Below are 57671 nucleotides of genomic sequence, written 5' to 3'. Positions count from 1 at the left end.
TTGTCGCCGAGGATCTGGACGCCCATCGCCTCGAGTTCGGCGATCTGCTCGGCGGTCACCACCGCCTCGCCCTCGATGCCGCTGGGCACTCGCTTGAGGCCGTGCTCGAGGTCGAAGCCGGCGGCGACGACCTTGTCCAGCATGTCGGCCCCGGTCAGCTCGATGCGGACGAGGCGTACCGACTCCTGGTCCTCCAGGTGGGATCGCCCGGCGCCCGCCGTGGCGGTGGACTCGGCGCCCGCCGGGGTGGGCGCGGGCACGATGAGGACGCTCGCCACCAGGGCGGGCAGTGCGAGAAGCGCGATGCGCAGTCGTCTGCGGTGCATGCTCCCCTCCTTCTGTTTGCGGCCTGTGGTCTGATGCCGTGTCGGCCCGCGAGCGGGCCAGGCCGATCCAGTTCGGACAGCCACGCCGAACCCGTCCACGGGCGCCCGGGTACGACGGCGGGCACCGTCGTGAGCAGGCGTGCAGGGCTGTGGGCGGGCTGGGCGCGGTGAGTGTATGTGAATCTGTCGCTTCGACGGAGTGGCTGAGCCGGATCTTGAGCATTGCTTGAGCTGACGATCGAATTCAGTCCGACGGCGAAGGGTGTCTATGCCCTGGTCGAGGCCGGCGTCGCGGGCCTGACCGCGAGGTCACCTGGTGCCGGGTGTACGACTGTCGCTGTCGGCGAAGACGCTGTCGTCGAACGGTGCCTCGGGAAAGGTCCAGCCGTACCCGCCGCCGAAGGTGCGACGGGCGTGGGTTCGCATGCGCGGACCGTACGTGGCGTCGGTCGCCAAGGCCGGGTAACTGCCGCCCGGCATGGTGACAAGTCCGGCGGTGTCGGCCAGGTAGGCATCGAAGCCCGGGTACATCAGTTCGACGCACGGCAGGTCGTCGATGTCCAGGGCCAGCACCGGGTACTCGCCGGTCTCGTCCGGCTCGGCCACGGCGAACACCCGGCGGGAGTCCGAGCCGCCGGGCAGCAGGAAACATTCGGTGAACCGGGTCGAGAACGGGTGGTAGAGGGTCGCCCACGGCTCGCCGTACTCGGCGGCGGCCAGGACGCCGAGTGGACGGGGCGTGAGCCGGTGGCTGCCGTCCGGGGTGAACCAGCCGAAGCGGGTGAGCAGGCTCGTGTCGTACGCCAGCCACCGGCGCAGGCCCGGCGGTAGCGGCCGGCCACTGGGAAACGCCATCGTCGCCAGGACGTCGTCCGGCACCGGAGTGGGCGGACCGTCCAACCAGGTGCCCGCCCATGGCGCGTAGTTCAGGACCGGGCGGGCGGGTGCCGCCGAGATCGACGCGATGACCCGTTCGACCAGTGGTACGCCATGCTCGGGAGCACCTGAGCCGGAGGTGGCGGGACGCTCGCTCGGGTCGGTCACGCATACTGATCCTCTCGGTGTTGCGGGGGAAGCGGTTCGCGATGAGATGCTGGTCGGGTGAGGACCGAAAGGCTGCTGTGGACACTGTACGAGCCCGTGCACGCCGTCACGTACTTCGCGCCGGAGGCGCGGCGGGCGTACGAGGAGGCCGGGTTACGCGGCTACTGGCGGGGCTATTTCGGCGGGCGGGCGGCCCCGCTCGGGCCGGTGGGGGCGGCACCGGCCACCGCCCTCTTCTTCACCTTCGCGCCCGCCATGGTCGCCCGGGCCCTGCCCGACGTCTGGCAACGGGCTACTCCGGCCGAAGCGCTCGCGGCGCGCCTGGCCGGAGCCACGGACGCGCTGACCCGGCTCACCGCCGACATCCCGGCCGCCACGGTGGAGGCGACCGCCGACCTGCTGACCGAGGCGGTTGACCGTCTCGCCCCGGCGGGTCGGGCGCTCGGGGCCGCCAACGCGGCGCTGCCGGTGCCGGTGGAGCCGCTGGCCCGGCTTTGGCACGCCGCCACCGCGTTGCGCGAGCATCGTGGGGACGGGCACGTCGCCGCGCTCGTCACCGCCGGACTGGGCGGCTGCGAACCGTTGGTCTGGCGGGCGACGACAGATCTCGGCCGCGAGGCCCTGCAATCGAACCGGGGCTGGTCCGACGAGGAGTGGGACGCCGCGACCCGACGGTTGGTCGAGCGCGGCTGGCTCGCCGAGGACGGCACTCCCACCACCACCGGCGTCGCCGAATACGAGCGGATCGAGGTCGCGACCGACGTCCTCGCCGCGACGGCCTGGACCGGCGTCGACCCGGAGCGGGTTGTCGCGTTGCTGACCCCGATCGCGCGGGCCTGCCGGGCCGTGCTGCCCCCGGCCAACCCGATCGGGCTGCCCGCGTCGAACGGTCCTGCCGCCGGCCCGGCCTGAACTCCGACCGTCGGCTGTCCGAACGTTGACATCGGTTTCACCCGAGTTCGGGGATGCTCGATGCGAAGTATCCGACATGTCGCTGCGTACCGTAGTTACGTTGCCCAACGTCGATTTCCGCGTGTGGAACAAGCGCGTCGGCGATCGGCGGTAGTCGGAACCCGGCACGGGCAACCGCCGATCAGACCGGGACCGTCCCACCGCAAGCGGGGAGTACCGACCGCGTGCTCGTCGGAGCGGACTGAGAGGTAACGGCAATGCCGCGAGCTGAGCGTCCACTCGATCCGGGCGACACCGCCCTGCTGCGATTCGCCCGTGACCTGCGGCTGCTGCGGGAGAAGGCGGGCAAGCCCACCTATCGGGAACTGAGCGGCCGGGCGCACTACTCCGAGGCGGCCCTCTCCCAGGCCGCGGCCGGCCGCAAGCTGCCGAGCCTGGCGGTCACGCTGGCTTACGTGTCCGCGTGCGGGGGCTCGACGGAGGACTGGGAGGAGCGGTGGCGCGAGGTGGCGGCGCAACTGCCCGCGCCGGAGCCCGGCGGCGACGTCGAGCCACCGTACGCCGGGCTCGCCCCGCTCCAGCCCCGCGACGCCGAGCGGTTCTTCGGCCGGGACAGGCTGGTCGACGAGGTGCTGTCCCGACTGGCAGACCAACGCTTCGTGGTGGCCTTCGGGGCCTCCGGTGCCGGCAAGTCCTCACTGCTGCGGGCCGGGGTGATGCCGAGGCTGCCCGACCCGGTGCTGCTGTTCACCCCGGGGGCGCACCCGATCGAGGAATGCGCGATCCAACTGGCCAGGCTCAGCGGATCACCGGTGGCGACGCCGGGACCGGACGTACGGGCGCTGCACCGCCTGATCGCGGCGGCCGTGCCGGACGACGGCGAACTGGTGATCGTGGTCGACCAGTTCGAGGAGGTCTTCACCCTCTGCCGCGACGGCGAGCAACGGCGGCGGTTCATCGACGCGCTGCTCACCGCCGCGCTCACCGGCAACAGCAGGTGCCGGGTGGTGCTCGGGGTACGCGCGGACTTCTACCCGCACTGCACCGCCTTCCCGGGCCTGGTCGAGGTGCTGCGCGACGGCCAGGTGACGGTCGGTCCGATGAACCCCGAGGAGTTACGCCTGGCGATCACCCAACCGGCGGTCCGAGCCGGGTACGCGGTCGAGAGCGCGCTGCTCACCGAACTCGTGGCCCAGGTCAACGGCCGGGTGGGGGTGTTGCCGATGCTGTCCCACGTGCTCCTGGAGACCTGGCTGCGGCGCCGGGGAAACACCCTGACCCTGGCCGGTTTCCAGGCGGCCGGTGGCATCGCGGGCGCGCTGACCCAGACCGCGGAGACGGTGTACGCCCGGCTCTCCGCCGGCCAACGGGACACCGCGAGGAACCTGCTGCTGCGGCTCACCGAGCCGGGCGAGGGCACCGGGGACACCAAACGCCGGGTCGAGCGGGTCGAGCTCGACGACGACGCCGACACCCGTACGGTGCTCGACCGGTTCGCCCACGCCCGCCTGGTCACCCTCGACCGGGACAGCGTGGAGATCGCGCACGAGGCACTCATCCGGTCGTGGCCGAGGCTGCGGGGGTGGCTCGCCGAGGACCGTGAGGGTCTGCGGGTGCATCGGGCGCTGACCGAGGCGACCGAGGTGTGGCAGGCCCTGGACCACGACGACGGCGCCCTCTACCGGGGTGTGCGACTGGTGCGGGCATCGGAGTGGGCGGCACGCGACCCGGGCGCGCTGGCCACCCGGGAACGTACCTTTCTCGAAGCGAGCCGCGCCGCCGAACTGGCCGAGCGTCGGCTCACCCGCCAGCGGGGCGCGCGCCTGCGGCAGGCGGTGGCGCTGCTCGCCGTACTGCTGGTGCTGGCCGCCGGCACGGTGACGTACGCGGTCAGCGTCGAGCGTTCCGCCGCCCGGCAGAGCGACACCGCACTGTCGAAGATCGTCGCGGGCAAGGCGGGGTCGCTGCGCGGGCGGGATCCGGACCTCGCGGCGCAGCTCAGTCTGGCCGCGTACCGGCTGGCGCCGACCGCCGAGGCGCGGGCGAGCCTGATGACCATGATCCCCTTCCCGCACCGCGCCCGTTTGTCCGGACACGGCGCGAACGTGAACGCGGTGACCTTCCGCGCCGACGGCGGTGCCGCGGTGACCACGAGCCACGACCGTACCGCCCGGGTGTGGGACGTCGCCGATCCCCGCCGGCCCGAGGTCGCCACCGTGCTCAGCGGACACACCGGCACCGTCAACGCCGCCGCCTTCCACCCCGACGGCCAACTCCTGGCGACGGCGAGCTGGGACGGTACGGCCAAGCTGTGGGACGTCGCCGATCCGCGCCGTCCGGTCGAACTCGCCACCCTGCGCGGCCACCGGGGCGAGGTGAACGCGGTGACGTTCCACCCGGACGGTCGTACGGCGGTCACCGTCAGCAGCGACCGTACGGCGAAGGTGTGGGATGTTGCCGATCCGCGTTCCCCGCGTGAACTGATGACCCTCACCGGGCACACCGGGTTTGTCGTCGGCGCGGCATTCGGACCGGACGGTACGGTGCTCGCCACCGCCAGCTTCGATCACACCGTCGCGCTGTGGAACCTCGCCCAGCCGGACCGGCCGAGGATCGTCAGCGGTCACCGGGCCCGGGTGACGTGGGTGGCCTTCAGCGCCGACGGGACCCGGCTCGCCACCGCCAGCCAGGACCGCACCGCCCGGGTGTGGGACCTGGCCAGCGGTCGTGAGCTGGGCGTACTCGCCGGCCACGACGGCACCGTACGGTCGGTGGCGTTCAGCCCCGACGGGCGTACGGTCGCCACCGCGTCGGAGGACCAGACCGCGCGGGTCTGGGACGTGGCCGACTCCGGCCACTACCGGCAGGTCGCACTGCTCACGGCACACACCGAGCCGGTGGTGTCGATTGCCTTCCGTCCGGACGGGCGGGTCCTCGCCACCGCCAGCGACGACGACACCACCATCCTGTGGAAGATCCCCGGTACGCCCCTGGACCAGCTCGACGCGACCAGGGTGGCGGCCTGGGTGTGCGACTGCGTCGACGGCCCGATCGGCCGGGAGCGCTGGGCCACCTACTTTCCCGGCAGGAGCTACCGCCCGCCCTGTGGTGGCCGGCCGGCGTGAGCACGCCTGCCGGCCACCGCCGCTCGGGGTCGCCGGGGTCGCGTCAGTAGTACAGGACCCAGAGCTCGTAGTCGTCCCCGGGGAACCAGCTACCGTCCTCGCAGGTGAACCGCTGCCAGCGCCCCTCGTCGACACCCGCGTGCCCGGCCCGGGTGCAGTCCTCCACCCAGTAGTAGTAGGTGAGGAACTCGTAACCGGGCGGCGCGGCCTGGGCGGCTGCCTGCGTCCCGAGGCCGACTCCCGCCGTCGCGACCACGGCGGCCGCGAGCAGCCCCGCCGCCCGCTTGATGCGAATACCCATGGATCTTCCTCTCTGCTCCGGGAGCGGTCGTGATCAGCGGCGATCGTGGTCGAACGCCCCGCTCCCCGTGCTGAGGCCTGTGTAGCAACGATTCGTTCTTCACGATCGACACAGCCGAGGTGAACAACAAACGCTGAAGAACGAACGCCGGTGAACGGGGACCCCACTCGACGCGGCGACATCTTCGGGTCGTGAGGTTCGTTAATCCGGTCGTAACCTCGTTCGTGGGCATGTGCCCCTGCCTTTTCCTCCGAGGTGGCCGATCACCATGCGGCATGTGGGCGCCCAGCGAAAGGTCGGGCATGACACTACTGGTCGACACCACCGATCCGGACGTCGTTCACGACACCTTCGCCGGCATGTACAGCAACCTCACCCTGGACATCGACACCAGCGTTCACCGGTTCCGGCTCTCCCGCTACGTCCTCGACACGATCGTGCTCGACCATCTCGCCGTCAAGCTGCACATGACGGCCACCGGCGGGCCGCTGGGCATCTACCAGTTCGGGCACGTCATCGCCGGAACCATCACGCTCAAGACCCCCGATCACGATCAGCGTCAGGGGCCGGGGTCGCTCTACATCCCCGCACAGCCCGACCATTCCTATCACTGCAGAATCAGCGACGCCGAGGTGGAGGGGCCACAACTTCCCGTGTCGCTGTTCGCCGAGATCGCCGACACCGAACCGGCGCGCGTGTCACGGCCCGTCAGGTTTCTCGACTACCGGCCGATCAACGCGGAAGCGGCCGCGATCTACCACCGTAGCTTCGACTACGTACGCGACGAGATCATCGGCAGACCGGTAGCGGAACAACCCCTCGTCGCCGGCACCGCCAGCAGGCTCCTGGCCGCCGCCGCCCTTACGGCGTTCCCGAACAACGCGCTGCACGATCCCACGATCGAGGACCGCCACGACGCCCACGCCGCCAGTCTGCGTCGTGCCGTCACGTTCATCGACGACAACGCCCACCTTGACATCAGTCCCGCCGACATCGCCGCCGCCGCCCACGTCACCATTCGCGCTCTGCAACTCGCCTTTCGTCGTCACCTCGACACCACTCCCACCGCGTACCTGCGCCAGGTCCGCCTGCACCACGCCCACCACGACCTGCGCGACGCCGATCCCGCGACCACCACCGCGACGACCGTCGCAGCACGCTGGGGCTTCGTCAGCCAGAGGCGGTTCGCCGCCCACTACCGCGTCGCCTACGGCGTCACGCCTTCCCACACGCTGCGCCAGCGCTGACGGAAGAGCGTCAGCCGTGCAGTGTCCGGCTCGGTGGCTGACCGTACGTCCGGCGGTAGAGAGCCGCGAACCGACCCGGGTGGGCGAACCCCCAACGGGCGGCGATCACGGCCACGGTGGCCGCACCACTGGGCTCCGCGGCCCGCAACTCCTGGTGGGCGCGTTCGAGGCGTACCCGACGCAGGTAGCCCAGCGGCGTGGTGTCGTAGCGGCGGGCGAACGCGTACTGCAAGGCGCGCGGGGTCGCACCCGCGACCGTGGCGATCTCCGTCAGCGTGATCGGCTCGGCGGCATGGGCCTCGATGAACGTCATGGCGCGACGCAGCAGGGCGGGCGGTACCCGGCCGGTGTCGTGGTGCTCGGCGCGGGTCATCGTGGTGTTGGGGAACACGACCAGGGCGGCGGCGGCCAGCATCCGGCTCAGCTCGGCCAGGATTACGCGGTTCAGCGTCGCGGGCTCCGCCGCTGTCAGTTGCCGGTGGACGAAGGCGATCGTGTCCCGCCAGTACCGGGCGAGCGCCGGTGAGATCGGCGACATTCCGTCGAGCCGGAAGTCCCTGGAATCGATGCCGGTGGTCTCGGCCGCGAGCCGGGCCAGGTCGGTGTACGGCATCCGGAGTACGTCCCCGGTCACGTTCTGCCAGTGAACGCGCAGGGGACTGCCGGCGGGGTAGATGCACACGTCGCCGGGTTGGAGCCGGGCCTCGTGCCGACCGGCATGGACCTCCATCAGTCCGCCGCGCACGTGGATGGTGCGCAGACAGGGGACCGGGTCCGTCTGGATGTGCGAGACCCACGAGTATCGAAAGGTGTCGGCGATGATCGGTCCGGACCGGACGCATTCCACCCGGAACTGAAACGGTCGTTCCCGGTCACCGCCCAGGCGTTGTCGTTGGCTGACGAAGTGGCTGTTCATGAAGTGGTACGCCGCTTCGGGGTCGCGGGTCGCGAATGCCGCCCTGGCGAGGACGCTGGTGGTCTCGGACATCGTTCTTCCCACACGCGAACGTTCCGGTGTCGGGGTTGTCCCGATCACTGGGACCTCTCATGGTATGGGCTATTTTAGTGGCCTTCAACAGTTCTCACCAGGGCGTTTTCAACGACTGCGGGTCGAGGGCTCGGAGCTGTCGTACCCGCAGCACACCGGTCAGCATCGGCAGGGTGAACTCACCGTCGTTGGTCTCCGGCCTGCTCGCCAGGTAGGCGCGAATCCCGCCGAGAGCAGCCTCGCGTTCCTGCTCCGGCATCAGCAGCACCCCCGCGCGCGTAGCGATCGTCGCGATCAGGGAGTCGGCGGTCCGGCGCTGCCCGTGCGGAAACTCGGCCTGCTCCGCCGAGTCGAAACGGGCGACCGAGCCATCCTCGGGAAGGTGCAGGCTCGCGGTCGCGGCACGCCAGCGACTGAACGCGTCACGCGGGCCGATGGCCGCGCTCGTGCTGGCCCGATCGAGTCCGGCAACCCAGTCGACCCGGTCGTCCAGGACGTTCCAGAGACCGGCGAGGATGCCCCCGGGCGCCAGCACCCTGGCGATCTCGGGCCCGGCGAGGGCCATGTCGAACCAGTGCAGCGCGTTTCCGGCCAGCACGGCGTCGACGGACGCGTCCGGCAGCGGTATCGCCTCGGCGCCGCCCGGCAGGGCGTCGACACCCGGCAGCGCATGGCGCAGTTCGGCCAACATCGCAGGGTCGGGCTCGACCGCGATGACATCGGCGCCCAGCGCGACCAGTGTGCCGGTCAGTTTGCCGGTCCCGGCGCCGAGGTCGAGCACTCGAGGGCCGGGCGCGGCCTCCAACGCCCAGCGCACTGCGGCCGGCGCGTAGTCCGGGCGGTGCTCGGCGTACGCGACCGCCGCGGCGCCGAACGACGAGGCGTGCAGTAGTCGTGCATCCTGCTCCATCCGGTGAGCCTACCTATGCCGCACACACCCGCGCCGCCGCGACCGGTGCGGAAGATCGCCCGGAAGCTCCCCTCCACCGCCGCGGGGTTATGAGCGGGGCGGGCAGCCACTGGGCCACCGCGCCCGGCAGTGGTTGCAGGCGACGGGGACTCATCACCGCCGCGCGCCACTCGCGGTCGTCGAACGTCAGCCACACCGGGCCGCACTCCTGCGGCCCGGAGACGATCGGCTGGCAATGTGACCGGTCTGCGGGGATGAAGTGAGTGCCTTCCGCCGCGGGAAACCGCGGTAGTCAGGCGTGATCCGGCGTGGGCGTCAGGTTGAGCGTGTTGACCAGTTCCGCGAGATGGGTGAGCTTGTCCTCGCCGAGCGGTGTGACGACGCGCTGACGCAGTGCGCTTGCGAGCGCCAGGGCGGCCCGGCGGGCGACGTCACGTCCCGAGGGGGTGAGGACGGCGAAGATGACCCGTCGGTCGGTGGCGGATGGGTGGCGTTCCATCAGGCCGGCGGAGACGAGCCGGTCGGCGACCTTGGTGGTGCCCGCGGTGGAGAATCCGAGGGTCTGGGAAAGATGACTCATTGGGGCCCGTCGTTCCGGGCTGTTGAGCAGGAACCAGAGTACCTGGAAGGACGAGGGCGCCAGACCGGTCTGCCTATCGACGTCGTCGAGGAGCTGATCGGTGAGGGTGCGGATGCCGGCGGAGATCGCGTTCCACTGCTTGAGCACCGCCACGTCTTCCGGGGTTGGACATGCTTGCGCTGTGTCGGCGCCGGCTGGGTCCTCTCTGGGCATCTGCTGTGCTCCTCGTCACGCTGATCGCTTGCCTTGATCCTAGCCTAACGGGCTATTGTGTAGCTGGCGAGCTAATTACTGGCTACTTAATAGCTCGCTATGCGGACGGGTGCGCTCTGCTCCGGAGGTAGGCGGTCAGCAGGCGCACGGGGCAACCGAAAACGGTCAGCGGGTCGTCACCTCGAGCGACAGCCAACTGGCCGGCAAGCCCAGATCCCGACAACCGATGATTCAACGAGCGGAGCAACATGGTGCGCGCAGTCGTGGCAACCGCCTGGGGCGGAGTCGACGTCATCGGCGTCATCGACGTGCCTTCCCGGCGGCCCGGGCCCGGTGAAGTCGTGGTCGCGGTTCGCGCGGCGGCGATCAGCCCGTTTGACCTGAAACGCGCGGCAGGATCGATCCGTGGTGACCACGAATCACCGCCGTTGCGGCTCGGCAACGAGGTCGCTGGCGTGGTCACCGCTGTCGGCCCGGATCCGACGGGGTTCGAGGGCGAGTCGCTGGCCGTCGGTGACGAGGTGCTCGGGCACTGGCTGCCGGGGGCGCAGGCCGACGAACTCACCGTCCCGGCCGCGATGCTGCTACGTAAACCGGCCATGCTCGGCTTCACCGAGGCAGCCGCGTTGCTCGGCAGTGCGACCACTGCGGCGCACACCCTCGAGGTGGCCGGCGTCGGCGTCGGCGACATCGTTCTGGTGCACGGCGCGAGTGGCGCGGTCGGTGGCATGGTGACGCAGCTAGCCCGAATCCGTGGAGCTCGCGTGATCGGCACCGCGGCGTCGAGTCGCCACGAGCGGCTGCGCGCCGAGGGCGTACGCCCGGTCGCCTACGGTGCCGGCCTCGCCGACCGGATTCGCGCGTTGGCCCCTGCCGGAGTGTCGGCAGCAGTCGACACCGTCGGGACCGACGAGGCGCTCACGGTCTCTCTTGCACTCGTGAGCGACCCCGCCCGCATCGTCACGATCGCGAACTACCAGGCCGCCATCGCTGCCGGCGCCCGGGCGCTCGGTCCGGGGCCGGACACCGAGCGCATCCGCAGCGCCGCCCGCCCGCACCTGGTTCGTCTCGCCGCCGCTGGCGACCTCGTCGTAACGATCGCCCGAGAGTTCCCCCTCCAGCAGGCCAGGGACGCCTACACACTCCTTGCCACCGGCCACGCCGGCGGCAAGGTCGTTCTCCGGCCGGACAGAAGCACTGCCGGAGAGGTTCCGGAAACCAACGACACGGCTCGCTAGCGGTCGATCAGTTTTGCGTTCATTCGCAGCCCCTGACAACACCCGAAAGGTTCCGCCCCATGAACATCCTTCTGTGGATACTCGCCAGCGTACTGGCCGTTGTGTTCCTCGCCAGTGGCGTGATGAAGCTGCTGCGCAGCAAGCCGCAGTTGGCCGACTCCGGACAGGGATGGGTCGACCCGGTCCCGCCCGGTGCGATCAAGCTCATCGGGGCCTTGGAGGTCGCCGGCGCTGTCGGGCTGATCCTCCCGGCGGCGATCGGCGTCGCCGCGACCCTGACACCGGTCGCCGCCACTGGCCTCACCTTTCTCATGATCGGGGCGGCGGTCACCCACGGCCGCCGAGGCGAAGTGCCGAACCTTCTGGTCAACATCGTGTTGGCGGTCCTCACCGCCATCGTGGTCTGGGGCCGATTCGGACCGCACGCATTCTGACCGATTCCTTGTCACAGCGGCTCCAGCGCCGGCGGCCACGGTCACCTCCACTGCGGCAGCGGGTACAGGAAGCACCCTCATCGACAGATCGCCACGTCTCGTACGTGGCCAGTCTCGAGCACCCCGACTACACAAGGAAAATCATGGATAATCACCGGACCGACAGCTTGCTGACGAACGACGGTGTGCGCATCCACTACGTTGATGTCGGCCAGGGGGAGCCGGTGGTGTTACTGCCAGGCTTCTCGCAAACCGCTGCTCAATTCGCCAAGCAGATCACCGAACTGAGTCGCGACTATCGGGTCATCGCGGTGGACCATCGGGGACACGGCAGATCCGGCAAGCCGGATCACGGTTACCGGGTCTCCCGGCTCGCCGGCGACCTGCGGGATCTCATCCACACCCTGGATCTGCGGGAGGTCACCCTTCTCGGTCACTCGCTGGGCTGCACGGTCATCTGGTGCTACCTGGACCTCTTCGGCGGTGACCGGGTCGGCCGCCTGGTGCTGGTCGACCAGGCGGCGGTAACGTCGGCGGACCTCGTGCCGCAGGAGCAGGCAGTCGAGCTGGGAGGCATCTTCACCGCCGAGCTGGCCTTCGGTATCGCTGCCGGTATGCGCGGCGCCAACCCGGACGCCACAGCCAAGATGATCGTCGGCATGATGCACACTCCGACGCTGAGCGGTGAAGACGCCGACTGGATTACCGAGCAGAACCTCCTACTCCCCAGGAAGCACGCCGTGACGCTGCACCTCGACCACTACGGGAATGACTGGCGTGATGTTCTACCTCGAATCACCGTACCGACACTGGTGATCGGTGGCGCGTCGAGTTTCTTCGACGCCCGTGTCCCGCGCTGGGTGGCGGCGCAGATCCCTGGCGCACAAGTGCGGGTCTTCTCCGAGGCCGAGCGCGGCAGCCACCTCATGTTCTGGGAGAACCCGGAACTCTTCAACACCGTTGTACGGGAATTCCTGACCACAGGCCGGGTCACGAGCTGAGCGCCGGCAGCCGAAGTTCGCTGCCCGGCTCGGTAATTCAACTGCCAACGCACGTACGCTCAACCGGGAGGAACGAGAACTGTGACGGCCATGACCAAAGCGGTGGAGTACGGTGACGTCGAGACCGTTCCGGTCTACTTCGACGACCTGGACGCGATGGGGATCGTGCACCACGCCCGGTACGCGTTCCTCTTCGACCGGGCGTTCGGCGGCTACTGGGGCAGGCGCGGCTACACAATGGATTCGGGCACGCCGAGCGCGGACGCCTTCCTGGCCGTACGCGAACTGACCCTGGCCTACCGGCGGCCGATCAACCGTCCGGGCGAGGTGGCCGTGCACTTCTGGGCGGAGCACCTCGGTCGCACCAGCGTGCGGTACGGCTTCCGAATCCTCTCGCTCGACGGCGCGACGGTCTACGCCGAGGGTTCACGGACCATGGTGCTGCTCGACCCGGCGACCATGCAGCCGGCGCCGTGGCGCGACGCGACCCGAGAGGCGGTCACCGTGCTGCTCCGTCCGACGACCGAGGCTGATGTCCCCGCCGGCCCCCGGGCGTGAGGAGAGGCCCCTACCGCGCGGCAGAGCATGAGGCAGGGGACGGGAGGCGTCAGCCTCCCGTCCCGACCCCTGATCGCGCTTGTGGTAGCCGACGGCTTAGCTGATCAACTGGTACGCGAACTGCACCTCGAGCCCCTGTGCGGCGGCAGCACCGCTGACCCTCAGTTGGAGCCGTCTTGGTGCGCCGACACTGTCGAGGGCGAACGGCGGATTGGCGTTCGTCGACTGGAGTTGCGTCGAGACCGCGAACGTCGGGCCGCCCGCGCTCGTTCCGTCCAGGTCCAGCCGGACGTTGCAACCCCCGGAGGCGAGCTTCCGTGTGACCTTGGTGATCCGGATGCGCTGGCCGTCCAGGTAGAAGAAGTCGCGGAGGTCGTAGAGCCCGTCCGCCAGCGGCCCGACGAGCTGGGCGCTCAACCATCCGTCGATCTGCTCGACGCCCTTGTTGCCGACGAACCGGGTCTGGGTGGACTGCGCCCCGGTGATGAGGTACGCACCGGTGGTGTTACCGGCCAGGTCGTTGCTGGTGACCAGCACGTCCGCGGCGTCGTTGACGATCCCGTAGTCCTGCCGGGAGATCCCGTCGGCCAGTGCGCCGATCACGTTGCCCGTGATCACCACCCGGGACGCGGTCGACCGAATGTTGATCCCGGCACCGTTCCGGTACGCCGAACCTCCACCCGTGTACGCCCGCTCGAACCTGACCCCCACCAGGTCGAACTCCGTCGGGCCGACCACCGTGATCCGTCGTTTCCCGTTCGCCTCCGTGCTGCCGGTGACGTCGCTGACGGTTATCCGGTCCTCGGTCTCCCAGCCGTGCGGGACCGCGGTGGTGACCCGTACGTCGCCGGACGGGTTCGCGGCGACCCGTTCGACCGCCCTGGAGAAGGCGGGGTGGGCCGTTCGACCGTTGTTGCCGATCAGGCAACCGGTGACGGTGACCCGGGTGGACGCGATGTCCAGCCCGTTACGGCCACATCCGCGCAACACACAACCGACGAAGGTGGCGCTGCCGGCGAAGCCCGTACCGATCCTGACGTCGTCGTGCTCGTTGTCGGCGGAGATGTACGTGTTGGCGAAGTGGACCTGGGCCCCAGCGTCCAGCAGCACCGGGACGCCGTGCCCGTTCTCGAACCCGCCGCCCTCGAAGTAGAGGAACTTCGGCGTGGCCTGGCCGGTGGTGTTCCGTAGCCAGAGGCCGTGCCGTCCGAACAGGAGCGCGGTGGAGATGAACTTGATCGACCCGCCGAGCCCGTCGATGACCAGGTTGTCGGTGTTGTCGTTGCCGGTGCCGGCCGCGATCCCGCACTCCACGAACTCGACCGGGTCGGCCCGACTGCCGTCCCCGACCCCGTTGAGGAGGATGACCTGCTCGCCGACGAAGCCGTTCCAGACGCAGTTGACGAACCGGACCGTGTTGCAGGCCCGCAGGGCCATGCCGTTGTGACCGTCACGGAAACGCACGTTGGCGAAGGAGAGCATGTAGTTGCCGTCGGTGCCGGAGCGTTCGGTGGCGAGGAGGTAGCCTCCGGTGAGCCCTTCGCCCCGGACCTGCAGGTCGCGCATTCCGCCACCCCGGGCCCCGCTGAGCCGGAATCCGTCGGCGGTGCCGGTGGCGACCACGTACTGGGTGGAGTAGTCGACGTTGTCGCTGGCGCCCGCGCCCTGGAAGGTGATCGGCACCCGGTCCACGGTGACGGTCTGTTCCAGCCGTATCTTGCCCGGCCCGGCCTCGATGACGCCCCCGGTGGGGAGCGCGTTCACCGCCTCCTGGACCAGTGGTGAATCGTTGCCGGTGCCGCGCCCGGTCCAACCGAACCAGGTCAGGTCTAGCCGGTTGGTGGTGGGCCGCTTCCAGCGGCCGGTGGCGACGCCCTCGACGGCGAAGACGGTGCCACCGTTGTCCCGTTCGGTGCTGGCCGCGTCCCAGTAGAGGTCGCCGCCACCCCGGCCGATCTGGTCACCGTGATAGGCCGACAGCCACACCCACTGCCCGGCGCTGCCCCGGGTGCGACGCAGTCGCGCGACGGTGTCGACCGGGTCGCCCTGCGGGTTTCGCCTCGCTGGGCGGCGCTCGTCCTCCGGCCGCCTCGACTCGGCCTGGGCGACCGACGGGGCGAGTAGCTGCCCGCCGGCCGCGACCATGCCGGCCAGGCCCAGGGCGGAGAGGGTACGGCGGCTGAGCGTGCCACCGGCCGGCTCGTGGGTGGCGGGGTGGGACCCGTTGTCCTTCTTCACCTGTTCCTCCTTGCGGGGATCAGCCCTTGACCGCTCCGATCACGACACCCTTGGCGAAATGCCGTTGCAGGAACGGGTAGACCAGGCAGATCGGGATGAGGGAAACGACCAGGATGGCCATCTGCAGCGACTGCTGCGGTGGCATGACCTCGCCGGGGAGGTCGGCCCCGAGCGCGGTGTTGTCGATGACGTACGTGCGCAGTACGAGCTGGAGGGGCCACTTCTCGGTGGAGTTGATGTAGAGGACCGCGTTGAAGAACGCGCTCCAGTAGCTGACCGCGTTGAAGAGTGCGATGACGGCGATGACCGCCTTCGACAGCGGCAGCATGATCCGGGTGAGGATCTGCAGTTCGCTGGCCCCGTCGATCCGGGCCGCGTCGATGATCTCCTTCGGCACCTCCATGAAGAAGGCGCGGACAATGATGATCTGGAACGCCGAGGTGAGGCCGGGCAGGATCAGCGACCAGTACGAGTCGATCAGCCCGAGTTCCTTGATCAGCAGGTAGTTCGGGATCATGCCGGCGTTGAAGAACATGGTGAAGAGCACCAGGAGCAGGATCGGCCGGTGACCCCAGCTCCCCGGCCGGGACAGCGAGTACGCCAACAGCGCGGTCACCACCACGGAGAGACCGGAGCCGACCAGGGTGATCCCGATGGACACCAGGGTCGCCCGGGTCACCACACCACCACGGAGGATGGCCCGGTAGGCGTCGAGGGTCGGGTTCTCCGGCCAGAGGACGTATCCGCCGGACCTGGCGATCTGGGCCTGGTCGGCGAGCGAGGTCGCGATCACCGCCAGGAACGGGGTGAGCACCAGCGCGCAGGCGACGAGGAGCACCACGCCCTTGAGGCCCCGTACCGCCGGGCTGGGCGGGTTGGCGCCGTTGATGGTACGCAGCCGGCGAGCCCGGGAGACCCCTGGCATCAGCTTCGTCGGTCGTGGGCGCTCTTCTGTCCGGGTCACCATTTCGCGTACAGCCCCCTCTCGCCGAACAGGTGCGCGACCTTGTTCGCCCCCAGCACCAGGGCCGCGCCGACCAGGCCCTTGACCAGCCCGACCGCGGCCGATGTGCCCCAGTTGCCGCCGGCGATCCCGTAGTTGTAGACGTAGGTGTCGAGCACCTCCGACGCCTCCAGGCCGACCGGCCCCTGCTGGAGGAAGATCTGCTCGAAGCCGACCGAGAGCACGTCACCGAGCTTGAGGATGAACAGCAGGATGACCACCGGTCGGATCGCCGGCAGGGTGACATGCCAGAGCTGCCTCAGTCGTCCGCCGCCGTCGACCGCGACCGCCTCGAACAGCTCCAGGTCGACCCGGGAGATGGCGGCGAGGAAGATGATCGTTCCCCAGCCCGCGTCCTTCCAGACGACCTGGGACGTGATCAGGGCCAGGAACAGGTCCGGGTCGCCGATGATGCTCAGCAGCGGCAGGTCGTGCGCCCTGGCCCAGGTGTTGTAGAGGCCGGCGTTGCCGAGCATGTGCTGGAACAGCGCCACCACGATCACCCAGGACATGAAGTGGGGGAGGTACAGCACCGACTGCACCACCCGCTTGATCCGCTCGCTGAGCAGGCTGTTCAGCAGCAGGGCCAGCACGATCGGCACCGGGAAGACGAGCGCGATCTGGAGGAACGAGATGACCAGCGTGTTGGTCAACGCGTTGAGGAACGCGGGGTCGCCATTGAAGATCACGTCGAAGTTGTCGAACCCCACCCAGGGCGATTCCCAGATGGTCAGGTACGGCTGGTAGTCCTTGAACGCGATCACGTTGCCGATCAGCGGCACGTACTGGAACAGCAGCACCAGGACGACTCCGGGCAGCGCGAGCAGGAGCAGGAACCGGTCCCGCTTGAACCGCCGCCAGGAGGAGAGCGATCTGGACGTCGTACGCGACCGAGGTGGCACCGCCGGCCCAGCCGGGGGAGGCTTGCCAGCGGAGTCGCCGGGGGCGGTCGTACCCGCGCCGCCGGTGGCGCCGTCCGGATCGGGCCCGACCGGGTGGTCCACCGCCAACCCCGTTCTCCGTGACATCCCGCTGGAAGTCATCTCTCTCCTCCGATTCACCCCGACACTGACACCACTACGACCGCGCATTCACCCGTGGCTCGCGCGGGCGGCCACGTACTCGGCCCGGATCTGGTCGCCGCCCGCCCGGCGCCACTGCGCCACCGCCTCGTCCCAGGCACCGATCGGCTTACGTCCGGACACGATGTCGAGCTCGACGTTGTCGATGATCTTGCCCAGCTCGCCGGACTTGCCGATCGAGGTGTCGGAGTAGAGCCCCTCGGCCGGGTTGCGCAGCATCCGGGGCACGACCTTCTCCTGGTACGCCCGCTGGGCGTCCACCCTCGCCTTGTCCGCCGGGCCGAGGACGGGCGGGGCCTCGGCGACGTACTCCAACGGGAGCTTGACCTCGGTGTTGCCCAACTCGGTCCGGACCGGCACGTCGTCGCGCCAGGTGTAGTGCTGACCTTCCACCCCGAACTTGCGGAACATGTACTCGCTGGTGCCGAGCGGCGTGGCCAGCCAGTCACAGATGCGCAGCAGCTTGCGCAGCCGTTCCGGGTCGGACTTCCTGAACGCGGTGAGCGCGAAGGTCGGGGTGCCGGTCCGGTTGACTCCCTCGCCCCCACTGAAACCCGGGGCCGCGACGCCACCCACCTCGACCCTGTACGTGCTGGCGAGGATGTCCCAGGCCGCGTACCCGTCCGAGGTGAGGCCGAGCGTGCCGTTGCCGAACAGGTCGCGCAGTTGCAGCTTGCCGCCCATCGCGTCCGGGTGGAACAGCCCCGCCCGGTACATCTCCGCGACCCGGGCGACCGCCTCCTTGCGCTGCTCGGTCTCGTACTCCGAGGTGAAGTTGCCGCCCTCCTCCCGCCAGACGTTCGGCACGTTCAGCATGTTGCCGACAAAGGTGATGACGCCCTTGGGGTGACCGAACGCCCACTGGTTCGCCCGCGCGTCTGTCAGCCCCGTGGCCAGTTCGAGGAACTCCGGGTAGCTACCCGGAGCCGGGTTCAGACCGCGCTGCCGGATCAGGTCCTGCCGGGAGAACATGATGGTGCCGGCCACCCCCCGGGGAATCGGTACGGCGTAGATGCCGCTGCCGTACCCGGTGGAGAGCCAGGAGTCGCGGGGGATGTTGGCCAGGAACGGGAAGTCCTTCACGGCACTGCCCGAGAGCAGGTCGCCCAGGTCGGCGCAGAGCCGGGTCAGCACGTCGGCCCGCCTGGTCAACCGGGCCGAGATCAGCATGATGTCGGGCAGGTCGCCACCGGCGATCACGGTCGACAACTTGTTCAGGTAGTCCCCCGACGGGGTCATCGTGATGTTGAGCTGAGCCCCGACCCGCTTGTTGAGCTCCTGCCAGTAGCTGTTGTCACCGAGGCCCGGCGGCACCGGGTTGAACATGTTCGTGAAGATCGACACCTCGCCGGCACCGGCACCGGGCTTGTCGGAGAAGGCTTCGACCAGCGTCCGGGGGTAGCGGTAGTAGGCCGCCATCACCCCTTCCGGAGTCGCCGGAAGGTCCGGCTTGACCAACTCGGAAGCGATGTAGTCGGGCAACCGGGCGGTGGACGGGCCGGACGGCCGCCCCGACTCCACCGTGTCGCAGGCGGACAGCAGGCCGCCCGTACCGGCCGCCACGGCCGTACCACCGACCATCGTCAGGAACCGACGCCTGTCAAAACGCGCGTCAACCACGGCACTCTCCCATCTGTCGTGAACGGCCAGATATGTCCTCAGCGCAGGATGAGCGTGATGACCTGCCAGGCGCGCAGGTCAACGGCGAAACGGCCGTCCGGGCCAGAACGCCGTGGGGCGATCTCACGCTCGTCGGCGTGACACAACATCGCGGTCCCGGCCTCGCCGGCCGGGTGGCGCAGGGTGAAACTGCTCGGCCGACCGGCCAGATCCTGCAGCCGCAGCAGCAGCCCGTCGCCGTGGCGGGACTGCGCGACGGTGGCGTGCACCCACTCGGGCAGGTCCAGATCGAGCAGCGAACCGGCCGGTTCGGCCAGTGGTCTCGGATCGAGGTCGAACTTGTCCAGCCGGGTCACCTCGGTCGCCACCGGGGCGGCCCGCACCTCCCGGGCGAACCGTCCGGCGACCACCGGGTCGAAGGCCGGCAGCGGCGTGAAGGCGTACCGCAGGGTCAGCGAGCCGTCCTGCTCCGGCGGGGTGTTGGTGGGCCAGTAGTTGTTCATCACCCAGGAGAAGAGCCCGCCGGTGACCGGTGTGAACCGCTCCGGCCAGGCACCCCGCACGATGTCGCCCGCGGTGAACAACGGGGCGTCGGCCGAGGTCCAGACGATCGCCGGACCGGCCGGCGCCGCCTCGACTGCCACCGCGTACTGGGTGGTGAACCACTCGTGGCAGGCTCCGGGGGCGTGGTCGGTAGCCGGGTCGACCCAGCCCTGCTGCCGGTCGTACCGGAAGGTCGGGTCGTCGGCGGCGAACGGGAACGCCACGTAGACCGACTCCTTGCCGAGCACCCGCTCCTTGTCGAACCCGACCAGCACGTCGATCCGGTCGCTGTGGTCGCGCAACACGATGTCGACCTCGATCCGGGGCAGGCTCGGCGCCGTACCGACGGCACGCAGTCGCCACCCGTCGTAACCACGTCGCAACCCGATCGGCCGCATCGTCGCCGGGCTTACCGTCAACTCGGGCCGGTCGGCCACTGGACGCCGACCGAGCAGGGTCGTCCTAGGTGCCGGTGGATGGGCGTGCGGCATACCGGAATGGTGATGGTCGTGCGGGTGCTCGATCTGGTCGCTCCGGGTGAGCGAGTCGGGACCGTTGAGCACATGCAGCACCTGCCCGAGCCGCCACGGCGAGGTTCTGTCGAGCAGTTCACGTCCGCTGGACCGGTGGGCGAGCCCGAGCACCGCGCCGCTGACCGGGTCGAGCCTGAGCTGCCACCGCTCGGTGGTCAACGTCGCCGGCACCGGCCCCCAGTCGTCTTCCTCCCGGGCCAGGACGGGGACGTCGCCCCCGTCCTCCTCGCCGGGCGAGAGGGTACGAGCATCGCCGACCGGCACCGCGCGGTAGCCGAAGGGCGCGACGTCCGGCACGGTGAGCCGGAACCGGCGCAGCCCGTTGCAGTCCGCCAGCACCTCGACGCCGAGCGGCCGACCGTCGAGCAGGAACGGGGTGCCGGCCTTCGCCTCCACCTCGACCTCGATGTCGCGCCGCCAGCCCAGCGGATTGTGTACGAGCAGGGTCGGGCCGGCCGTGGTCACCAGTTCACCGAGTTGGCTGAGCGCCCGGCGGGTCTCGTCCACCGCCGACCGGTACGCGGTGTGCACCTGGTGCCGCTTCCAGTCGAGCTGGTCGGCGACCTGCTCGCCGTGCGGGTGGGCGTTGGCGTGCGCCCAGGTCCAGGTGTGCTCGCAGCCGTACAAGGCTCCTTCCCAGGCCGCGTCGAGCACCGCACGGTGCGGCCGGTAGGCGGGGTCGAGGTGGGCCACCAGACCCGCCAGCGCCTCCGCTGCCGGCAGTGCGCTCTGTGTCCGCCGATGCTCGGCCGCGACCGTGGCACCGGTGCCGACCCCGTCCTCCCAGTAGCTGCCGCCGTCACCACGCCAGACCGGTAGCCGGTCGGCGAGCGGACGGACCGCGTCCAGGTAGTCCGGGATGGTGGAGACCCGCATCCTCGGGTACGCGTACACGGCGTTCCACCGGGCGGCGAAGCCGGCGTCCCCGTCGCCGAGGTCCTCGTTGTCAGCGTGGGTGCCGATCACCGCGAGGTCGTGCGGCAGGTAGTCGGGGCGTTCGTAACGGGCCAGCAGCCGGGGGAACGAGTGTGCCCCGCCGGTGACGGTCTGCGGGTCGCCGACCATGAACCGCAGTTGGGAGTAGGTGTCGGAGAAATGGGTCAGCACACGTTCGCCGTCCACCCCCTCCCACATCACCGGGCTCGCCAGGTGCTGCTGGTCGCTGTCGGCGTTGCCGCCACGGTGGTGGTTCTCGATGCCGACGAAGTCGTCGATACCGAGCGCACGGAGCATCGACGGGACCGCCCAACTGTACGAGGGCACGTCGGTGAGGTTGGCGTACGTCACCGGCACCTGGTGCTCGGCACGGAGTCGGGCGGCCAGGTAGGCGGCCCGGTACACCTCCTCGAGGCTCGCCACCCCGGAGAGGAACAGGCTGTGGAAGGCGTTTACCGCCAACCGGCCGGAGCGCAACGCGGCGAGCACCCGTGCGGCCCGCTGGTCCGAGCGGGTGGCCAGGTACTGGTCGATGATCATCGAACCGTCGACGGAGAAGGCGAACCGCTCCGGCCGATCGAGCGCGTCCAGCGCCCGGTCGAGGTTGCGGCTGTGCAGTTCCAGGACCTTGCCCTGCAGGTCGGTGTAGCCGACATCCAGGTGCACGTGCGGGATGAGGTGCAGGGTCCACTTCCGCCCCGGCCGCAGCGTGAAGGTGACCGGGGCGGCATCGTCGAGGCGGACCTCGGCATCGGTCACGGCGACGAGTTCCGGCACCGGGAACCGTACCCGGACCTGACCGAAGTGCCGCCCCGGCCGGTCCAACTCCAGATCGTGGCTGGCGTCGCCGAGCCGTACCCGCGCCTGCCGTGGCCGACCCGCGGACCCGGCGGCCACCGTGACCGTGAGCTCCAGCAGTTGACACAGGCCGGTCTCCCGGTGGAGGTAGAGCGGGGTCGCCACCAGGTCGAGGCCGTGCCCGGACCCGGCGTCCGGGTCCACCCCGGTCGGCGGGGCGGGCAGCAGGGTGAGCCGGTGCCAGGTGATGCCGCTGCCGAAGTGGTTGCCAAACTGCTCCCGGTGTCGCGCGCCGTCGGCAAGGCCGACCCCGGTGACCGGCCCGGTCACCGCGTCCCGGTCGACGGTCGTGGTCAGCGCGACGACGTGTTCCCCCGGACCGAGCCAGGCCGCCGGCAGCGGCACGTCGAGCGTGACGTCACCGGCGATGGGGCCGTGCCGGTAGGTTTCGGACCGGTCCTCGCGGCGCACCGACGGATGGAACAGCCCACGGTGCGTTCCGTCGATCTCGATCTCCAGGTCCGGGCAGGGACCGTGACCGGCGGCGAACTCCAACCGGAGCAGCCAACCGGCGGTCGGTGCCGGCACCGGGTCGACCCGGAACGGTAGCTCGACCCGGTGCGGGCGCCACCCGGTGGAGGCATTCAACGGCCCGGGTTGGAACGCCGGCAGGTCCACGCCGGGCACGGCGAGGGTCAGCGGCGGCGCGACCGGCACCGCCGGGGTCTGGATGGACACGCCGGCCATTTCAGTGCAGTTCCGGGAGGGCGAGCACGCTGCCGTACTCCGCCAACGCCGCGGCGAGTTCGGCGTACCGGTATTCCTGCACCGGACGGTCGGCCTGGATCGACTGGGCGGCGAGTTCCCCGCACGCCTCGCCGAGCATGCCGTAGTTCGGCTCCATCCGAGGGGAACTGAACCCGACGTGCGAGGCCGAGAAACAGACCGGTACGGCGATGTTCTCGACGCCGCCCCGGGCGGGGAAGAGCACCTCCGCCGGGATCTGGTACAGATCGACCGGCGGGTTGTACTCGGTGCCGCTGAGCGTGCCCTCGCCGACGATCGTGTCGTCACCCTCGGTGTAGTACTGCACCACGTGGCAGTCCATGCCGTACTTCCAGCAGCAGACCGAGGTGTCCTTGGTGTTGTTCGGCCTGAGCAGGTCGTGCTGGGTCAGGACCTTCGCACCGACCATCCGTCGCCCCTCGCGTACGTAGAGGGCGTGCGGGAAGCCGTGCCCGTACGGGCTGTCCACGAACTCGTCCGGCGGCAGGCCGAAGGTCTGCGTGTCGGCGCGGAACGACTCCGGTAGCGACGGGTCGTTGGCGAGCCAGTACAACATCCCCCGGTGCCACCGGACCTGCTCGGCGATGACCTCGTCGCGGCGCCGCCAGGTGCCGTCCGGGTAGGCCCAGGAGGCGCCCGGCAGGTCGAAGCCGATGAAGAGGGCCTGGTTGGTCTGGTACTTGTTGTTCGGCAGCAGCGCGGTGTGGGTCACGATGTCGGAGAGCCCGGTGATCCCGCGCTGTTCCAGCATCGCCCGCAGGTGCGGGTAGAGCCCCGGGTCGTAGTCGTCGGGCCTGGTGAACGGCATCCGGTCGGCGTTGCGCGACAGTACACCCCGGAAGTTGTACGCCTGGGTCTTGTCGTCGGCCTCGCCCGCCTTCATGTCCGGCACCGGTCCGACCGGGTAGCCGGTGTTCGGGCGGAACACCCTGCGGCGCAGCGCCTGCACCGGTTGGAAGCCGGCGAACGGCTCGTCGTACTGGTCGGCGGACTCGCGGCCGAAGGTGTACGGCACCCCGGCCGCCGCCATCAGGTCACCCTCGTAGCTGGCGTCGATGAAGAACCGGGCCCGTTCCCAACCGCGCGTGGTGCGTACGCCTCGAATCCGCCGGCCCCGCATCTCCAGGTCGTCCGGACCGTGGATGCGGTGTCCGACCAGTACCGTCGCCTTCGCCTCGTCGAGCAGCCGCTGGGCCACCCGCTCGGCGACCTTCGGCTCGAACCGGTACTCCGCGCCGTCCTTGCCGTACTCTGCGCCGATCCCCTCGAAGTAGCGCGTGTGGGTGAGTCCGGCGAGGGCCGTGATGATGTTCGGCGCGTCCGACTTCACCAGCCCGCCCGCGATCACCCCGCCGACGTGCCCGGTCGGCTCGAGGACCAGGCTGCTCAGCCCGCGCAGTCGCAGTCGCAGCGCGGCCATGATGCCGGCGAGGGTGGCGCCGTAGATGATGACGTCGTAGTTGTCGTCTCCGTCGGGCGTGCGCTGGCCGGCGGTGGTCACCGATTGTTGTCCCATGTCCGTTGCTTCCTCTTCCGGTCAGGCCGTGGGTACGCGGGGCAGAGGTGGGGCGAGCACCGGCGTGGCGCCCTTGCCCGCCTGCGAGGGCCGGGTACGCCGGATCTCGTCGGGCCAGGCCACCGGGACTCCCAGGGCGGTGGTGAGCAGGCCCTGAAGGTCCTCGGTCAGGCTTGTCGAATCGGCCACGGCGTGCGGTTCGGTGCCGTGGTCGAGGCAGAACGCGGCCAGGGCGCCGACCGCCTCGCCGATGCTCCACTCGACGGGATGCAGCCGGTAGCAGCCGTTGGTGATGTGCGTGGTGCCGATGTTCTTGTTCGCCGGCAGCAGGTTGCGCAGGCGTACCGGGACCAGCGCGCCGAGCGGGATCTGGAACGGGTAGCACTCGAGGTTCACGTAGTTGATGCCGGCGGTGCTCGGGTGCAGGTCGATGTTGTAGTGGCCGACGCCGACGGCGTCCCGGAAGACCTCGGAACCGGTGCCGTCGGGCCGGTCGGTCACCGACACGTGTTGTTCCAGCACCGTGAAGCGGGCCTTGATCCGTCGGGACTCCCGGACGTAGACGTGCTTGGCGAGACCGTCCTCGGTGTCGGTCAGGTCGGGTCGCAGCCGCAGCCCCGGGTAGCCGTGTCCGTCGTCGTGCCGAGGAGCCTCGGTCTGCATCCAGTAGAGGTACGACAGGGAGAGTTCCTTGCACCGACGCAGGGCGCGCTCGCGGGCCTCGGCGTCCACGCCCGCCCCGACCAGTGGCGCCTCCCAATAGTCCGTGTTGGGCCAGTTGACCAGTGAGATGTCGGTGTCGATCAGGGCCGGGTCGAACTGCGAGCGGGCCCGGATACGCCGGAAGTGCCAGAGGTCGGGCAGGCGGACGGCGTCCATGTCGCCCTCGAAGATGTGGTTGACCCGCCCACTCATGGTGTGGATGTCGATCTTCTCCCAGGAGAGCTGGGGGCCGGGCCAGAACGGGTCGACGTGGGTCTTCCAGTGGTCGTACGAGGCAGGGCGGTCGATGACGTGGTCCTCGCCCGGTCGGTACTCCAGCGGGAAGCACCAGGTGATGGCCTGCTGGTCGGTCGGGTCGGCGACCGGTGCCGCGTACCGCTCTCCGGTCTCCTCCTGGGACTCCGCGCCGACCACGTGTTCGACCCCGGCCAGTTCGAGCAGGTCACCGAGTTCGGTGGCGTCGGCGACCAGACGGGCGCTCACGGTCGTCCGCACTCCGGTCCGCCGGTTCTCCGTGGTGACCGAGGTGATCCGGTCGCCGTCGGTCTCGGCCGCCACCGGGACGTTCTCGTAGAGCACCCTGATGCGACCGGCCGAGATGTACGGCATGAGCAGCTCGTCGATGACCGCGACGCCGACCCGTGGTTCGTGGCAGAGCCGGCTGACGTTGCCCAGCCCCGGGTTGAGCGTGGGGTTGCCGGCGGCCTCGGGGCGCAGCGGGTAGTTACGCCGGTAGTAGTCCCGGATGCGGTGACGCAGGTCGCGGTAGCCCGCGGAGATGTGCTCGGTTTCGATCCAGGGGTGCTCGTCGGACGGGACCGCTTGCGCGGTTAGCTGTCCTCCCAGCCAGTCGGTCTCCTCGGTCAGTACCACCCGACGGCCGAGCCGTGCGGCGGTGAGGGCCGCGGCGACTCCGCCCAGACCGCCGCCGACCACCAGCAGATCGGCCAGCACCTCGACGTCTCTGCTCATGACCGCGCTCCTCGTGTCCACTTCGTAGTCATCCTCAGCAACACCCCAGTGATTGCTAATGTATTTGCGCTTCTGCGCCACCACCAAAAGGATTGCGGCTACGTTACATGCGGTCGTCGATCTGATGTCAAGAGGTTTCGGCCGCAGTTTTGCTGCCGTGTAGACCCAAAGTTATTAGCAAATATTTGCTCTTCACGACCGCTGATGCTCATGTTAAAACCGGATCCATGACATCGACGCCCGCTCTGCCCGGCCTGTATCACTACCGTCCGTCACACCATCGCTGGACCTCCCCGGTCGGGTCCGAAGTGGTCGAAGCGGACGTGGTCGTCTATGGCGCGACCTCCGGCGGGGTGACCGCCGCGGTGCGCGCCGCTCGCGACGGGCTGTCGGTCGTCCTGCTCGCCTTCGGCGACCACATCGGCGGGATGAGCGCCTCCGGGCTCGGCACCACGGACGTCGGCCGGGCCGCCGCGGTCGGGGGCCTCGCCCGCGCCTTCTACCGGCAGGTCGCGGCGGTGTACCAGGCATCGGACCCACACTGGGACGTTGAGGGCTCGGTCGCGGAGGAGATCTTCGAGCACTGGCTCACCGAAGCGGGCGTACGGGTGTACCGTCGGCGCCCGCTGCGCGACGTACGACGCGAGTTCGACCGGCTGGTCGAAGTCCGTACCGACGACGGAAGCAGGTTCCAGGCCAAGGTCTTCGTCGACGCGTCCTACGAGGGTGATCTGATGGCCCGGGCGGGGGTCACCTACACCGTCGGCCGCGAATCCTCGGCACAGTACGGCGAGCCGAACGCCGGTGTGCAGCACAGCGTCAACCACCAGTTCCAACGCCCGGTCGACCCGTACGTCGTACCCGGCCAGCCCGCGAGCGGACTACTACCGGGCATCTCGCCGGACCCGTACGGCACGGTCGGCGACGGCGACCGCCGGGTCCAGGCGTACAACTTCCGGCTGCACGTCACCACCTCGGCCAAGCGCCTCCCGTTCCCCCGACCGGAGGGCTACGACCCGGCCCGGTACGAGCTGCTGCGGCGCTACATCGAGGCGGGCGTCTACGAGCTGTACGGCCGAACCACCCGCGTACGCGAAGACGTGTTCGACATGAACAACCACGGCGCCTTCTCCTCCGACCACATCGGCGCCAACTACGACTGGCCCGAGGCGGACCATGCCCGACGGGAGGAGATCTTCCAGGACCACGTCCGCTACCAGGCCGGACTCCTCTATTTCCTGGCCAACGATCCCGGCCTGCCGGCGGCGGTGCGGGACGCGACCCGCGAGTACGGGCTGGCCCCGAGCCAGTTCGCCGACACCTCGCACTGGCCACACCAGCTCTACGTCCGGGAGGCCCGGCGAATGGTCTCGGAGCACGTGATCACCCAGCACGACGCCACCGGCCGGGTACGGGTCGCCGACCCGATCGCGCTCGCCACGTACGTGATGGACTCGCACAACGCCAAACGAGTTCTGCGTGACGGAGAGGTCCGCAACGAGGGCAACGTCCAGCACCCGGTCACCGTTCCGCTCGGCGTCTCGTACCGTTCGCTGGTCCCTCGGGCCGGGGAGTGCGCGAACCTTGTTGTCGCCTCGGCGGTATCCGCCTCGCACATCGCTTTCGCGACCGTCCGGATGGAGCCGGTGTTCATGATGCTCGGCGAGGCGGCCGGTGCGGCGGCCGGACTGGCCAGCGCCGGCAAGGTCGCCGTGCAGAGCGTCGACTACGAAGAGCTACGCAAGGAACTCACCCGAACCGGTGCGATCCTGACCTGGCCACCATCGGTCTAGTAGGAGGATGAGGGCGTGACAAAACCACGCAGCCGCAGCTCGCGCCAGGCGGACATCGCACGCGAGGCCGGCGTCTCCCAGTCGACCGTGTCCATGGTGCTCAGCGGTTCCGGAGACCTCGCGAGGATCTCCACCGAGACCCAACGACGGGTACTCAGCGCGGCCCGCCGGCTGCGCTACACCTCGGCCGCCCCACAGCGCACCGGTGGAGTCGGCACCCGCAACGCACCCCTTCTGCTTGGCGTGCACACCTTTGAGCCGATTTTCCCCACCAGTGCCCGCGACTACTACTTCGAGTTCCTCAAGGGGATCGAGGAACAGGCGGGAATCGAGGGCTGCAATCTGGTGCTGTTCACCGCGGCCCAGAACGAGGACGGCGTCCGTCGCATCTACCAGGGCGCGGTCAACGGACTCAGGCAGGCGGCGGGCAGCCTGTTGCTCGGCCACCACGCCCACCGGGACGACCTGGCCCGACTCGCCAGCGACGGACACCCGTTTGTCTACATCGGGCACCGTGAGGTGCCCGGCACGGAAATCGCCTACGTCGGTGGCGACTATCGGGTGGCGACCGGGCGGATCGTCGACGACCTGGTGGCGATGGGGCACCGCACCTTCGCGTACCTCGGCGAGGCGGTGCGGTACGAGCCGCAGGTCGATCGTTGGGAGGGCTTCGCGGCGGCGCTGGACCGCTTCGGACTCGCCATCCCGACCCCGGCGATCGGCCAGCCGGAGGAGTTGACCGCCCAGTGGCTCGACGACACGGTCCGGGCCGGTGCCACCGCCGTCCTGGTCGAGTCGGTCAGCCTGCTGCGCGTCCTGGCCGCCATGATCCGCCTGCGCGGACTGTCCGTTCCACAGGACCTCTCGGTCATCCTGCTGGTCGACGCGCCGGCCGGCGAGGGGAACGAGCGGTGGGCCTCGCTGCGGATCCCCCGCAACGCGATGGGACGCCGAGCGGTACGACTACTCACCGTACTGCTCACCGATCCGACCGGAGATCACGAACAGCAGATCCTGCTTCCCTGCACGCACACTCTCGGGTCGACCGTCGCCCCACCCCGGGCACCCTGAGCAGGCCGGACAGAGCGTCGTGGGACCGTACCGGCAACCTGACCCGTGCCTTCGCCGAACTCACCGAGTCGTTGATCGCGAGCGAGGAGGGCGTCGTCTACCTCGGCTACGGCGCCTATCCACCGGCGGACTTCGACGAGGTCGCCTACGCCGCCCTGACCGAGGCCGAGCGGCAGGTCGGCTACCAGGCCGACCTGGAGCGACTGCTGGACGAGATCACGTTTCCGGTGCTGCGCAAGCACGGCATGCGGGTGGAGTGGAACCGGAAGCAGTCAACCCGGATCCGGGTCACCGGTGCCCAGTGGTACCTGCCGTTGGCCTGAACGTATCCCCGGCGCCTCCGGGACTTTCGGCGCTGGAGACAGAAGTTCCGTTGATACATGCGGATGTATGGACACCGGCAGCAGAAGTCCCTAGTGTTTCGATCAAGACGCGTCGAAGTTTCACGCATGTGAACACTGGTCGGCCTCCGGATCCGGGCCGGCCACTCGCCGCGACGGGGTGGTCCCGTGCCCACCTCCGTCTTCTGACGTCTCGCCAGGAGGACGAATTGGATCCACGGCTGTATCGGCAACGTCGTAGCAGGCTCGGCGCGCTCCTCGTCGCCACCGTGCTCAGCGGCGGTTTCTGGTCGCCGACCCCGGCCCAGGCCAACGCGGACCTACCGCCGCAGGAGCCCGGCGTGACGCTGCGCGTCTTCGACATCCAGGCCCCGATGACCGAGATCTGCACCCTCAAGCCGGGGCAGACACCGAACGTGGACCGGCTCACCTCCACCGTCGACATCGCCTCGGGCGGCTTCGGTCTGGGCGACTACTTTGTCGCCGAGGTCACCGGCAACATCGACGTCCCGGGGGACGGGGCGTACACCTTCCGACTGACCAGCGACGACGGCTCCCGGCTGTTCGTCGACGACCAACTCGTCGTCGACCACGACGGCCTGCACGGTGCCACCTCGAAGGACGGCGCTGTCACCCTCACCGAGGGGTACCACTCGCTGCGCGTCGAGTACTTCGAGAACACCGGCGGCGAGCAGCTCACCCTGGCCTGGCAGCCGCCGGGCACCACCGGTTTCTCGGTCGTCCCGAACGCGGTGCTGAGCACCGACGCCGGGGTGGTCCGGGTGACGGCGCCAGGGCGCAAGGAGTGCGAGGGTCTCGCCGACACTCCCGGTGACGGCCTGCCGCTCACCGGCGTGCACCCCGACTACACCCTGACCGACCTGCGCCCAGCCGGTTTCGAGCCGCAGGTGACCGCGATGGACTGGCTGCCGGACGGGCGTCTCGCGGTGGCCACCTGGGGCGGCACCGACAACACGCTCGGCGAGGTCTACCTGCTGGGCAACGTCACCGGGCAGACCGACCCGAGCCGGGTGACGACCAAGCTGGTGGCCAGCGGTCTGAAGGAGCCGATGGGCATCAAGTACGTCGACGGCAAGCTGTACGTCTCCCAGAAGCACGAGTTGACCGAACTCAACGACACCGACGGCGACGGGGTCACCGACCGGTACCGAACCGTTGCCACGTGGCCGTTCGGCGGCAACTTCCACGAGTTCGCCTTCGGCCTGCTCTACGACGACCCGTACTTCTACCTGAACCTCTCGGTGGCGATCGACTACGGTGGCGCGACGACCAACCCGCAACCCGCGCCCAACCGGGGCAGCACGATCAAGGTGCACAAGAAGTCGGGCAAGGTGACGTACGTCGCCGGTGGTCTGCGTACCCCCAACGGCATCGGCTGGGGCCCCGGCGGCGACATGTTCGTCCTCGACAACCAGGGCGGCTGGCTGCCCACGTCGAAGCTGGTGCACGTCAAGCAGGGCCGATTCTTCAACCACTACACCAACCCGGAGGGGCGGTTCGACACCAAGCCGGTCACCGCGCCGGTGCTCTGGTTGCCGCACAACGAGATCTCCAACTCGCCGAGCACGCCGCTGTACCTCACCCAGGGCCCGTTCGCCGGGCAGATGTTGTTCGGCGACGTGACCTACGGCGGGATCCAGCGGGCGTACCTGGAGCAGGTGCAGGGCGAGTACCAGGGTGCGGTGTTCCGCCTCACCCAGGGACTGGAGGCCGGCATCAACCGGATCAGCATGGGGCCGGACGGCGCGATCTACGCGGGTGGCCTCGGCGCCGGCGGCAACTGGGGGCAGGCGGGCAAGCTGACGTACGGCCTACAGAAGCTCACCCCCAACGGCGGCAACGCGTTCGACATCCTCGCCATGCGGGCCAAGCCCAACGGGTTCGAGTTCGAGTACACCCAGCCCGTCTCGGCCGAGACGGCGGGCGAGCTGGCCAGCCGCTACCAGGTCGAGCAGTGGCGGTACGCCCCGACGGACCGTTACGGCGGCCCCAGGTTCGCCGAGGAGACGCTCACCGTACGGTCGGCGAAGCTGTCCCGCGACGGCAGGCGGGTGACCCTCCAGATCGACGGCCTTAAGCCCGACCGGGTGGTGCACGTCCGCTCGCCCCGCCCGTTCAGCTCGGCCAGCGGTGAGTCGCTCTGGAGCACCGAGGCGTGGTACACGCTCAACGCGCTGCCCGGCAAGCAGTCGCCGGCCGGGCCGGCAGGGGTCTACGAGGCCGAGCAGGCGAAGATCAGCGGCGGCGCGGGCGTGACCGCCGAGCACGCCGGCTACTCCGGGTTCGGCTTCGTCGACGGGTACGGCGCCGTCGGCGCCACCACCACCTTCACCGTCGACGTGCAGCAAACCGGCCGGTACGACGTCGGCCTGCGCTACTCCAACGGGCCCAACCCGTTTGTCGGGCCGAAGACGATCAGCGTGATCGTCAACGGTCAGAAGGTCAGACAAACCACCCTGCTCGCCACCGACGACTGGAAGAGCTGGTCGACCCAGACCGAGGCGCTGCGACTGCGCGCCGGGACCAACACCATTACCTATCGGCACGAAACCGGGGACACTGGTCACGTGAACCTCGATCGGATCACCATCGACAAACCCGGCGGTGACGACCGGGTCGTGCTCTTCGACGGTACGGACACCTCGAACTGGCGGCACACCGACGGGCGTGCGGCGCAGTGGCCGGTGGCCGACGGTGCGATGGAGGTCTGCTGCGGTGACCTGCGGACCAAGGACGCCTACGGGGACTTCAAGCTGCACCTGGAGTTCTGGCTGCCGAACATGCCGCCGGAGGTGACCGGGCAGGCCCGCGCCAACAGCGGCGTGTACCTCCAGGACCGGTACGAGATCCAGGTGTTGGACTCGTACGGCAAGAACCCGCTGGCCCTGGACGACGCGGCGGCGATCTACCAGCAGAAGGCCGCGGACAGCAACGCCGCCCTGCCGCCCGAGACCTGGCAGACGTACGACATCACCTTCCGTGCGGCCCGTTTCGACGCCGACGGGGCCAAGACGGAGAACGCCCGGGTGACCGTGGTGTGGAACGGCACGGTGGTGCACGACGACGTGGCGATCAACGGGCCGACCGGCGCGGGCCGGCCGGAGGGGCCGTCGCTCGGTGCGATCCGGTTGCAGGACCACGGCGACAAGGTGCGCTACCGCAACATCTGGATCGAGCCACTGAGCTGACCGAACGCCGAGGAGGGCCCCTCCCGTCGATGTGGGTGGATGGGAGGGGCCCTTCCGTGCGTGCGGGGACCGGTTACCCACCGTGACCTGATCGGCGGGGCGCCTGCCCGGCCTGCACCAGCCGTGCCGGGGCACCACCTCCCGCCGGGGTCCGGTAGGGGTTGGGCCCAGGGCGAACGTGGCCTAGCCTTCGACCGTGAGAGCCCCGACGCTGTTCGCGATCAGCGACCTGCACATCGCGTACGCGGAGAACCGTGAGATCGTCGAGCGGATCCAGCCCACGCACGACGGCGACTGGTTGATCGTCGCGGGTGACGTCGGAGAGATCCTCGCCGACGTGGAATGGGCACTGGGTCTGCTCGCCGGCCGGTTCGAGAAGGTCATCTGGGCGCCGGGCAACCACGAGCTGTGGACGCCCCGGGAGGACCCGGTCCAACTGCGTGGCGAGGCCCGATACCGTCGCCTGGTCGAGTCCTGCCGGGAACTGGGCGTCGTCACCCCGGAGGACGAGTATCCGGTATGGACCGGTGCCGACGGGCCGGTCGCGGTGGCGCCGCTGTTCCTGCTCTACGACTACTCGTTCCGGATGCCGGGCCTCGACACCAAGGCGGCGTCGCTGGCCCGCGCGTACGACGTGGGTGTGGTGTGCACCGACGAGATCCTGCTCCACCCGGACCCGTACCCGAGTCGGGAAGCGTGGTGCTGGGCGCGTCTGGAGCTGACCGAGCGCCGGCTGGCAGCCGTCGATCCCGATCTGCGGACCGTGCTGGTCAACCACTTCCCGCTGGTACGCGACCCGACCCGGATCCTGCGTTACCCGGAGTTCGCCCAGTGGTGCGGCACCGACCGGACCGCCGACTGGCACCTGCGCTACCGGGCCGAGGTCGCCGTCTACGGCCACCTGCACATCCCCCGGACCACCTGGTACGACGGGGTCCGATTCGAGGAGGTGTCGGTCGGTTATCCACGAGAGTGGCGCCGGCGCGGCACCCCACCGGGGACGCTGCGCCGGGTGCTCGGCTGAGCCGGTGGCGGGAGTTCCCGCCACCGACCCTCACACGATGTTGCCGATCCTTGGCCCGAACTTGACCAGCAGGTCGGCCCGTCGGGTCACGTTGAGCTTGCGGTAGACCTTCGTCAGGTGCTGCTCGACCGTGCTGACCGTGACGAACAACTTGTTGGAGATCTGCCGGTTGGTGCTGCCCTGGGCGGCCAGCGCGGCCACCCGCCGCTCGGCGTCACTGAGCGAGTTGAACGCCTCCGTGTCGGTCTCGTCGGCCGTCTCCAGCACGATGTCGTCCACGTCGGGGAGCAGCCGTTGGCGCAGCGCGTCGGCGTGGCAGTCGCCGGCCAGGTCGTAGGCGCGGCGTACGGTCAGCCGGGCGCGGTGGAAGTCACCGAGTGAGCGCTGCGCCTCGCTGAGGTCGGCCAGCGTGTGGGCCAGTTCCAGACGGTCGCCGCAGGAACGGAGCATCTCGGCGGCCTCACGCAGCAGGGTCGGGCGCTGCGCGAGCGGGGCGACCGCGGCGAGGACGCGCAGCGCGGCGGCCTTGGTCCGGCTCGGCTCCGCGCCCAGTTGCGTGAGCTGGCTCTCGGCCAGCGCGCGGGCCTGCTCCGGTTGCCGCAGCGCCAGGTGGGCGTGGGCCGCGTGGATGCGCCAGGGCACGACGGCGGGCAGGTCGAGGTCCCAGCGGGCCATCAGGTCGCCGCAGGTGGTGAAGTCGTCCAGGGCGGCCTCCGGCCGATCCGTCGCCAGGTAGTAGCCGCCGCGTGCCCGTAGGTAGTAGAGGCCCCAGACGGTCTGGAACATCACGTCCGGGACCGGCTGGTCGAGCAGCCGACCCGCCTCGACCAGTTGACCGCGCGCGGTGTGCGCCAGCAGTACGGCGCCCAGCGGTACGCCGATCGCGGCGGCCCAGCTCTCCCGGGACATCGTGGCGAGCGCGACCTCGGCGTAGCGCTGGGCCTCGGCCAGTTGACCCGAGCGCAGCGCGATGTCGGCGCGGATCGCCAGCAACATGCCCCGCCAGGACGGTGCACGGTGCTCGCTGGCCTGGGCCAGCAGTCGGTCGGCCCAGAGCGTGGCGGTCTCGAGGTGGTCGGCGTAGACGAGGATGGTCAGCGCCGCCGCGAGCGCGGCCAGTTCGCTGCCGTTGAACGGGGAACGTTGGAGGGCCTGCTCGGCCGCGACCACGGCCGCGTTGCTCGGGCCCTTGGTCAGCACGGTCACCAGGGCGTGGGCCAGCGTGTCCCGGGTGTTGACCACGGTCTCGGGGCCACGCCTGGCCGGTCCGGGTTCGGCCGGCTCGGCACCGAGCAGACCCGGGTGGGTGAACCGGACCCAGGTGGTGAGGAACCGGATCTCCGCCCCCTGCTCCGCGTCGACCTCCAGCGCGCCGAGCCCGTCGAGGACCTCCACCGCCTCGGCCGTCTCGCCCAGCCAGAGCAGGCAGTGGGCGGTGGTCACGCGTGCTTCCACGCCGAGCTGGCCGGCCCGGGCCGCCTCGGTGACCTGTCCGAGCCGGTGTCCGGCCGCAGCCGGATCGGTACGCCATTCCGTCTGCAACAGCGCTACCTTGAGCGCCGCCCGTTCCCGCTCGTCCTCCGCCCCGTCGTGGGCCAGTCGCAGCAGCGCGACGGCGAGATCGGTGTCGCCGGTGCGCAGCATCCCCTGGGCGGCGACCCTGAGCACCGGCCCCGCCCATGCCGGCGTCTGCCCCGCGGCCAGCAGGTGTCGGGCGACCGGCAACGGTGCCGACCCTTCCTCGTAGAGCAGCCGGGCCACGCGTTGGTGCAGGTCGGTCAGGGCCGTCGGGGGTAGTTGGTCGAGCACCGCCCGGCGGGCCTGCGGGTGTGCGACCCGGCCGTCGCGGACCAGTCCCGCGCTCTCCAGATCGGACAGCGCCCGACGGGCCGCGGCTGTGTCGACCTCGGCGAGGCGGGCGAGGCCGATCGGACCGACCGATGGCCGCCCGTCGAACAGGGCGGTGGCGGCCAGCACCCGTCGGGTCACCGGGTCGCAACGCTCCGCGTACCGGCGGATTGCGGCGGCGTAGGCACGACCGGTCACCACCTGCCCGTTTTGGTCCAGGCTGGGCCAGCCGGAGCCGCACAGGTCCGCGATCAGTGCCCGGGTCAGCAGCGGGTTGCCCCCGGAGGCCAGCGCGCAGGCCTCCACCAGCGCGTCGGCCGGTTGGTCGCCGATGGCTCCGGCGAGCAGTTCACCAACCTCGAACCGGGACAGCGGTGGCAACGTTAGATGGTTGTCGGATGCCAGTTCCATCAGTTCGGTGTACAACTGCCGGTCGGTCGGCTGGATGTTGTCCCTGCCGCTGACCACCACCAGGATCCGCGCGCTGCGGATGCGTCGAACCAGATAGAGCAGGCAGTGCAGGGAGAGCGGGTCGACATGGTGCAGGTCGTCGACCACCAGCAGCACCGGCGACCGTGCGCCGGCGGTCAGCACCGCCCTGGAGATGCTGTGCAGCACGCCCGCCAGCCGGCGGCCGGGGACCGAGAGACCCATGCCATGACGTACGGCGGTGCCGTGCACCTCACGTATCAGCTCGGCCTGGTTGGCGTGGTCCGTCTCGAACGGGAGATCGTGGCAGAACTGGTTGACCGCGCTCAGCGGCAGTTCCCGCTCGGTCCGCGCGCCGTTACCTCGCAGAACCTGGAACCCCTCGGCGGCGGCACGTTCGGCGAATGTTTGCAGTAGTGTCGTCTTGCCGCTCGCCAATGGACCGGTGACTGCTAATAGTCGTCCATTACCGGCTTGACATTCCGCGAGCGCGGCCGTGAAGCTAGTGAACTGCGCCTGCCGTTCCACAAACACCATGTGTGGCTTCTCCTGAGGTCCCGGCCCGTTGTTCCGTTATTCGGAATCCGGTGACGTGTCCGATTTTCCGTCGTGCGGCATCGGCAGTATGTCATCACGCAGTTGAGTCGGGCAATGAACAGAACTGTGAACAATGTTGTGAGTTCCGGCGGGACAAAATGCAGTTATCGGGCAAAGTGTCATGCCTGTATTTCATACTAAATCCGCTCTGGTACCCCAGCCGTCTAGATCAAAAACCGTCCATGAGCAGCGACTCTCTCGCCCTGTAACCGATCTGGGGGAAGAGTTTCCTCGGCCTTCACCTGTCGACCAGGGGTAGATTAATGAGAGCTATCGGGGAATTGATGAGAGTGTGTACCGTGCATTAATGGAATGATTCGGTACGGATTCGTCGCTTGGTCGTGTCGGACAAGAATGCGCGCGGATTGCGGGTAGGGGATGGCCTGGGGTTGGCTCGACCAAACGTTGTTCAGTAGCGTGCCGCTGGCGTTGGGTAACTTTCGGACAGACGTGTTCAAGTTAGGAGCAGCGTGACGGAGAACGGTGCCGAAGAGGATTGGCGCGCCCCGATCGACCGCTCGCAGGCCCCGGCGCGGGAACCGGGCCCGATCGACCTGCGGCGCAACTTCCTCCAGGCCGCGTACACCGGTATTCCCACGTTCATGGGAGTGCCGGTCTGCCTCGACCAGGCGGATCTGCGCGCGGGCGCCGTCGACGTCGCGGTGTTCGGCGTGCCGCTGGACTCCTCGTCCGGCCACCGGGGTGCGGCCTACGGCCCCCGGGCACTCCGCTCCGACGAGCGTTACCTGTTCAACACCCCCGAGCTGATGGTGAACGCCAGCACCAGGGTGAGCCCGTTCAACCTGCTCAAGGTGGTCGACTACGGCGACGCGGCGATCGACATCTTCAGTGTCGAGAAGTCACTGCCGTCCATCGCCGCGACCGTCCGTGAGGTGGCGGAGGTCGGGGCCGTCCCGGTGATCCTGGGTGGCGACCACTCGCTCATGATCGCGAGCGTCGGCGCGCTGGCCGACCTCTACGGGCCGGACAAGGTGGGGGTCGTCCACTTCGACGCCCACCCCGACTGCCACGAACACATCTTCGGCCACCGGGTCACCCACGGGACACCGATCTGGCGGCTGATCGAGGAAAAGCGCATCCCGGGCAAGAATTTTGTCCAGGTCGGTCTGCGTACGCCGACCGGACCGGACGACGCACTGTTCAACTGGATGCGTCGTAACGGCCTGCGAACCCATTTCATGGTCGAGATCGAACGGTCGGGCTTCGACGCGGTGCTCGACAAGGTCATCGAGGAAACCCTCGACGGACCGGAGTTCGTCTACCTGTCGCTCGACATCGACGTCCTCGACCCCGCGTTCGCGCCCGGCACCGGGACACCGGAGCCGGGTGGGCTCACCACGCGCGAGCTGTTCCGGGCGTTCCGGCGGCTCTGCGCGGAGACCAACGTCATCGGGATCGACGTCGTGGAGGTCGCGCCGCACCTCGATCCCGGCTACTCGACCACGATGAACGCCCGCCGGGCCATCTTCGAGGGACTGACCGGTCTGGCGATGAGGAAGGCGGGCATGGTCAGCCCCGACTACGTCAACCCGATCGCCTCCGGCCAGCTCAAGTTCCCGCTGACCTGACCCGCCCGTACCTGCACTCGCGGAAGGACGGCATCCGCCGATGACCGCCACTGTATTCGCGCCCGACTCCGCCCAACCGCTGGTAGAACTGGAGCGGTCCGCCGCCGCCGTCGCCGGGGTTCTGGCCGACCTCGGGGTGCGCCCGGGCACCCGGGTGATGTTGAAGGCGGACAACTCGGCGGCCTGGGTCACCGTGTTGCTCGGCCTGGCCCACGCCGGCGCGTCGATCGTGCTCGTCGACCACCAGGACAAGGCCGAGGAGACCACCCGGATCGCCGGACTGACCCGGGCCGCGCTGTCGATCGTCGACGACGACGCCCTGCCACCCGCCGACGGCAAGGCGGTCTACCTCTACCAGATCCTGGCGGACGCCGCGTCCCGGCCGGTACCCGGACTGGACGGCCCGCTGGACCTGACGCTCTGGCGAGACCTCCCGGACGGACTGATCATGTGGTCCTCCGGGTCGACGGGCGTGCCGAAGGGGGTGGTGAAGACCGGTGCCCGGTTCCTGAGGAACCTGGAGCGCAACGCCGCCCAGATCGGCCACCGCCCGGACGACGTGCTGGCCCCGCTGCTGCCCTTCTCCCACCAGTACGGGCTGTCCATGGTGTTCATCGCCTGGCTGGTGCGGTGCTCCCTGGTGGTGGCCCCGTACCGCCGGGTCGACCGGGCGCTGCGGATGGCCGGTCAGGTCGGCGTCACCGTGCTCGACGCGACCCCGGCGACCTACCGCAGCATCTGGAACATCGTCACCCGGCGCCCCGACCCGCTGGCCGACCTGCGCGGCGTACGGCTGTTCTGCAGCGGCGCCGCCCCGCTCGACCCCACCCTGGTCGACCGGTACGTCGAACTGTGCGGCAAGCCCCTGCTGGACAGCTACGGCAGCACCGAGTTGGGCAACGTCTCCTTCGCGACCGAGGAGAACCCGGTCGCCACCGGAGCGCCGGTCGAGGGCATGGGCGTGCGCGTCGTCGACGACGCGGGCGTGGTGCTCGGCCCGAGCGAGATCGGCGAGATCGAGGTCGACTCCCCGGACCTCATGGAGGGCTACCTCGACCCGTCCGGGGAACTCGCCCCCGCACCACGGGGCTGGCGACGTACCGGCGACTTCGGTCGTCTGGACGAGCACGGCAACCTCTCCGTCGTCGGTCGGAAGTTGGCCGTGCACCGGATGGGCTACACGCTCTACCCCGAGCTGATCGAGACGCGGGTCGCCGAGGCCGGCTGTTCGGCCAAGGTGATCGCCGTGCCGGACGACCGGCGTGGCAGCTCACTGGTCTTCTTCGTCGAGGACGAGGCCGGCGCCACCCCCGCCCACTGGCGGGAGCGGATCTGCGCGGTGCTGCCGGCGTACGAGCAGCCCAACCGCGTTGTCGTCGTGGACCGACTGCCGCTCAACCGCAACGGCAAGCCCGACCGGAAGGCGCTGGAGAAGCTCGCCACCGAGCCGGCCCACGACGAGCCGGTGGAGGTGAACGCGTGACCGCCGCGATCGTCTTCCCGGCCCTCTCGCCGGTCCGCCGAAAGGACCTCGGCACCTTCCTGATGATCCATCCGATCGCGCGCCGACGGCTCGCCGAGGCCAACGAGGCACTCGGCTACCACCTCGCCGACGCGCTGGCCGACGCGCCGCCCGACGACGACTACGCCGAACCGGTCCAGGTCGCGGTGCTCGTCGCCTGCGTGGCGCTGGCCGAGTGGGCCGAGCAGCGGCTCGGCGCCGCTCCGGAGTACTGCGTCGGGCCGAGCTTCGGGGAACGGGCCGCGTTGGCGTACACCGGGGCGCTGCCCTTCGCCGACACCGTACGGCTGGTGGACGAGATCGCCCGGGTCGAACGCCACCACTTCGCGACCACCCACCGCGACGTCGTCACCCACTCGTTCGTCCGGGTGCCCGGCGAGCGGCTGGAAGCGTTGCTGGCCGACCTGGACTGGCACGACATCTCCGGTCGGCTGGACGCCGACTTCCACATGGTGTCGCTGCGCGAGGCGGAACTGGCCGCCTTCAAGGCGGCGATCAGCGAGGCCGGCGGATATTCGCTGTACACCATGCGTCCGCCCGCGCACTCGTCGCTGTTCACCGGTGTCCGCGCCGAGATGGAGCAGGTGTACGCGCCCTACACCCTCTCGGCGCCACGGCTGCCGATCGTCTCCTACCAGGACGGCTCGGTGCTGACCGACCCGCAGTCGCTGCGGGCCGCCCTGCTCGACGGGTTCGTCCGCCCGATCCGTTGGGTCGACACCGTACGGTCGCTGCGTGAGCTGGGCGTCGACCGGCTCTGGGTGGCCGGGCCGGACGCGATGTTCTCCCGGCTGCGCACGACGGCCGAGAACTTCGACGTCGAACTCTGCGACCTCCGTCGGGTGCTGGTCCGTCCCCGCCGATAGCGGGGCGGCCCGGCGGGGCGTTCACCGCCGGGCCGACCGGTTCCCGGCCGGACGGTGGCTCAGTAGGGCAGTTCGATCGGCGCGATGGAGGCGAAGACGTCCCCGGGACCGGGGTTGGCCTCGGGGGTGCGACCGCCGAGGTGGTGCAGGACTCCCCAGACGGCGTTCAGCGCGGTGGTCACCGCCCCCTCGGCGAACCCACCGGTCCACGACACGTCGTCGCCGGCGAGGAATATCCCCCGCTGGTGTACGGGCAGGGCGTCCTGCATGAAATGGGTGAACAGGCGCCGTTGGTAGCGGTAGTGGCCGGGCAGGTTGCCCTTGAACGCGCCCATGAAGTGCGGCTCGTTCTCCCAGGTCACGGCGATCGGCGGGGCGACGATCCGACGCTGGACGTCCACGTCCGGATAGATCCGACGCAGATGACGGAGCATGACGGTCAGCCGTTCGGCGGCCGGCAGCGCGGCCACCTTCAACGAGTCGTCGTTCCAGGTGTACGACAGGCACATCACGCCCGGCGCGTCCGGGCCCTCGTCGAACAGGTAGACGCCCCGTGGCGAGCGGTCGGTGAGCGTCATGCCCATCACCGGGCGGCCGGTGCGCTGGTCGACCTCTCCCCAGAAGGGCTGGTCGACCAGCGCGAACAACTTCGAGCCGCCCATGTAGTGGGTGCGTTCGACCGCGCTCCAGACGTCGACCGGGAACAAATCCTCGTCGGTCTCGATCCGGGAGAGCAGCAACCGTACCTGCGGGGTGAGCACCGCCGTGGCGAAGTCGTCGGCCCCCCGCGCGGTCTCCACCCGGATCCGCCCGCCGGCCCGGGAGATACGGGTGACCGCCGGCCCCGGGCCGTCAACGTGCAGGGACTCCAACGAGGTGCCGGCCGGCCAGTACGCCAGGCGGTCCGGTGCGTGCCGCCACAGCCGCAGCGGAAGCTGCTGGGCTCCACCGGCCAACAGCCGGTGCCGGTCGTCGGCCCCGGTGTACACCACCCGGAGGATCTCCAGCACCGAGTTGGGGAAGTCGGTGTCCCAGCCGCCGGAGCCGAAGCCGACCTGACCGAAGATCTCCCGGTGCCGGAACGAGGCGAAGTTCGGCGATGACGCCAGGAAACCGTAGAAGGACTGGTCGTCCAGGAGCGGCACGAGCCGGTTCCAGAGCGCCTTGACGGTAGCGGTGTCCCGGTGGCGGATCGCGGCGTCCATCGCGGCGAAGTCGGCGCCCTCCTCCAGGGCCTTGTTCCAGGCGTCGTAGACCTCCTGGTACACCGCCGGCAGGTCGTCGGTCATCCGGGCGGAGTGCTGGACGCCGTTGACGTCGACGACCGTGTGTGGGGTCGCCGGGGCCAACGGGTTCGGGAACGGCCGGGTCTCGAGCCCCACCAGGTCGACGTAGTGGAACAGGGTGGTGGCCGACGGTGGGAAGCGCATCGCGCCCAGCTCGGCGACGCTACCGGGATACCCCGGGAAGGTCGCGGTACGCATCCGCCCGCCGAGCTGCTCGGCCTCGAACACCACCGGGCGCAGCCCCAGGCGCATCAGCTCGTACGCCGCGACCAGTCCGGCGATCCCACCGCCGACCACCGCGACCGGCGTACCGAGCCGCTCGGCGGGGACCGAGCCCAGCCCGTCGGTGTGGGTCAGCCAGCGGTCGTAGCCGAACGGGAAGTCGGGGCCGAACATGGTGACCGGCGGCGCGGAGAGGGCCGGCGCGAGCGTGGTCAGTGCCCGTTGGATCGAGGGCACCGCGACGTTCACGATGCTCACCGCGCCGCGCCGTACAGGTCGGGGCGCCGGTCGAGCAGGTAGGTCGTGGCCAGCCGGGCGGTCTCCAGCGCGGCGTGGTCCAGGTCGGCGAAGAGGAGGGTCTCGCCGACGATCCCGGCCGCGTCGGCGCGGCGCCGCCCGTCCGGGCCGGCAACCGCGCTCAGCCCGCAGTAGCCCTCCGGCCCGGAGCTGTACCAGTTGACGTAGGCGACGAAGAGTTGGCTCTCGAAGGCACGCGCCGGCAGCAGCGTCCGGGCGACGATCTCCCAGGGGCGGACCAGCGCGGTCGGGACCACCAGCAGGTCGGTGCCGGCCAGGGCGTGCGCCCGTACGGTCTCGGGGAACTCGACGTCGTAGCAGACGACCAGGCCGACGGTGAGCGAGCCGATCCTCGCCTGGACCACCAACTGCTCGCCGGGGACGAACACCGACCGGTCGACCTGGCCGTAGAGGTGGGTCTTGCGGTACCGGGCCGCCACCGTGCCGTCGGCGTCGACGAGCTGGACGCTGTTGTAGATGCCCTCGCCGGTCGACTCGGGCCAGCCGTACACGATCGCCACGCCGGTGCGCTCGGCGATCGCCCGTACGCCGTCGGCCAGGGCCCCGTCGGCCGGCTCCGCCAGTTCGGCGGTGCGGGTCCGACCCAGGTGGTATCCGGTCGCGGACATCTCCGGCGTGATCAGCAGTGTCGCGCCGCCGTCCGCCGCGCCGGCCGCGATCCGGGCCAGCCGGTCGAGGAATTCGTCGCGATGCGAGCGGCTGGTGACCCATTCGGGCTGCCAACACGCGACCCGCGTCACAACCGCTGTTTCCGAAGCATTCACCGATCGTTCGCCTCGCAATTCGAGCAGGCGTTCTGACGTGCCGGAGAGATTGCTACCGGCAGGTCTGGACAGCGACAACCCCTAGTCGACTCGGATACCCCTGTGCTTCGCGTACGCGTATTTCAGTGAATGTGTGGACCCCTATGCTGTTGCCGTGTCCAGCCGTGAACCACTGCGACTTCGGCCTCCCCGTCACCGGCTCGAACGCCGCGCCCTCGCCTGGTGGACCATCCAGGCGGTCGTCGTCGTACTGCCCCCGGTCGCGGTGCTGGCGTTGCTGACCGCGTTGATCGCCCCGGCCCGTACCTGGCTCGGGCTCAGCCTCGGCGTCGTGGCCGCCGCCGGCCTCGGGTACGTGCTGGTGATGCCCGCCTGGCGGTACCGGGTGCACCGCTGGGAGGCGACCGACGACGCGGTCCACGCGCTGTCCGGCTGGTTCTGGCAACGGTCACGGATCGCGCCGATGGCCCGGATCCAGACCGTCGACGTCGCCAGCGGACCGCTCCAGCGGCTGTTCCGGCTGGCCGGGCTGGTGGTGACCACCGCGTCGGCGGCCGGCCCGGTCCGGATCCAGGGCCTGGACCGGCACCTCGCGAACGACCTGGCCGAGTCCCTCGCGGCCCGGGCCCAGGCCGCGCCCGGGGACGGCCAGTGACCACCACGGACTGGCGGCGGCTGGAGCCTCGGATGCTCGCGACCAGCCTCACCTGGCTGGTCCCACCGCTGGGCTCGACCCTGCTGACCCTGCTGCTCACCGGCGGTGACCTCGACCTGGCCGCCGTGATCACCCTCGGCTCCATCGGGCTCACCTTCGTCATCGTCGCGGCGGCGTTCGCCGTCCGGCTGCTGACCACCCGCTTCCGGATCACCGACGACCGGGTCGAGTTGCGGACCGGCGCCCTCTTCCGGCGCCACCGCGCCGTACCCCGCGACCGGATCCGCAGCGTCGACGTCACGGCGAGCCCGCTGCACCGGGTGTTGGGACTGCGGGCCGTACGGATCAGTGCCGGCGCGCACGTGGAAGCGGAGAATCGGCAGCTCACCCTCGACGGGGTCGCGCACCAGCACGCCGAGCAACTGCGGCGGCAGTTGGCATCGGGCGAGGCCGCCTCGGACGACGCCCTGGCCGTCCTGCGCTGGCGCTGGCTGCGCTATGCGCCGCTGACCGTCTGGGGCGTGGCCGGGGTCGGCTTTGTCGTCGGCGGGTTCGCCCGGCTCCTCGACTCGCTGCGGATCAACCCGGCCGAGGTCGGGATCCTCCGCGCGACCTGGTTCGCGTTGACCACCCTGCCGCTCTGGGCCGCGATCGCCGTACCGATCCTCACCGTCGTCCTGCTCGGCGCGCTCACCTCGCTGGTGACGTTCGTCGAGACCTGGTGGGACTACCGGTTGGAGACGGTCGGCGACGACGCACTCCGGTTGCGCCGGGGGCTGCTCAGCACCCGGTCCGTCTGGCTCGAACGGCACCGGCTGCGTGGTGTCCAGATCGCCGAACCGGTCCCGTTGCGCTGGGCCCGGGGTGGTCGGCTCAACGCGATCGCCACCGGGCTCGGCAGCGCCGACGACGGGTCGACGTCGACCAAGAGCGCGCTGCTGCCGCCCGCCGCGCGGGCGGAGGCGGAGCGGATGGCCGCCACCGTCCTCGGCGAGGACCCGGACCTCCTCGCCGGTCTGCGGCTGGCACCCGCCCCCCGGGCGGCACTGCGGCGCCGGATCGTCTGGGCCCTGTCGGCGGTCGCCCTGGTGGAGGCACCCCTGGTGCTGCTCGGCCTGCTCGTCACCGACGTGCTCCTGCACGTCGCCTGGGCGCTGGGCCTCGTGCTGCTGCCGGTGGCCCTCGCCGCAGCCGTCGACGCGTACCGCAGCCTCGGCTCCGGTCTGCTCGGCCGATACCTGGTCACCCGCTACGGCACGTACGCCCGACGTACCGTCCTGCTCGACCGGTCGGGGATCCTCGCCTGGAGCGTGAACCAGACCGCGGCCCAGCGTCGAGCCGGTCTGGCCACCCTCGTCGCCGTGGTCGCCGCCGGTCAGGGCGGCTACAAGATCCGTGACGTGGCCCTCACCGACGGCCTCGCGCTGGTCCGCGCGGCGACCCCCGGAATGCTCGACGGATTTCTCGAACCGATCCCGGAAATGCGCTCCGAGTCCGCCGGGGAAATCGCCCCGGCGCTGCCGGGGACACGCCACACTGCCTGATCAGCCATTGTGCTGCTAGGGGTGCGGTAGGGGATGTCGCAAAAGGCCCACCTGGATAGCCTCGCCGAATAGTTTGGGCTATTCGCTGTTCTTTTCGCCGAATGGTGGGCGCGAAATGATGAGTTCGTCCGGGGATTTCGAGGCACCCACGCCGGTTGGCGACGGAGGCGTCGAGGCGGGATCCGAGCTACGGGGGCGGCTGGCCGACCTGCCGACGCCGGAAGCACAACGGATGCTCACCGACCTGGTGACCGGGCTCGCCGCGGCCGCGCTGCGCCGACCCGCGAATGAGCCGATCACGGCCGACGGCACGTTCTTCGAGACCGGGTTCGACTCGCTCACCGCGGTGGAACTGCACAGCCGGCTGACCGCCGCGACCGGGCTGGCGCTCCCGGTCACGCTGGCGTTCGACTATCCGACACCCGCCGCGCTCGCCCGGCACCTCTACGCCGAACTGCTCGGCCTCGCCCCGGAGCGGGTCGAGGTCGAGGCCGCCGCCGGCCATGCCGACGAGCCGATCGCGATCGTCGGCATGGCCTGCCGGTTCCCCGGCGGCGTACGGTCCTCCGAAGCCCTGTGGCGCCTGGTGGAGTCCGAGGTCGACGCGATCGGCGAGTTCCCGGACGACCGGGGCTGGGACCTCGACGCGCTCTACTCCGCCGACCCGGACCAGCCGGGTACCAGCTACACCCGGCAGGGCGGCTTCCTCTACGACGCGGCGGAGTTCGACGCCGACTTCTTCGGGATCAACCCGCGCGAGGCGCTGGCCATGGACGCCCAACAGCGCCTGGTGCTCGAAACCTCCTGGGAGGCGCTGGAACGGGCCGGCATCCTGCCGGAGTCGCTGCGCGGGCAACGGGTCGGTGTCTTCGTCGGCAGCGAGACCCAGGAGTACGGACCCCGGCTACAGGACGCCGCCGACGGTCTGGAGGGCTACCTGGTCACCGGCAACGCCGCGAGTGTCGCCTCCGGCCGGGTCTCGTACGCGCTGGGACTGCAGGGCCCGGCGCTCACCGTCGACACGGCCTGCTCGTCGTCGCTGGTCGCACTGCACCTGGCCGCTCAGGCACTGCGCCAGGGCGAGTGCACGATGGCACTGGCCGGCGGCGTCGCGGTGATGGCCAGCCCCGCGTCGTTCGTGGCGTTCTCCCGACAGCGTGGACTCGCCGCCGACGGCCGGTGCAAGCCGTTCGCCGCCTCGGCCGACGGCACCGCCTGGGCCGAGGGCGTCGGCATGCTCCTGGTCGAACGGCTCTCCTCGGCGCAGGCCGCCGGCCGGCCGATCCTCGCGGTGATCCGTGGCTCCGCGGTCAACCAGGACGGCGCCTCCAACGGACTGACCGCGCCGAACGGCCCGGCGCAGCAGCGGGTGATCCGGCAGGCCCTGGCCAACGCGCGGCTGGAGGCGACCGACGTCGACGCGGTCGAGGCACACGGCACCGGTACGACCCTCGGCGACCCGATCGAGGCACAGGCGCTGCTGGCCACGTACGGGCGCGACCGCGACGGCGCCCCGCTCTGGCTCGGCTCGCTCAAGTCGAACATCGGTCACGCCCAGGCCGCGGCCGGGGTGGGCGGCGTGATCAAGATGGTGCAGTCGCTCCGGCACGGGGTGCTGCCCAAGACCCTGCACGTGGACCAGCCGACCCCGCACGTCGACTGGAGTGCGGGAAGCGTACGGCTGCTCACCGAGGCCCAGCCCTGGCCCGAGACCGGCCGACCGCGCCGGGCGGCGGTCTCCTCGTTCGGCATGAGCGGCACCAACGCACACCTCATCCTCGAGGCGCCACCCACGCCGAGCGCCGCGCAACCGCAGCCCACCGCGCCGGTCACCCCGGTCCACGCGCTGCCGGTCTCCGGACGTACGCCGGCGGCGCTCGCCGATCAGGCGGCGAACCTGCTGACCACGCTGGAGCAGCCGGAGACCGACCCGGCCGACCTGGGTCTCTCACTGGCGACCACGCGTACGCACTTCGCCCACCGGGCCGTCGTCCTCGGAGCGGACCGTCAGCAGCTCACCCGGGGACTCGCCGCGCTCGCCGCCGGGGACCCGTCCTCGCACGTCGTCACGGGCGAGCTGAGCCGGGGCCGGACCGCCTTCCTCTTCACCGGCCAGGGCGCACAGCGGCTGGCGATGGGCCGCGACCTGTACGCCGCCCAACCCGTCTTCGCCGCCGCCTTCGACGAGGTCACCTGGTACCTCGACCTGCAACTCGACCGGCCGCTGACGGACGCCCTCGTCGACGAGGAACTGCTCGACCGGACCGAGTACGCCCAACCGGCCATCTTCGCGGTGGAAGTCGCCCTGCTCGCGCTCGTCCGGCACTGGGGAGTCACCCCGGACGTCCTGGTCGGACACTCGGTCGGCGAGATCGCCGCCGCGTACGCCGCTGGGGTGCTGTCGCTCGCCGACGCCGCCGCCCTGGTCGGCGCGCGCGGCCGGCTGATGGGGGCGCTGCCGGCCGGCGGCGCGATGCTCGCGATCCAGGCGGCCGAGTCGGCGGTGCACGAGGCGTTCCCGGACGTCGACATCGCGGTGGTCAACGGGCCGAACGCGGTGGTGGTCTCCGGGACCGAGATCGAGATCGAGCGGGTCGCGCTGGCGGCCGGCGAGCGGGGCTGGAAGAGCACCCGGCTGCGGACCAGTCACGCGTTCCACTCGCGGCTGATGGAGCCGATGCTCGCCGAGTTCCGTCGCGTACTGCGCTTCCTCACCTTCCGCGAACCGAAACTGCCGATCGTGTCGACGGTGACGGGCCGCCCGGTCGAGCCGGGCCAGTGGAGCGACATCGAGTACTGGGTCGAGCAGGTACGCCGCCCGGTCCGGTTCGGCGACGCGCTGGCCGCACTCGAAGGCGTCACGAACTACGTCGAACTCGGGCCGGACGCGGTGCTGACCGCGCTGGCCCGGCAGGCGGACCCGGAGGCGGTCTGCGTACCGCTGCTGCGCCGCGACCGCGACGAAGCCACCACCGCGACCTCGGCGCTCGCCGCGCTGCACGTCCACGGGGCGCCGGTCAACTGGCCGGCCCTGTTCCCACCGGCCCGCGTGGTGGACCTGCCGACGTACGCGTTCCAGCGTCAGCGCTTCTGGCTGGAGAGCGCGCCGGCCCACGCGGGCGCCACGGACCCGGGCGACGCCGGGTTCTGGGCGGCGGTCGACCGCGCCGACCTGCCCGCGCTCGCCGCGGAGCTCGGAGTCGACGTCGCGGCCGTCGCCGACGTACTGCCGGCGCTCGCCTCCTGGCGGGCCCGTGGCCGGGACCGTTCGCTGGTCGACGGCTGGCGGTACCGGGTCACCTGGCAGCCGGCGGCCGACCCCGCGAAGACCGGGCTCGCCGGCACCTGGGCGGTGGTGGGCGAGGACCTCCACGGCCTCGGCGCCGCCCTGTCGGCGCTGGGGGCGTCGGTCGTCGCGGTGACCGACGCGGCGGCGACGACGGAACTGGATCTTGCCGGTCTGGTGGCCTCCCCGTCTTCCCTGGCGGACGCGGTGGAGCTGGTTCGCACGCTGGTGCGGGCCGGACGCCGCGTACCGCTGTGGCTGGTGACCCGAGGCGCGGTTGTCACCGGCCGGGCGGACAGCACGGTCGACGTGGACCAGGCGGCCCTCTGGGGCCTGGGCCGGGTGATCGGGTTGGAGCATCCCGAGCTGTGGGGCGGCCTGCTGGACCTGCCCGAGGTGGTCGACAGCCGGGCCGTGGCCCGCGCCGGGGCGGTGCTCGCCGGGGCGCTCGGCGCCGAGGACCAGATCGCGGTACGCGCCAGCGGCGTACTCGTACGACGCCTGGCGCCGGCCCCGGCGGTCTCCGGCCGGACCTGGCAGCCGCGTGGGACGGTGCTCGTCACCGGCGGCACCGGCGGACTCGGCGCGGAGGTCGCCCGCTGGGCGGCGGCGAACGGGGCGGAGCGGCTGGTCCTCGTCTCGCGGCGCGGTGCGGCGGCGCCCGGCGCGGCCGACCTGCTGGCCGACCTGCCGAACGCGGAAATCCACGCCTGCGACCTGGCCGACCGGTCCGCGACCGAGGCGCTGCTGGCGACGATCGGTCGGGTCGACGCGGTCGTGCACGCGGCCGGCGTCGGCGAGGACGCGGCTCTGCTCGACGCCGACGCGGAACACCTGCACCGGGTGATCTCCGGCAAGGTCGACGGTGCCGTGCACCTGGACGCGCTGCTCGGCGACGTCGACGCGTTCGTGGTCTTCTCGTCGATCTCCGGCACCTGGGGCAGCCGGGGCCAGGCCGCGTACGGCGCCGCGAACGCCGCCCTGGACGCCCTCGTCGAACGCCGCCGCGCCGCCGGCCGACCCGGCACGGCCATCGCCTGGGGGCCGTGGGCACGGATCGGAATGGCCGCCGATCAGGGTGAGACCGAACTGCTGCGACGGCAGGGGCTCGTCCCGATGGCGCCGGCTCAGGCAGTCGCGGCGCTGGCCGGCGCGGTCGGTGCGCACGACAGCACGATCACCGTCGCCGACGTCCGCTGGGACGAGTTCGCCCCGTTGTTCGCCGCCGCCCGCCAGCGGCCGCTGATCGCCGGGCTGGTCGACGCGCCGAAGACCGGCGGGACCGTGTTCTCCACCTTCGGGCAGCGGCTGCTCGAACTCTCCGCGCCGGAACGGGAGCGGTTGGTCGCCGAGGTGGTCCGGACGCACGTTGCCGGGGTGCTGGGGCATTCGTCGGGTGAGCAGGTGGCGCCTGGTCGGGCGTTCAGGGAGTTGGGTTTCGACTCGTTGACGGCGGTTGAGTTGCGTAACCGGTTGCAGGGTGCGACCGGGTTGTCCCTGCCGGCGACGCTGGCGTTCGACCACCCCAGTGTCGAACGACTCGCCCTCTTCCTGCACGAGCAACTCGCCGGGGCGCTACCCACGCCGTCGTCCCCGGTCGCGTCGGCCGCCGCCGCTGACGGTGACGATCCGGTGGTGATTGTGGGGATGGGGGTGCGTTTTCCGGGGGGTGCGGATACGCCGGAGGGTTTGTGGGATCTGGTTGTTTCGGGTTCTGATGCGATTGGTGGGTTTCCTGCTGATCGTGGTTGGGATTTGGAGGGTCTTTTTCATCCGGATCCGGATCATGCCGGTACGTCGTATGCGCGTGAGGGTGGTTTTCTGTACGGTGCGGCGGAGTTTGATGCTGGGTTGTTCGGGATTTCGCCGCGTGAGGCGTTGGCGATGGATCCGCAGCAGCGGTTGTTGTTGGAGACGTCGTGGGAGGCGTTCGAGCGGGCTGGTCTGGACCCGTTGTCGTTGCGGGGTCAGCAGGTCGGCGTGTACGCCGGCTCCAACGGGCAGGACTACGCCACGCAGCGGAACGACATCCCCACCGACCTGGAGGGATATCTCGGCACCGGGACCGCCGGCAGCGTCGTTTCCGGACGGATCTCCTACACCTTCGGACTGGAGGGGCCGGCGGTCACCGTAGACACCGCCTGCTCGTCGTCGCTGGTCGCGCTGCACCTGGCCGTACAGGCGCTGCGGTCCGGCGAATGCACCATGGCTCTCGTCGGCGGGGTCACCGTCATGTCCACCCCGGACGCGTTCCTCGACTTCAGCCGGCAGCGGGGCCTGGCCGCCGACGGCCGGTGCAAGTCGTTCGCGGCCGGTGCCGACGGCACCGCGTGGGGCGAGGGCGCCGGCATGCTGCTGGTCGAGCGACTCTCGTCGGCGCGGGCGGCGGGACGTACGGTGCTCGCGGTGGTGCGTGGTACGGCGGTGAATCAGGATGGTGCGTCGAATGGTTTGACGGCGCCGAATGGTCCGGCGCAGCAGCGGGTTATCCGGGCCGCGTTGGCGGTTGCCGGGCTGGACCCGCAGGATGTGGATGCGGTCGAGGCGCACGGTACGGGGACCTCGTTGGGTGATCCGATCGAGGCTCAGGCGTTGTTGGCGACGTATGGGCAGGGTCGGGAGGCGCCGCTCTGGCTGGGTTCGATCAAGTCGAACATCGGCCACACGCAGGCGGCGGCCGGTGTGGCGGGGATCGTCAAGATGGTCCAGGCGATGGCACACGGCGTGTTACCGGCGACGTTGCACGTGGACGAGCCGTCACCGCACGTGGACTGGGCGGGTGGCAGCATCGAGCTGCTGACTTCGGCTCAGCCCTGGCCGTCCGGGGAGCGACCGCGTCGTGCGGGCGTTTCCTCGTTCGGAGTGTCCGGCACAAACGCCCACGTCATCCTGGAGGAGCCGCCGGCTACGGAGCAGGCATCGGCACCGGTGTCGAATCTGCCGGTGGTCCCGGTGCTGCTGTCCGGCCAGACCGAGGACGCGCTGCGGGCACAGGCCGAGCGGCTGCGTTCGGCGGTCGGAGTCGAACTCCTCGGGCTCGGGCTGGCCTCAACCCGGCGCGGGTCACTGGCACATCGTGCGGTGGTGCTCGCCAGCGACAACGAGTCACTGACCAGCGGTCTGGACGCGATCGTTTCCGGGATGGGTGGCCTGACCGGGACGGTGCGTTCGGGTCGGGTGGCGTTCCTGTTCACGGGTCAGGGTGCGCAGCGGGTCGGTATGGGTCGGGGTTTGTACGAGGTGTTCCCGGTGTTCGCGGAGGCGTTCGATCGGGTGGCGTTGCACCTTGATCAGCACTTGGACCGCCCGTTGTCGGTGGTGCTGGCCGACGAGGAGTTGATCCATCAGACGGGGTATGCGCAGCCGGCGTTGTTCGCGGTTGAGGTTGCGTTGCATGCGTTGTTGTCGGATCTGGGTGTGACCCCGGGTGTGTTGGTGGGTCATTCGATTGGTGAGGTCGCGGCGGCGTATGTGGCGGGTGTGTTGTCGCTGGGTGATGCGGCCGTGTTGGTTGCTGCTCGTGGTCGGTTGATGCAGGCGTTGCCGTCGGGTGGGGCGATGCTCGCGGTGCAGGCTTCCGAGGCGGACGTCCTGGCGGTGTTCCCGGACGTGGACATCGCGGTGGTGAATGGTCCGGATGCGGTGGTGGTGTCGGGGTCGGAGGCCGACGTCGAGCGGGTCGCCGCTCATGGGTGGAAGACGTCCCGTCTACGGACGAGTCATGCTTTCCACTCCCGCTTGATGGACCCGATGCTGGCTGAGTTCCGTACGGTGGTGCGGGGGTTGACCTTCGCCGACCCGTCGACTCCGGCGATCTCGACCGTGAGTGGTCAACCGGTGGAGCTGGGTGAGTGGTCGGATCCGGAGTACTGGGTCGAGCAGGTTCGTCAGCCGGTCAGGTTCGCCGATGCGATCAACACGCTGGACGGGGTTACCCGGTTCGTGGAGTTGGGCCCGGACGGGGTGTTGACCGGGTTGGTGCACCGGCCGGACGCGGTGGCGGTGGCGATGCTGCGTCGGAAGCGCGACGAGGTCACGACCGCGTTGACGGCGTTGGCGACGTTGCACGTCAACGGCGTACGGGTGGACTGGTCACCGATGTTCACCGGGGTACGTCCGGCCGAGCTGCCGACCTATGCCTTCCAGCGTCAGCGCTTCTGGCTGGAGAGCAAGCCACTGCTCGCCGCCACCAACCCGGCCGAGGCCGGCTTCTGGGCCACCGTGGAGCAGGGTGACCTGGCCGGTCTCGCGACGCAGTTGGGCGTTCCGGCCGCCTCACTGGAGAATGTCCTGCCCGCGCTCGCATCCTGGCGGGCGCGTGGTCACGAGCGGACGCTGCTCGACGGCTGGCGCTACCGCGTCACCTGGAAGCCGGTCGACCTGCCAGCCGTCGAGCTGACCGGACGCTGGGCCCTCGTCGGTGACGACAACTTCGGCTTGGGTGCGGTGCTGTCCGCGCTCGGAGCCACGGTTGTCGCCATGCCGGTGATCGACCCGGTGGTGCTGGCCGAGCCCGGCCTCGCCGGTGTCGCGATGGCGCCGGGATCGCTCGACGCGGCGCTGGCAACGGTCCAGGCACTGGCGCGTATCGACTCCCGCGTGCCGTTGTGGCTGGTCACCCGTGGTGCGGTGGCAACCGGTAGAACGGACGGTTTGGTCGACGTGGACCAGGCCGCGCTCTGGGGGTGCGGCCGGACGGTCGGCCTGGAGCACCCGGAGTTCTGGGGCGGGATGCTCGACCTGCCCGAAATGATGGATTCGCGGGCCGCGAGCCGGATCGGGGCGGTGCTGGCCGGCGCGCTCGGGGCCGAGGACCAGATCGCCGTACGGGGCAATGGCGTCCTCGTCCGACGGCTGGAGCACGCCCCGGCGAGCACGGGTCCGGCCTGGCAGCCACGGGGAACCGTACTCATCACCGGTGGGACCGGTGGGCTCGGCGTCGAGGTGGCCCGATGGGCGGCGGCCGAAGGGGCCGAGCGGCTGGTGCTGGTGTCGCGACGCGGCCCGGACGCCCCCGGGGTCGAGTCTCTGCTGGCCGAGCTGCCGAACGCCCAGGTGTACGCCTGCGATCTCGCCGACCGGTCGGCGGTCGAAGCCCTGCTGGCCGCCGTCGGCACGGTCGACGCCGTCGTGCACGCGGCCGGCGTCGCGGCTGACGTACCGCTGCGCGACGCGGACGCGGCGCACTTCCGCGCGGTGATGTCCGGCAAGGTCGACGGTGCCCTGCACCTGGACGCGCTGGTCGGCGATGTCGACGCGTTTGTGGTTTTCTCGTCGATCTCGGGAATCTGGGGCAGTGGCGAGCAGGCGGCCTACGGGGCGGCGAACGCGGCCCTGGACGCGCTGATCACCCGACGCCGGGCGAACGGCAGGCCCGGCACGGCCGTGGCCTGGGGACCCTGGGCCGAGGTCGGCATGGCCGCCGACAGCACCGTCGCCGACCAGTTGCGCCGTTACGGGTTGGTGCCGCTGGATCCGCGACGGGCAGTGGCCGTACTGACCGATGCGGTGGGGGCGGACGAGGGCGCGCTGACCGTCGCGGACGTCCGCTGGGCGGAATTCCTGCCGGCATTCACCGCCGCCCGTGCGCGACCGCTCTTCGACGACCTGCCCGAGGCGGAGGCGCCGACCGTCGCCGGAGCGGTGTTCTCCACGTTCGGCCAGCGGCTGGCCGGCCTGCCCGCTGGCGACCGTGAGCGGCTCGCCGCCGAGGTGGTCCGGACGCACGTTGCCGGGGTGCTGGGGCATTCGTCGGGTGAGCAGGTGGCGCCTGGTCGGGCGTTCAGGGAGTTGGGTTTCGACTCGTTGACGGCGGTTGAGTTGCGTAACCGGTTGCAGGGTGCGACCGGGTTGTTCCTGCCGGCGACGCTGGCGTTCGACTATCCCAGCGTCGAGCGGCTGGCCGCGTACCTTCTCGACGAACTAACCGGGATCGACGCCGCCACCGTCACCCCGGGAACCGCCGCCGCCGCTGACGGTGACGATCCGGTGGTGATTGTGGGGATGGGGGTGCGTTTTCCGGGGGGTGCGGATACGCCGGAGGGTTTGTGGGATCTGGTTGTTTCGGGTTCTGATGCGATTGGTGGGTTTCCTGCTGATCGTGGTTGGGATTTGGAGGGTCTTTTTCATCCGGATCCGGATCATGCGGGTACGTCGTATGCGCGTGAGGGTGGTTTTCTGTACGGTGCGGCGGAGTTTGATGCTGGGTTGTTCGGGATTTCGCCGCGTGAGGCGTTGGCGATGGATCCGCAGCAGCGGTTGTTGTTGGAGACGTCGTGGGAGGCGTTCGAGCGGGCTGGGCTGGACCCGCTGTCGTTGCGGGGTCAGCAGGTCGGCGTGTACGCCGGCACCAACAGCCTTGACTACGCCAGCCGCGCCGACGGGCTGCCCGACGGACTCGAAGGTCACCTGCTCACCGGGACCGCCGCGAGCGTCGTCTCCGGCCGGCTGTCGTACACGTTCGGGCTCGAAGGTCCGGCGGTGACCATCGACACGGCCTGCTCGTCGTCGCTGGTCGCGCTGCACCTGGCCGTGCAGGCGCTGCGGTCCGGTGAATGCACGATGGCCCTGGTCGGCGGGGTTGCCGTGATGTCGGGCCCCGAGACCTTCGTCCAGTTCTCCCGCCAGCGTGGTCTGGCCACGGACGGGCGGTGCAAACCGTTCGCGGCGGCGGCCGACGGCACGGGCTGGGCCGAGGGCGCCGGCATGCTGCTGGTCGAGCGACTCTCGTCGGCGCGGGCGGCGGGACGCACGGTGCTCGCGGTGGTGCGTGGTACGGCGGTGAATCAGGATGGTGCGTCGAATGGTTTGACGGCGCCGAATGGTCCGGCGCAGCAGCGGGTTATCCGGGCCGCGTTGGCGGCTGCGGGGTTGGACGCGTCCGAGGTGGATGCGGTCGAGGCGCACGGTACGGGGACCTCGCTGGGTGATCCGATCGAGGCCCAGGCGTTGTTGGCGACGTACGGGCAGGGGCGGGAGGCGCCGCTCTGGCTGGGTTCGATCAAGTCGAACATCGGCCACGCGCAGGCGGCGGCCGGTGTGGCGGGGATCGTCAAGATGGTCCAGGCGATGGCACACGGCGTGTTGCCCGCGACGTTGCACGTGGACGAGCCGTCACCGCACGTGGACTGGACCGCCGGCAACATCGAACTCCTCACCACTGAGCAGCCGTGGAGCGCGGGGGAACGGCCACGTCGGGCCGGTGTCTCCTCGTTTGGCATGAGTGGCACCAACGCACACGTGATCCTGGAGGAGCCGCCGGCCGTCGCGGTGTCGGCGGTACCGGCACCGGACCCGCTGCCGCTGCCGCTGCTACCCGTGCTGCTCTCCGGGGCGAGCGAGGCGGCGCTGCGGGCTCAGGCCGAGCGCGTACTGGGGGTTGTCGCCGAGGATGCCGACCTGGCCGGGATCGGTGCGGCGTCGGTCCGGAGGGCGGCGTTGCCGTACCGGGCGGTGGTTCTGGCGGAGGATGCCGGGGCGTTGGTCGGTGGGTTGGCCGAGGTTGCGGCTGGCGATGGTTCGGTACGCGGTGTCGCCGGCTCGGGCCGGGTGGCGTTCCTGTTCACGGGTCAGGGTGCGCAGCGGGTCGGTATGGGCCGGGGTCTGTACGAGACGTTCCCGGTGTTTGCGGAGGCGTTTGATCGGGTGGCGTTGCACCTTGATCAGCACTTGGACCGTCCGTTGTCGGATGTCCTTGCCGATGAGGAGTTGATCCATCAGACGGGGTATGCGCAGCCGGCGTTGTTCGCGGTCGAGGTCGCCTTGCATGCGTTGTTGTCGCATCTGGGTGTGACCCCGGATGTGTTGGTCGGTCATTCGATTGGTGAGGTCGCTGCCGCGCATGTGGCGGGTGTGTTGTCGCTGGGTGATGCGGCTGTTTTGGTTGCTGCTCGTGGTCGGTTGATGCAGGCGTTGCCGTCGGGTGGGGCGATGCTCGCGGTGCAGGCTTCCGAGGCGGATGTTCTGGCGGTGTTCCCGGGCGTGGACATTGCGGTGGTGAATGGTCCGGATGCGGTGGTGGTGTCGGGGTCGGAGGTCGACGTCGAGCGGGTCGCCGGTCATGGTTGGAAGACGTCTCGCCTGCGGACGAGTCATGCTTTCCATTCGCGGTTGATGGATCCGATGTTGGTCGAGTTCCGTACGGTGGTGCGGGGGTTGACCTTCGCGGACCCGTCGATCCCGGTGGTGTCGACGGTGACGGGTCAACCGGTGGTGCCGGGGTTGTGGTCGGATCCGGAGTACTGGGTCGAGCAGGTTCGTCAGCCGGTCAGGTTCGCCGATGCGATCAACGTGTTGGATGGGGTTACCCGGTTTGTGGAGCTTGGCCCGGACGGGGTGTTGACCGGGTTGGTGCACCGGCCGGACGCGGTGGCGGTGGCATTGCTGCGTCGGGAACGCGACGAGGTCACGACCGTGTTGACCGGACTGGCGACGTTGCACGTCAACGGCGTACGGGTTGACTGGTCACCGATGTTCGCCGGGGTGCGGCCGGTCGAGTTGCCGACGTACGCGTTCCAGCGTGAGCGGTACTGGCCTGACGAGGCACCCGTCGGTCGTACCCCCGACCGGGAGCATGACGACGCCGGCTTCTGGGCCACGGTCGAACGTGGCGACCTCGCCGCCGTCGCCGAACAGCTCAGAGTCCCGGCCGCCACGATCGAGGAGCTGCTCCCGGCCCTCGCCGCTTGGCGAGTCAGGGGACGGGAGCGCTCGCAGGTCGACGGTTGGCGGTACCGGGTCACCTGGGAGCCGGCGGCGAGTGCCGCAACGGCCGCGCTCTCCGGCACCTGGGCGGTGGTCGGCGAGGACACCCATGGCCTTGCCGGGGCGTTGACCGGGCTCGGGGCATCGGTGGTGCCGTTGGCCAGCGGACACGAGGTCGCCGGGTTGGAACTCGCCGGTGTGGTCGCGTCGCCCGGGTCACTCGACGAGGCACTGAGCCTGGTCCAGGCGTTGGTGGAGGCAGGGCGGGGCACTGCGCTGTGGTTGGTGACGCAGGGAGCAGTCGCCACCGGGCGGGCGGACGGCGCGGTCGACGTCACCCAGGCGTCCCTGTGGGGCTTCGGCCGCGCGGTCGCACTCGAACATCCCGAGCTGTGGGGTGGTCTGCTGGATCTGCCCGCGATCTTCGATGCCCGTGCCGTATCCCGGGTCGGGTCGGTCCTGGCGGGGGCGTTGGGTGCGGAGGATCAGGTCGCGGTGCGTCCCGGTGGGGTGCTGGTTCGGCGTTTGGTTGCTGCTCCGGCGCCGGTTTCGGCGCCGGTTTCGGGTGTGGGTGAGTGGCGGCCGCGTGGGACGGTGTTGGTCGCTGGTGGGACGGGTGGGCTCGGCGCTCAGGTGGCTCGTTGGGCGGCGGGGCGTGGTGCCGATCGGTTGGTGTTGGTGTCGCGTCGGGGTGCTGCGGCGCCGGGTGTGTCGGAGTTGTTGGCCGAGTTGCCGAACGCGGAGGTGTTCGCCTGCGATCTGGCCGACCGGTCTGCGGTGGAGGCGCTGTTGGCGACGATCGGCCGGGTCGATGCGGTCGTGCACGCGGCTGGCGTGGCTGAGGATGTGCCACTGAGCGAGGCGGATGGGGATCATCTGCGTCGGGTGGTCGTCGGCAAGGTTGATGGTGCGCTTCATCTGGACGCGTTGGTTGGTGATGTTGACGCGTTTGTGGTTTTCTCGTCGATTTCGGGGAT

Annotated in this window: 35 protein-coding genes (2 of these 35 cut by a window edge); 18 read left to right on the top strand and 17 right to left on the bottom strand. The window is 70.2% G+C overall.

From position 1 onward, the window contains the following. Positions 1 to 326 carry the beginning of a M14 family zinc carboxypeptidase gene (locus ACI2K4_RS25890; RefSeq protein ID WP_404514908.1) on the bottom strand. 2152 nt of this gene lie to the left of the window's left edge, so the window shows 326 of its 2478 coding nt (coding positions 1–326); its start codon is at positions 324 to 326; its stop codon lies beyond the left edge, outside the window. Positions 327 to 635: 309 nt separating this feature from the next. Beyond that, entirely contained in the window at positions 636 to 1370 is a 735-nt protein-coding gene (locus ACI2K4_RS25885; protein ID WP_404514906.1) for a hypothetical protein, read from the bottom strand. 75 nt (positions 1371 to 1445) lie between these two features. Between ACI2K4_RS25885 and ACI2K4_RS25880 the strand changes: the two genes are divergently transcribed. Both ACI2K4_RS25880 and ACI2K4_RS25875 read left to right on the top strand, forming a co-directional pair. After that, a complete protein-coding gene (locus tag ACI2K4_RS25880) occupies positions 1446 to 2282 on the top strand; it encodes a hypothetical protein (protein WP_404515032.1) in 837 nt (278 codons plus the stop codon). A gap of 257 nt (positions 2283 to 2539) precedes the next feature. Further along, complete coding sequence (locus ACI2K4_RS25875) at positions 2540 to 5407, top strand: hypothetical protein (protein ID WP_404514904.1); 2868 nt, start codon at positions 2540 to 2542, stop codon at positions 5405 to 5407. A 43-nt stretch (positions 5408 to 5450) separates the two neighbouring features. Here ACI2K4_RS25875 and ACI2K4_RS25870 read toward each other — a convergent pair whose 3' ends face one another. Further along, positions 5451 to 5708 carry a hypothetical protein gene (locus tag ACI2K4_RS25870; protein WP_404514902.1) on the bottom strand — a complete coding sequence of 86 codons (258 nt, stop codon included), beginning with the start codon at positions 5706 to 5708 and terminating at the stop codon, positions 5451 to 5453. A gap of 302 nt (positions 5709 to 6010) precedes the next feature. On the opposite strand from ACI2K4_RS25870, the gene ACI2K4_RS25865 reads away from it, so the two are divergent. Further along, positions 6011 to 6955: a helix-turn-helix transcriptional regulator gene (locus ACI2K4_RS25865; RefSeq protein ID WP_404514900.1), complete on the top strand. Its 945-nt coding sequence runs from the start codon at positions 6011 to 6013 to the stop codon at positions 6953 to 6955. A gap of 10 nt (positions 6956 to 6965) precedes the next feature. Here ACI2K4_RS25865 and ACI2K4_RS25860 read toward each other — a convergent pair whose 3' ends face one another. The 4 genes from ACI2K4_RS25860 to ACI2K4_RS25845 all read right to left on the bottom strand — a co-directional run bounded on the left by ACI2K4_RS25860 (position 6966) and on the right by ACI2K4_RS25845 (position 9646). Beyond that, the gene (locus ACI2K4_RS25860; RefSeq protein ID WP_404514898.1) at positions 6966 to 7943 is read right to left on the bottom strand and encodes an AraC family transcriptional regulator; all 978 of its coding nucleotides are present in this window, start codon (positions 7941 to 7943) and stop codon (positions 6966 to 6968) included. A gap of 94 nt (positions 7944 to 8037) precedes the next feature. Then, entirely contained in the window at positions 8038 to 8853 is an 816-nt protein-coding gene (locus tag ACI2K4_RS25855) for a class I SAM-dependent methyltransferase (protein WP_404514896.1), read from the bottom strand. Between the two features lie 13 nt (positions 8854 to 8866). Beyond that, entirely contained in the window at positions 8867 to 9109 is a 243-nt protein-coding gene (locus tag ACI2K4_RS25850) for a DUF6767 domain-containing protein (RefSeq protein ID WP_404515030.1), read from the bottom strand. 36 nt (positions 9110 to 9145) lie between these two features. After that, on the bottom strand, positions 9146 to 9646 hold the full coding sequence (locus ACI2K4_RS25845; protein WP_404514894.1) for a MarR family winged helix-turn-helix transcriptional regulator: 501 nt from the start codon (positions 9644 to 9646) through the stop codon (positions 9146 to 9148). 248 nt (positions 9647 to 9894) lie between these two features. On the opposite strand from ACI2K4_RS25845, the gene ACI2K4_RS25840 reads away from it, so the two are divergent. The 4 genes from ACI2K4_RS25840 to ACI2K4_RS25825 all read left to right on the top strand — a co-directional run bounded on the left by ACI2K4_RS25840 (position 9895) and on the right by ACI2K4_RS25825 (position 12877). Next, positions 9895 to 10884, top strand: coding sequence for an NADP-dependent oxidoreductase (locus ACI2K4_RS25840; RefSeq protein WP_404514892.1), 990 nt, complete (start codon positions 9895 to 9897; stop codon positions 10882 to 10884). A 59-nt stretch (positions 10885 to 10943) separates the two neighbouring features. Further along, positions 10944 to 11318 carry a DoxX family protein gene (locus ACI2K4_RS25835; RefSeq protein WP_404514890.1) on the top strand — a complete coding sequence of 125 codons (375 nt, stop codon included), beginning with the start codon at positions 10944 to 10946 and terminating at the stop codon, positions 11316 to 11318. A gap of 104 nt (positions 11319 to 11422) precedes the next feature. Beyond that, positions 11423 to 12319, top strand: a complete 897-nt coding sequence (locus ACI2K4_RS25830) for an alpha/beta fold hydrolase (RefSeq protein ID WP_404514888.1) — start codon at positions 11423 to 11425, stop codon at positions 12317 to 12319. Positions 12320 to 12409: 90 nt separating this feature from the next. Continuing rightward, positions 12410 to 12877 (top strand): acyl-CoA thioesterase, encoded by a 468-nt coding sequence (locus ACI2K4_RS25825; protein ID WP_404514886.1) that lies wholly within the window; start codon positions 12410 to 12412, stop codon positions 12875 to 12877. A 96-nt stretch (positions 12878 to 12973) separates the two neighbouring features. Here the strand turns inward: ACI2K4_RS25825 and ACI2K4_RS25820 are convergent, their stop codons facing one another. The 7 genes from ACI2K4_RS25820 to ACI2K4_RS25790 form a co-directional block, all read right to left on the bottom strand. After that, positions 12974 to 15115 (bottom strand): hypothetical protein, encoded by a 2142-nt coding sequence (locus ACI2K4_RS25820; protein WP_404514884.1) that lies wholly within the window; start codon positions 15113 to 15115, stop codon positions 12974 to 12976. 19 nt (positions 15116 to 15134) lie between these two features. Further along, on the bottom strand, positions 15135 to 16040 hold the full coding sequence (locus ACI2K4_RS25815; RefSeq protein ID WP_404514882.1) for a carbohydrate ABC transporter permease: 906 nt from the start codon (positions 16038 to 16040) through the stop codon (positions 15135 to 15137). 35 nt (positions 16041 to 16075) lie between these two features. Then, entirely contained in the window at positions 16076 to 17161 is a 1086-nt protein-coding gene (locus ACI2K4_RS25810) for an ABC transporter permease (RefSeq protein WP_404514880.1), read from the bottom strand. Positions 17162 to 17209: 48 nt separating this feature from the next. After that, positions 17210 to 18781 (bottom strand): extracellular solute-binding protein, encoded by a 1572-nt coding sequence (locus tag ACI2K4_RS25805; RefSeq protein WP_404514878.1) that lies wholly within the window; start codon positions 18779 to 18781, stop codon positions 17210 to 17212. A gap of 77 nt (positions 18782 to 18858) precedes the next feature. After that, a complete protein-coding gene (locus tag ACI2K4_RS25800) occupies positions 18859 to 22368 on the bottom strand; it encodes a hypothetical protein (RefSeq protein ID WP_404514876.1) in 3510 nt (1169 codons plus the stop codon). Positions 22369 to 22378: 10 nt separating this feature from the next. Beyond that, positions 22379 to 23932, bottom strand: coding sequence for an FAD-dependent oxidoreductase (locus ACI2K4_RS25795; RefSeq protein WP_404514874.1), 1554 nt, complete (start codon positions 23930 to 23932; stop codon positions 22379 to 22381). Positions 23933 to 23953: 21 nt separating this feature from the next. Further along, on the bottom strand, positions 23954 to 25627 hold the full coding sequence (locus ACI2K4_RS25790; RefSeq protein WP_404514872.1) for an FAD-dependent oxidoreductase: 1674 nt from the start codon (positions 25625 to 25627) through the stop codon (positions 23954 to 23956). Between the two features lie 227 nt (positions 25628 to 25854). Between ACI2K4_RS25790 and ACI2K4_RS25785 the strand changes: the two genes are divergently transcribed. The 5 genes from ACI2K4_RS25785 (at position 25855) to ACI2K4_RS25765 (ending at position 33065) form a co-directional block, all read left to right on the top strand. After that, entirely contained in the window at positions 25855 to 27420 is a 1566-nt protein-coding gene (locus tag ACI2K4_RS25785; RefSeq protein ID WP_404514870.1) for an FAD-dependent oxidoreductase, read from the top strand. A 15-nt stretch (positions 27421 to 27435) separates the two neighbouring features. Then, entirely contained in the window at positions 27436 to 28491 is a 1056-nt protein-coding gene (locus ACI2K4_RS25780; RefSeq protein WP_404514868.1) for a LacI family DNA-binding transcriptional regulator, read from the top strand. Positions 28492 to 28562: 71 nt separating this feature from the next. Next, the gene (locus ACI2K4_RS25775) at positions 28563 to 28814 is read left to right on the top strand and encodes a hypothetical protein (RefSeq protein ID WP_404514866.1); all 252 of its coding nucleotides are present in this window, start codon (positions 28563 to 28565) and stop codon (positions 28812 to 28814) included. 227 nt (positions 28815 to 29041) lie between these two features. Then, the gene (locus ACI2K4_RS25770; protein WP_404514864.1) at positions 29042 to 32041 is read left to right on the top strand and encodes a family 16 glycoside hydrolase; all 3000 of its coding nucleotides are present in this window, start codon (positions 29042 to 29044) and stop codon (positions 32039 to 32041) included. A 196-nt stretch (positions 32042 to 32237) separates the two neighbouring features. Then, positions 32238 to 33065: a metallophosphoesterase family protein gene (locus ACI2K4_RS25765; RefSeq protein WP_404514862.1), complete on the top strand. Its 828-nt coding sequence runs from the start codon at positions 32238 to 32240 to the stop codon at positions 33063 to 33065. Between the two features lie 30 nt (positions 33066 to 33095). Here the strand turns inward: ACI2K4_RS25765 and ACI2K4_RS25760 are convergent, their stop codons facing one another. Beyond that, on the bottom strand, positions 33096 to 35879 hold the full coding sequence (locus tag ACI2K4_RS25760; protein ID WP_404514860.1) for an AAA family ATPase: 2784 nt from the start codon (positions 35877 to 35879) through the stop codon (positions 33096 to 33098). 530 nt (positions 35880 to 36409) lie between these two features. On the opposite strand from ACI2K4_RS25760, the gene ACI2K4_RS25755 reads away from it, so the two are divergent. From ACI2K4_RS25755 to ACI2K4_RS25745, 3 genes are read left to right on the top strand one after another with little or no spacing between them, the layout of a single operon-like run. Further along, complete coding sequence (locus ACI2K4_RS25755; protein ID WP_404514858.1) at positions 36410 to 37528, top strand: agmatinase family protein; 1119 nt, start codon at positions 36410 to 36412, stop codon at positions 37526 to 37528. Positions 37529 to 37568: 40 nt separating this feature from the next. After that, positions 37569 to 39011, top strand: a complete 1443-nt coding sequence (locus ACI2K4_RS25750) for a class I adenylate-forming enzyme family protein (RefSeq protein ID WP_404514856.1) — start codon at positions 37569 to 37571, stop codon at positions 39009 to 39011. Then, positions 39008 to 39916: an ACP S-malonyltransferase gene (locus ACI2K4_RS25745; protein WP_404514854.1), complete on the top strand. Its 909-nt coding sequence runs from the start codon at positions 39008 to 39010 to the stop codon at positions 39914 to 39916. Before ACI2K4_RS25750 ends, ACI2K4_RS25745 begins: the two co-directional genes overlap by 4 nt. 59 nt (positions 39917 to 39975) lie before the next feature. Here the strand turns inward: ACI2K4_RS25745 and ACI2K4_RS25740 are convergent, their stop codons facing one another. Then, positions 39976 to 41682 (bottom strand): flavin monoamine oxidase family protein, encoded by a 1707-nt coding sequence (locus ACI2K4_RS25740; RefSeq protein WP_404514852.1) that lies wholly within the window; start codon positions 41680 to 41682, stop codon positions 39976 to 39978. Further along, positions 41679 to 42482 carry a carbon-nitrogen hydrolase family protein gene (locus ACI2K4_RS25735; protein ID WP_404514850.1) on the bottom strand — a complete coding sequence of 268 codons (804 nt, stop codon included), beginning with the start codon at positions 42480 to 42482 and terminating at the stop codon, positions 41679 to 41681. The genes ACI2K4_RS25740 and ACI2K4_RS25735 overlap by 4 nt, the downstream gene beginning before the upstream one ends. 178 nt (positions 42483 to 42660) lie before the next feature. On the opposite strand from ACI2K4_RS25735, the gene ACI2K4_RS25730 reads away from it, so the two are divergent. The 3 genes from ACI2K4_RS25730 to ACI2K4_RS25720 all read left to right on the top strand — a co-directional run. Next, positions 42661 to 43161: a PH domain-containing protein gene (locus ACI2K4_RS25730; RefSeq protein ID WP_404514848.1), complete on the top strand. Its 501-nt coding sequence runs from the start codon at positions 42661 to 42663 to the stop codon at positions 43159 to 43161. Further along, positions 43158 to 44705, top strand: coding sequence for a PH domain-containing protein (locus ACI2K4_RS25725; RefSeq protein ID WP_404514846.1), 1548 nt, complete (start codon positions 43158 to 43160; stop codon positions 44703 to 44705). Before ACI2K4_RS25730 ends, ACI2K4_RS25725 begins: the two co-directional genes overlap by 4 nt. 115 nt (positions 44706 to 44820) lie before the next feature. After that, positions 44821 to 57671, top strand: the beginning of a protein-coding gene (locus ACI2K4_RS25720; protein ID WP_404514844.1) for a type I polyketide synthase. 27862 nt of this gene lie beyond the right edge of the window; only the first 12851 of its 40713 coding nucleotides appear in the window; it begins with the start codon at positions 44821 to 44823; its stop codon lies beyond the right edge, outside the window.

The organism is Micromonospora sp. NPDC050397, assembly GCF_044901685.1.
Taxonomy (GTDB): domain Bacteria; phylum Actinomycetota; class Actinomycetes; order Mycobacteriales; family Micromonosporaceae; genus Micromonospora_G.
Note: the sequence above shows the minus strand (reverse complement) of the source record. Positions and strands in the feature narration are given on the sequence as shown.

Excerpts from the sequence above, each read along its gene's own strand:
- ACI2K4_RS25795 (WP_404514874.1), bottom strand. The coding sequence starts at position 23,932 with ATGGGACAACAATCGGTGACCACCGCCGGCCAGCGCACGCCCGACGGA.
- ACI2K4_RS25815 (WP_404514882.1), bottom strand. The coding sequence starts at position 16,040 with ATGCCAGGGGTCTCCCGGGCTCGCCGGCTGCGTACCATCAACGGCGCC.
- ACI2K4_RS25750 (WP_404514856.1), top strand. The coding sequence starts at position 37,569 with ATGACCGCCACTGTATTCGCGCCCGACTCCGCCCAACCGCTGGTAGAA.
- ACI2K4_RS25835 (WP_404514890.1), top strand. The coding sequence starts at position 10,944 with ATGAACATCCTTCTGTGGATACTCGCCAGCGTACTGGCCGTTGTGTTC.
- ACI2K4_RS25790 (WP_404514872.1), bottom strand. The coding sequence starts at position 25,627 with ATGAGCAGAGACGTCGAGGTGCTGGCCGATCTGCTGGTGGTCGGCGGC.
- ACI2K4_RS25840 (WP_404514892.1), top strand. The coding sequence starts at position 9,895 with ATGGTGCGCGCAGTCGTGGCAACCGCCTGGGGCGGAGTCGACGTCATC.
- ACI2K4_RS25860 (WP_404514898.1), bottom strand. The coding sequence starts at position 7,943 with ATGTCCGAGACCACCAGCGTCCTCGCCAGGGCGGCATTCGCGACCCGC.
- ACI2K4_RS25865 (WP_404514900.1), top strand. The coding sequence starts at position 6,011 with ATGACACTACTGGTCGACACCACCGATCCGGACGTCGTTCACGACACC.
- ACI2K4_RS25810 (WP_404514880.1), bottom strand. The coding sequence starts at position 17,161 with ATGACTTCCAGCGGGATGTCACGGAGAACGGGGTTGGCGGTGGACCAC.
- ACI2K4_RS25760 (WP_404514860.1), bottom strand. The coding sequence starts at position 35,879 with ATGGTGTTTGTGGAACGGCAGGCGCAGTTCACTAGCTTCACGGCCGCG.
- ACI2K4_RS25825 (WP_404514886.1), top strand. The coding sequence starts at position 12,410 with ATGACCAAAGCGGTGGAGTACGGTGACGTCGAGACCGTTCCGGTCTAC.
- ACI2K4_RS25855 (WP_404514896.1), bottom strand. The coding sequence starts at position 8,853 with ATGGAGCAGGATGCACGACTACTGCACGCCTCGTCGTTCGGCGCCGCG.
- ACI2K4_RS25845 (WP_404514894.1), bottom strand. The coding sequence starts at position 9,646 with ATGCCCAGAGAGGACCCAGCCGGCGCCGACACAGCGCAAGCATGTCCA.
- ACI2K4_RS25870 (WP_404514902.1), bottom strand. The coding sequence starts at position 5,708 with ATGGGTATTCGCATCAAGCGGGCGGCGGGGCTGCTCGCGGCCGCCGTG.
- ACI2K4_RS25785 (WP_404514870.1), top strand. The coding sequence starts at position 25,855 with ATGACATCGACGCCCGCTCTGCCCGGCCTGTATCACTACCGTCCGTCA.
- ACI2K4_RS25875 (WP_404514904.1), top strand. The coding sequence starts at position 2,540 with ATGCCGCGAGCTGAGCGTCCACTCGATCCGGGCGACACCGCCCTGCTG.
- ACI2K4_RS25805 (WP_404514878.1), bottom strand. The coding sequence starts at position 18,781 with ATGGTCGGTGGTACGGCCGTGGCGGCCGGTACGGGCGGCCTGCTGTCC.